56 protein-coding genes and 2 riboswitches are annotated in these 56,109 nt (G+C 70.3%); of the genes, 35 read left to right on the top strand and 21 right to left on the bottom strand.

Annotated elements, in window-relative coordinates:
* Positions 1 to 78: 78 nt before the first annotated feature.
* Positions 79 to 480: a DNA-binding transcriptional response regulator gene (locus ACWCP8_RS15860; RefSeq protein WP_030933587.1), complete on the bottom strand. Its 402-nt coding sequence runs from the start codon at positions 478 to 480 to the stop codon at positions 79 to 81.
* A gap of 187 nt (positions 481 to 667) precedes the next feature.
* On the opposite strand from ACWCP8_RS15860, the gene ctaE reads away from it, so the two are divergent.
* From ctaE to ACWCP8_RS15830, 6 genes are all read left to right on the top strand, one after another.
* The gene (gene ctaE / locus ACWCP8_RS15855; protein ID WP_277325778.1) at positions 668 to 1,288 is read left to right on the top strand and encodes an aa3-type cytochrome oxidase subunit III; all 621 of its coding nucleotides are present in this window, start codon (positions 668 to 670) and stop codon (positions 1,286 to 1,288) included.
* 62 nt (positions 1,289 to 1,350) lie between these two features.
* Positions 1,351 to 2,160 (top strand): cytochrome bc1 complex diheme cytochrome c subunit, encoded by an 810-nt coding sequence (gene qcrC, locus ACWCP8_RS15850; protein WP_352270480.1) that lies wholly within the window; start codon positions 1,351 to 1,353, stop codon positions 2,158 to 2,160.
* Complete coding sequence (gene qcrA, locus ACWCP8_RS15845; RefSeq protein WP_352270482.1) at positions 2,157 to 3,212, top strand: cytochrome bc1 complex Rieske iron-sulfur subunit; 1,056 nt, start codon at positions 2,157 to 2,159, stop codon at positions 3,210 to 3,212. Before qcrC ends, qcrA begins: the two co-directional genes overlap by 4 nt.
* Positions 3,209 to 4,834: a cytochrome bc1 complex cytochrome b subunit gene (gene qcrB, locus ACWCP8_RS15840; RefSeq protein WP_352270483.1), complete on the top strand. Its 1,626-nt coding sequence runs from the start codon at positions 3,209 to 3,211 to the stop codon at positions 4,832 to 4,834. Before qcrA ends, qcrB begins: the two co-directional genes overlap by 4 nt.
* A 124-nt stretch (positions 4,835 to 4,958) precedes the next feature.
* Entirely contained in the window at positions 4,959 to 6,023 is a 1,065-nt protein-coding gene (gene trpD / locus ACWCP8_RS15835; protein ID WP_352270485.1) for an anthranilate phosphoribosyltransferase, read from the top strand.
* 85 nt (positions 6,024 to 6,108) lie between these two features.
* Positions 6,109 to 6,226: riboswitch (SAM riboswitch) on the top strand.
* 176 nt (positions 6,227 to 6,402) lie between these two features.
* A complete protein-coding gene (locus tag ACWCP8_RS15830) occupies positions 6,403 to 7,815 on the top strand; it encodes an aminotransferase class V-fold PLP-dependent enzyme (protein ID WP_352270486.1) in 1,413 nt (470 codons plus the stop codon).
* Positions 7,816 to 7,903: 88 nt separating this feature from the next.
* On the opposite strand, the gene ACWCP8_RS15825 is transcribed toward ACWCP8_RS15830, so the two are convergent.
* Entirely contained in the window at positions 7,904 to 8,185 is a 282-nt protein-coding gene (locus ACWCP8_RS15825; RefSeq protein ID WP_005318592.1) for an Lrp/AsnC family transcriptional regulator, read from the bottom strand.
* Entirely contained in the window at positions 8,182 to 8,913 is a 732-nt protein-coding gene (locus ACWCP8_RS15820) for a rhomboid family intramembrane serine protease (RefSeq protein WP_352270546.1), read from the bottom strand. Before ACWCP8_RS15820 ends, ACWCP8_RS15825 begins: the two co-directional genes overlap by 4 nt.
* A gap of 181 nt (positions 8,914 to 9,094) precedes the next feature.
* Between ACWCP8_RS15820 and ACWCP8_RS15815 the strand changes: the two genes are divergently transcribed.
* The 5 genes from ACWCP8_RS15815 (at position 9,095) to ACWCP8_RS15795 (ending at position 14,579) form a co-directional block, all read left to right on the top strand.
* Positions 9,095 to 9,337 carry a hypothetical protein gene (locus ACWCP8_RS15815; protein ID WP_030933560.1) on the top strand — a complete coding sequence of 81 codons (243 nt, stop codon included), beginning with the start codon at positions 9,095 to 9,097 and terminating at the stop codon, positions 9,335 to 9,337.
* A gap of 36 nt (positions 9,338 to 9,373) precedes the next feature.
* On the top strand, positions 9,374 to 10,735 hold the full coding sequence (locus ACWCP8_RS15810) for an NYN domain-containing protein (RefSeq protein WP_352270488.1): 1,362 nt from the start codon (positions 9,374 to 9,376) through the stop codon (positions 10,733 to 10,735).
* Positions 10,736 to 11,018: 283 nt separating this feature from the next.
* Positions 11,019 to 12,044, top strand: a complete 1,026-nt coding sequence (locus tag ACWCP8_RS15805; protein ID WP_451116408.1) for an NlpC/P60 family protein — start codon at positions 11,019 to 11,021, stop codon at positions 12,042 to 12,044.
* 238 nt (positions 12,045 to 12,282) lie between these two features.
* Positions 12,283 to 13,308 (top strand): NlpC/P60 family protein, encoded by a 1,026-nt coding sequence (locus tag ACWCP8_RS15800; RefSeq protein WP_451116406.1) that lies wholly within the window; start codon positions 12,283 to 12,285, stop codon positions 13,306 to 13,308.
* 17 nt (positions 13,309 to 13,325) lie between these two features.
* Positions 13,326 to 14,579, top strand: coding sequence for a hypothetical protein (locus ACWCP8_RS15795; protein ID WP_451116404.1), 1,254 nt, complete (start codon positions 13,326 to 13,328; stop codon positions 14,577 to 14,579).
* Here ACWCP8_RS15795 and ACWCP8_RS15790 read toward each other — a convergent pair.
* On the bottom strand, positions 14,536 to 15,825 hold the full coding sequence (locus ACWCP8_RS15790) for a glycosyltransferase 87 family protein (protein ID WP_451116402.1): 1,290 nt from the start codon (positions 15,823 to 15,825) through the stop codon (positions 14,536 to 14,538). The genes ACWCP8_RS15795 and ACWCP8_RS15790 overlap by 44 nt on opposite strands.
* Positions 15,826 to 15,925: 100 nt before the next feature.
* On the opposite strand from ACWCP8_RS15790, the gene ACWCP8_RS15785 reads away from it, so the two are divergent.
* Positions 15,926 to 17,068: a glycosyltransferase family 4 protein gene (locus ACWCP8_RS15785; protein WP_382845610.1), complete on the top strand. Its 1,143-nt coding sequence runs from the start codon at positions 15,926 to 15,928 to the stop codon at positions 17,066 to 17,068.
* Between the two features lie 173 nt (positions 17,069 to 17,241).
* Here the strand turns inward: ACWCP8_RS15785 and ACWCP8_RS15780 are convergent, their stop codons facing one another.
* On the bottom strand, positions 17,242 to 19,038 hold the full coding sequence (locus tag ACWCP8_RS15780; protein ID WP_451116400.1) for an AMP-dependent synthetase/ligase: 1,797 nt from the start codon (positions 19,036 to 19,038) through the stop codon (positions 17,242 to 17,244).
* Between the two features lie 279 nt (positions 19,039 to 19,317).
* On the opposite strand from ACWCP8_RS15780, the gene ACWCP8_RS15775 reads away from it, so the two are divergent.
* From ACWCP8_RS15775 to ACWCP8_RS15750, 6 genes are all read left to right on the top strand, one after another.
* Complete coding sequence (locus ACWCP8_RS15775) at positions 19,318 to 20,124, top strand: metallophosphoesterase family protein (RefSeq protein WP_352270499.1); 807 nt, start codon at positions 19,318 to 19,320, stop codon at positions 20,122 to 20,124.
* A gap of 132 nt (positions 20,125 to 20,256) precedes the next feature.
* Positions 20,257 to 20,706, top strand: a complete 450-nt coding sequence (locus tag ACWCP8_RS15770) for an SRPBCC family protein (protein WP_327124520.1) — start codon at positions 20,257 to 20,259, stop codon at positions 20,704 to 20,706.
* 4 nt (positions 20,707 to 20,710) lie between these two features.
* The gene (locus ACWCP8_RS15765; RefSeq protein ID WP_451116397.1) at positions 20,711 to 21,973 is read left to right on the top strand and encodes an ArsA family ATPase; all 1,263 of its coding nucleotides are present in this window, start codon (positions 20,711 to 20,713) and stop codon (positions 21,971 to 21,973) included.
* 105 nt (positions 21,974 to 22,078) lie between these two features.
* Entirely contained in the window at positions 22,079 to 22,537 is a 459-nt protein-coding gene (locus ACWCP8_RS15760; RefSeq protein ID WP_352270502.1) for a DUF5304 domain-containing protein, read from the top strand.
* 75 nt (positions 22,538 to 22,612) lie between these two features.
* Positions 22,613 to 23,554 (top strand): ROK family glucokinase, encoded by a 942-nt coding sequence (locus ACWCP8_RS15755; RefSeq protein WP_267005581.1) that lies wholly within the window; start codon positions 22,613 to 22,615, stop codon positions 23,552 to 23,554.
* Between the two features lie 77 nt (positions 23,555 to 23,631).
* Positions 23,632 to 24,405, top strand: coding sequence for an endonuclease/exonuclease/phosphatase family protein (locus ACWCP8_RS15750; protein ID WP_352270504.1), 774 nt, complete (start codon positions 23,632 to 23,634; stop codon positions 24,403 to 24,405).
* A gap of 39 nt (positions 24,406 to 24,444) precedes the next feature.
* On the opposite strand, the gene ACWCP8_RS15745 is transcribed toward ACWCP8_RS15750, so the two are convergent.
* A complete protein-coding gene (locus ACWCP8_RS15745) occupies positions 24,445 to 25,110 on the bottom strand; it encodes a hypothetical protein (protein WP_451116394.1) in 666 nt (221 codons plus the stop codon).
* Positions 25,103 to 25,882, bottom strand: a complete 780-nt coding sequence (locus ACWCP8_RS15740) for an alpha/beta hydrolase (protein ID WP_352270507.1) — start codon at positions 25,880 to 25,882, stop codon at positions 25,103 to 25,105. Before ACWCP8_RS15740 ends, ACWCP8_RS15745 begins: the two co-directional genes overlap by 8 nt.
* A gap of 210 nt (positions 25,883 to 26,092) precedes the next feature.
* On the opposite strand from ACWCP8_RS15740, the gene ACWCP8_RS15735 reads away from it, so the two are divergent.
* From ACWCP8_RS15735 to ACWCP8_RS15715, 5 genes are all read left to right on the top strand, one after another.
* Complete coding sequence (locus ACWCP8_RS15735; protein WP_451116619.1) at positions 26,093 to 26,821, top strand: lysophospholipid acyltransferase family protein; 729 nt, start codon at positions 26,093 to 26,095, stop codon at positions 26,819 to 26,821.
* Positions 26,822 to 26,872: 51 nt separating this feature from the next.
* The gene (gene macS, locus ACWCP8_RS15730; RefSeq protein ID WP_352270510.1) at positions 26,873 to 28,123 is read left to right on the top strand and encodes a MacS family sensor histidine kinase; all 1,251 of its coding nucleotides are present in this window, start codon (positions 26,873 to 26,875) and stop codon (positions 28,121 to 28,123) included.
* Between the two features lie 80 nt (positions 28,124 to 28,203).
* Positions 28,204 to 28,848 (top strand): response regulator, encoded by a 645-nt coding sequence (locus ACWCP8_RS15725; RefSeq protein WP_267008126.1) that lies wholly within the window; start codon positions 28,204 to 28,206, stop codon positions 28,846 to 28,848.
* Between the two features lie 152 nt (positions 28,849 to 29,000).
* A complete protein-coding gene (locus ACWCP8_RS15720) occupies positions 29,001 to 30,029 on the top strand; it encodes a 6-phosphofructokinase (protein WP_352270511.1) in 1,029 nt (342 codons plus the stop codon).
* Between the two features lie 85 nt (positions 30,030 to 30,114).
* Positions 30,115 to 31,119 (top strand): 2-hydroxyacid dehydrogenase, encoded by a 1,005-nt coding sequence (locus tag ACWCP8_RS15715; RefSeq protein WP_352270513.1) that lies wholly within the window; start codon positions 30,115 to 30,117, stop codon positions 31,117 to 31,119.
* A 38-nt stretch (positions 31,120 to 31,157) separates the two neighbouring features.
* Here ACWCP8_RS15715 and ACWCP8_RS15710 read toward each other — a convergent pair whose 3' ends face one another.
* Entirely contained in the window at positions 31,158 to 33,044 is a 1,887-nt protein-coding gene (locus tag ACWCP8_RS15710; protein ID WP_451116390.1) for an anthranilate synthase family protein, read from the bottom strand.
* A gap of 90 nt (positions 33,045 to 33,134) precedes the next feature.
* Complete coding sequence (locus ACWCP8_RS15705; protein ID WP_107063558.1) at positions 33,135 to 33,191, bottom strand: trp operon leader peptide; 57 nt, start codon at positions 33,189 to 33,191, stop codon at positions 33,135 to 33,137.
* Between the two features lie 102 nt (positions 33,192 to 33,293).
* Here ACWCP8_RS15705 and ACWCP8_RS15700 point away from each other — a divergent pair, with 102 nt between their 5' ends.
* Positions 33,294 to 34,640 (top strand): class II 3-deoxy-7-phosphoheptulonate synthase, encoded by a 1,347-nt coding sequence (locus tag ACWCP8_RS15700; RefSeq protein ID WP_313936894.1) that lies wholly within the window; start codon positions 33,294 to 33,296, stop codon positions 34,638 to 34,640.
* 170 nt (positions 34,641 to 34,810) lie between these two features.
* Positions 34,811 to 35,125, top strand: a complete 315-nt coding sequence (locus ACWCP8_RS15695) for a (2Fe-2S)-binding protein (protein ID WP_352270516.1) — start codon at positions 34,811 to 34,813, stop codon at positions 35,123 to 35,125.
* 25 nt (positions 35,126 to 35,150) lie between these two features.
* On the opposite strand, the gene bfr is transcribed toward ACWCP8_RS15695, so the two are convergent.
* Positions 35,151 to 35,630, bottom strand: a complete 480-nt coding sequence (gene bfr, locus ACWCP8_RS15690; protein ID WP_352270518.1) for a bacterioferritin — start codon at positions 35,628 to 35,630, stop codon at positions 35,151 to 35,153.
* Positions 35,631 to 35,783: 153 nt separating this feature from the next.
* Between bfr and ACWCP8_RS15685 the strand changes: the two genes are divergently transcribed.
* Positions 35,784 to 36,416 (top strand): sulfite oxidase-like oxidoreductase, encoded by a 633-nt coding sequence (locus ACWCP8_RS15685; RefSeq protein WP_352270520.1) that lies wholly within the window; start codon positions 35,784 to 35,786, stop codon positions 36,414 to 36,416.
* 31 nt (positions 36,417 to 36,447) lie between these two features.
* Here ACWCP8_RS15685 and ACWCP8_RS15680 read toward each other — a convergent pair whose 3' ends face one another.
* The 6 genes from ACWCP8_RS15680 to thiO all read right to left on the bottom strand — a co-directional run bounded on the left by ACWCP8_RS15680 (position 36,448) and on the right by thiO (position 42,326).
* Positions 36,448 to 37,059 (bottom strand): DUF4396 domain-containing protein, encoded by a 612-nt coding sequence (locus tag ACWCP8_RS15680; protein WP_451116616.1) that lies wholly within the window; start codon positions 37,057 to 37,059, stop codon positions 36,448 to 36,450.
* Between the two features lie 84 nt (positions 37,060 to 37,143).
* On the bottom strand, positions 37,144 to 37,998 hold the full coding sequence (locus tag ACWCP8_RS15675) for a deoxyribonuclease IV (protein ID WP_451116387.1): 855 nt from the start codon (positions 37,996 to 37,998) through the stop codon (positions 37,144 to 37,146).
* A 6-nt stretch (positions 37,999 to 38,004) separates the two neighbouring features.
* The gene (gene pknB / locus ACWCP8_RS15670; RefSeq protein WP_451116385.1) at positions 38,005 to 39,948 is read right to left on the bottom strand and encodes a Stk1 family PASTA domain-containing Ser/Thr kinase; all 1,944 of its coding nucleotides are present in this window, start codon (positions 39,946 to 39,948) and stop codon (positions 38,005 to 38,007) included.
* 136 nt (positions 39,949 to 40,084) lie between these two features.
* On the bottom strand, positions 40,085 to 40,879 hold the full coding sequence (locus ACWCP8_RS15665) for a thiazole synthase (protein WP_352270523.1): 795 nt from the start codon (positions 40,877 to 40,879) through the stop codon (positions 40,085 to 40,087).
* Between the two features lie 2 nt (positions 40,880 to 40,881).
* Complete coding sequence (thiS, locus tag ACWCP8_RS15660) at positions 40,882 to 41,100, bottom strand: sulfur carrier protein ThiS (protein ID WP_352270525.1); 219 nt, start codon at positions 41,098 to 41,100, stop codon at positions 40,882 to 40,884.
* Positions 41,097 to 42,326 carry a glycine oxidase ThiO gene (gene thiO, locus ACWCP8_RS15655; RefSeq protein ID WP_352270526.1) on the bottom strand — a complete coding sequence of 410 codons (1,230 nt, stop codon included), beginning with the start codon at positions 42,324 to 42,326 and terminating at the stop codon, positions 41,097 to 41,099. The genes thiS and thiO overlap by 4 nt, the downstream gene beginning before the upstream one ends.
* A riboswitch (TPP riboswitch) is annotated at positions 42,324 to 42,436 on the bottom strand. Its footprint overlaps the gene before it by 3 nt.
* 51 nt (positions 42,437 to 42,487) lie before the next feature.
* Here thiO and ACWCP8_RS15650 point away from each other — a divergent pair.
* From ACWCP8_RS15650 to ACWCP8_RS15625, 6 genes are all read left to right on the top strand, one after another.
* A complete protein-coding gene (locus ACWCP8_RS15650) occupies positions 42,488 to 42,862 on the top strand; it encodes a hypothetical protein (RefSeq protein ID WP_451116382.1) in 375 nt (124 codons plus the stop codon).
* 65 nt (positions 42,863 to 42,927) lie between these two features.
* Positions 42,928 to 44,118: an NAD(P)/FAD-dependent oxidoreductase gene (locus tag ACWCP8_RS15645; RefSeq protein ID WP_382842571.1), complete on the top strand. Its 1,191-nt coding sequence runs from the start codon at positions 42,928 to 42,930 to the stop codon at positions 44,116 to 44,118.
* Between the two features lie 105 nt (positions 44,119 to 44,223).
* Complete coding sequence (locus tag ACWCP8_RS15640) at positions 44,224 to 44,589, top strand: Rv2175c family DNA-binding protein (protein WP_352270530.1); 366 nt, start codon at positions 44,224 to 44,226, stop codon at positions 44,587 to 44,589.
* Between the two features lie 143 nt (positions 44,590 to 44,732).
* The gene (gene thiE / locus ACWCP8_RS15635; RefSeq protein ID WP_451116380.1) at positions 44,733 to 45,386 is read left to right on the top strand and encodes a thiamine phosphate synthase; all 654 of its coding nucleotides are present in this window, start codon (positions 44,733 to 44,735) and stop codon (positions 45,384 to 45,386) included.
* Between the two features lie 135 nt (positions 45,387 to 45,521).
* Positions 45,522 to 46,439, top strand: coding sequence for a methylenetetrahydrofolate reductase [NAD(P)H] (gene metF, locus ACWCP8_RS15630; RefSeq protein ID WP_451116614.1), 918 nt, complete (start codon positions 45,522 to 45,524; stop codon positions 46,437 to 46,439).
* A gap of 52 nt (positions 46,440 to 46,491) precedes the next feature.
* Positions 46,492 to 47,460, top strand: a complete 969-nt coding sequence (locus ACWCP8_RS15625; protein ID WP_352270536.1) for a hypothetical protein — start codon at positions 46,492 to 46,494, stop codon at positions 47,458 to 47,460.
* A 129-nt stretch (positions 47,461 to 47,589) separates the two neighbouring features.
* Here ACWCP8_RS15625 and ACWCP8_RS15620 read toward each other — a convergent pair whose 3' ends face one another.
* From ACWCP8_RS15620 to ACWCP8_RS15600, 5 genes are all read right to left on the bottom strand, one after another.
* Complete coding sequence (locus tag ACWCP8_RS15620; RefSeq protein ID WP_451116378.1) at positions 47,590 to 49,110, bottom strand: phytoene desaturase family protein; 1,521 nt, start codon at positions 49,108 to 49,110, stop codon at positions 47,590 to 47,592.
* Positions 49,111 to 49,141: 31 nt separating this feature from the next.
* Entirely contained in the window at positions 49,142 to 49,759 is a 618-nt protein-coding gene (locus ACWCP8_RS15615; protein ID WP_352270539.1) for a DUF4126 domain-containing protein, read from the bottom strand.
* A 367-nt stretch (positions 49,760 to 50,126) separates the two neighbouring features.
* On the bottom strand, positions 50,127 to 50,738 hold the full coding sequence (locus ACWCP8_RS15610; protein ID WP_030972924.1) for a TetR/AcrR family transcriptional regulator: 612 nt from the start codon (positions 50,736 to 50,738) through the stop codon (positions 50,127 to 50,129).
* A 29-nt stretch (positions 50,739 to 50,767) separates the two neighbouring features.
* Positions 50,768 to 52,855, bottom strand: a complete 2,088-nt coding sequence (locus ACWCP8_RS15605; protein WP_451116376.1) for a YhgE/Pip family protein — start codon at positions 52,853 to 52,855, stop codon at positions 50,768 to 50,770.
* Entirely contained in the window at positions 52,827 to 53,699 is an 873-nt protein-coding gene (locus ACWCP8_RS15600; protein WP_451116374.1) for an ATP-binding cassette domain-containing protein, read from the bottom strand. The genes ACWCP8_RS15605 and ACWCP8_RS15600 overlap by 29 nt, the downstream gene beginning before the upstream one ends.
* A 165-nt stretch (positions 53,700 to 53,864) precedes the next feature.
* Between ACWCP8_RS15600 and ACWCP8_RS15595 the strand changes: the two genes are divergently transcribed.
* The 3 genes from ACWCP8_RS15595 to ACWCP8_RS15585 all read left to right on the top strand — a co-directional run bounded on the left by ACWCP8_RS15595 (position 53,865) and on the right by ACWCP8_RS15585 (position 55,985).
* The gene (locus ACWCP8_RS15595; protein ID WP_352270544.1) at positions 53,865 to 54,413 is read left to right on the top strand and encodes an SAV_6107 family HEPN domain-containing protein; all 549 of its coding nucleotides are present in this window, start codon (positions 53,865 to 53,867) and stop codon (positions 54,411 to 54,413) included.
* Between the two features lie 103 nt (positions 54,414 to 54,516).
* A complete protein-coding gene (locus tag ACWCP8_RS15590) occupies positions 54,517 to 55,275 on the top strand; it encodes a methyltransferase (RefSeq protein WP_030919297.1) in 759 nt (252 codons plus the stop codon).
* A 317-nt stretch (positions 55,276 to 55,592) separates the two neighbouring features.
* Positions 55,593 to 55,985, top strand: a complete 393-nt coding sequence (locus ACWCP8_RS15585; protein ID WP_267005611.1) for a DUF3040 domain-containing protein — start codon at positions 55,593 to 55,595, stop codon at positions 55,983 to 55,985.
* Positions 55,986 to 56,109: the final 124 nt, after the last annotated feature.

Raw genomic sequence — 56,109 nt, 5'->3', positions numbered from 1 at the left:
AGGGGAGTGCGCCGCCTTGCGAAGGGACAGGAAGGGGCCCGGTCCGCGGCGCAACCGCGGGCCGGGCCGCAGCAGGACTCAGGACTGTACGCAGAGCCTGCTGCGCAGCAGAGCGGCCAGGGCGTCCGCGAACTCGACCGGCTCGACCGGAAGGGTCACCGCGGCGTCCGCGCGGCTCCACGTGGCCAGCCAGGCGTCCTGCGGACGCCCGATCAGCAGCAGCACCGGCGGGCAGTGGAAGATCTCGTCCTTGATCTGCCGGCAGACGCCCATGCCGCCCGCCGGGGCCGTCTCGCCGTCCAGCACGCACACGTCGATGCCGCCGTTGTCCAGCGCGGTCAGGACGGCGGGCAGCGTGGCGCACTCCACGAACTCCACCGGTGGCACGTCCGCCGCAGGCCTGCGACCGGCGGCCAGCCTCACCTGCTCACGGGTGTTGGCGTCGTCGCTGTAGACCAGGACCGTGGCGGTCGGCTGCATTGTTCCTCCGTGACATCTGTGTCTTCGGGGCTCTCGGGGCATGAACCGATGCGCGGATCGTACTCCGATCGACAGCCTGTCAGCACCGGTAATGACACCGATTCGATGGGCCGTTCGGGCAGGACACACCCTGCTGACACACCGAACGGCACCCCCCGGAGTGAGGGCGGGATAAGCGACCGACATAATGTCGGTCGTGGCGACAGCAACGACAGTAGAAACCGGGCACGCGCACCCGTCGGTCAATCGACCGAACCTCACCAGCGTCGGAACCATCATCTGGTTGAGTTCCGAGCTGATGTTCTTCGCGGCCCTCTTCGCGATGTACTTCACCCTCCGATCGGTGATGGGACCCGACCACTGGAAGGAAATGGCTTCGGCCCTGAACTTCCCGTTCTCGGCGACGAACACCACGATCCTGGTGCTCTCCTCCCTCACCTGCCAGCTCGGCGTCTTCGCCGCGGAGCGGGGCGATGTGAAGAAGCTCCGTGCCTGGTTCATGATCACGTTCGTGATGGGTGCGATCTTCATCGGAGGCCAGGTCTTCGAGTACACCGAGCTGGTGAAGAAGGACGGCCTCTCGCTGTCCTCCGACCCGTACGGCTCGGTGTTCTACCTGACCACCGGCTTCCACGGTCTGCATGTGACAGGCGGTCTCATCGCCTTCCTGCTCGTACTGGGCAGGACATACGCGGCCAAGAGGTTCACCCATGAACAGGCGACCGCTGCCATCGTCGTGTCCTATTACTGGCACTTCGTCGATGTCGTGTGGATCGGCCTCTTCGCCACGATCTACATGATCAAGTAACCGGGCTCGAACCCGAACCACATCCAGCATCGACGCAGAAGATCCTGACACCGGGGTAATCCGTGAAAAAGCTCTCCGCACGACGACGCCATCCGTTGGCGGCGGTCGTCGTACTACTCCTCGCGCTTGCGGCTACTGGGGGGCTGTACGCCGCGTTTGCGCCCGCGAGTAAGGCGCAGGCCGACGACACCGCCCAGTCCCTCGCCATCGATGAGGGCAAGAAGCTGTACTCCGTCGGTTGCGCCAGCTGCCACGGAGCCGGCGGTCAGGGCTCGTCCGACGGGCCGAGCCTGGTCGGCGTGGGCTCCGCCGCCGTCGACTTCCAGGTCGGCACGGGCCGTATGCCGGCCCAGCAGCCGGGTGCCCAGGTACCGAAGAAGAAGGTCATCTACACCCAGGCCGAGATCGACCAGCTCGCGGCTTACGTCGCGTCGCTCGGCGCCGGCCCGATCGTGCCGACCGAGGACCAGGTCAGCCCTGACGGTGCGGACATCGCCAAGGGTGGCGACCTGTTCCGTACCAACTGCGCCCAGTGCCACAACTTCACCGGCGAGGGCGGTGCCCTGACGAAGGGCAAGTACGCGCCCGGCCTTGAGGGCGTGGACCCGAAGCACATCTACGAGGCCATGCAGACCGGCCCGCAGAGCATGCCGTCCTTCCCCGACTCGACGATGCCCGAGCAGCAGAAGCGGGACATCATCGCGTACGTCAAGACCGTGAACAGCGCCGAGTCCGAGACCCCTGGTGGCCTCAAGCTGGGCGGGCTCGGTCCGGTCAGCGAGGGTCTGTTCGCCTGGATCTTCGGTCTGGGCGCACTCGTCGCAGTTGCCGTTTGGGTCGCGGCCCACACCGCTAAGGCCAAGAAGTCATGAGTAGCCAAGAGAAGATTCCAGAAGAGAACCTGCCCGCTGAGCAGGAAGCCGCGCACGGCGCGGTAGAGGTCGCGGACGACCCGTTCGCCGACCCGGGGCTGCCGGCCCACCGGCCGCGCATCCAGGACATCGACGAACGGGCCGCGAAGCGCTCCGAGCGCACGGTCGCGTTCCTGTTCGTGCTGTCCATGCTGGCGACCGTCGGCTTCATCGCCTCGTACGTCATCTTCCCGGTGGACAAGATCGTGTTCATCTGGCCGTTCGGCCATGTGAGCGCGCTCAACTTCTCCCTCGGGCTGACCCTGGGCGTGGCTCTCTTCACGATCGGCGCGGGCGCCGTCCACTGGGCGCGCACCCTGATGTCCGACGTAGAGGTCGCCGACGACCGGCACGCCATCGAGGCGGAGCCCGAGGTCAAGGCGAAGGTTCTCGCCGACTTCGCGGCCGGTGCCGAGGAGTCCGCGTTCGGCCGGCGCAAGCTGATCCGCAACACCCTGTTCGGTGCGCTGGCCCTGGTGCCGCTCTCCGGCGTGATGCTGCTGCGCGACCTCGGCCCGCTGCCGGAGAAGAAGCTCCGTCAGACCCTGTGGTCCAAGGGCAAGCAGCTCATCAACATGAACACGATGGAGCCGCTGCGTCCCGAGGACGTCGCCGTCGGTTCGCTGACCTTCGCCATGCCCGAGGGCTTGACGGAGGACGCTCACGACTTCCAGACGCAGATCGCCAAGGCTGCGCTGATGATCATCCGTATCCAGCCGGAGAACATCAAGGACAAGCGCGAGCGCGAGTGGGCCCACGAGGGCATCGTGGCCTTCTCGAAGATCTGCACCCACGTCGGCTGCCCGATCAGCCTGTACGAGCAGCAGACGCACCACGTGCTCTGCCCGTGCCACCAGTCCACCTTCGACCTCTCCGACGGCGCCCGCGTCATCTTCGGTCCGGCCGGTCACTCCCTTCCGCAGCTGCGGATCGGTGTGAACAGCGAGGGCAACCTCGCGGCGCTCGGTGACTTCGAAGAGCCCGTCGGTCCTGCATTCTGGGAGCGCGGATGAGTACTGCGACCGACACGAAGCGCAAGGCGCCCGCCGGCGAGCGGGTGGCCGACTGGGCGGACGGCCGGCTCGGGATCTACTCCCTGGCCAAGGCCAACATGCGCAAGATCTTCCCGGACCACTGGTCCTTCATGCTCGGTGAAATCGCTCTCTACAGCTTCATCATCATCATCCTCACGGGTGTGTATCTGACGCTGTTCTTCCACCCGAGCATGAACGAGGTCGTGTATCACGGCTCCTACGAGCCGATGCAGGGCATCCGGATGTCCGAGGCCTACGCCTCGACGCTGGACATCAGCTTCGACATCCGCGGTGGTCTGCTGGTCCGCCAGATCCACCACTGGGCCGCGCTGATCTTCCTCGCCGCCATGTTCGTGCACATGATGCGCGTCTTCTTCACGGGTGCGTTCCGCAAGCCGCGCGAGATCAACTGGCTGTTCGGCTTCCTGCTGTTCGTGCTGGGTATGTTCACCGGCTTCACGGGCTACTCGCTCCCGGACGACCTGCTCTCGGGTACGGGTGTCCGCTTCACCCAGGGCGCGATCCTGTCCATGCCGATCGTCGGCACGTACATCTCGATGTTCCTGTTCGGCGGAGAGTTCCCCGGCGGCGACTTCGTCGCCCGGTTCTACTCGATCCACATCCTGCTGCTGCCGGGCATCATGCTCGGCCTCGTGGTCGGCCACCTGATCCTGGTGTTCTTCCACAAGCACACGCAGTTCGCGGGTCCCGGCCGTACCAACAAGAACGTCGTCGGTATGCCGCTGCTGCCGATCTACATGGCGAAGGCCGGAGGCTTCTTCTTCCTGGTCTTCGGTGTCATCGCGGTCATCGCGGCGATCGCCTCGATCAACCCGATCTGGGCCATCGGTCCGTACCGTCCGGACCAGGTGTCCACCGGCGCCCAGCCCGACTGGTACATGGGCTTCGCCGAGGGTCTGATCCGTGTGATGCCGGGCTGGGAGATCAACCTCTGGGGTCACACGCTCGTCCTGGGTGTGTTCATCCCGCTGATGGCCTTCGGTCTGGTGCTCGCCATCATCGCGGTCTACCCGTTCGTCGAGTCCTGGGTGACCGGGGACAAGCGCGAGCACCACATCCTGGACCGCCCGCGCAACGCCCCGACCCGGACGGCCTTCGGCGTCGCCTGGATCACGGAGTACATCATCGTCTTCATCGGCGGTGGTAACGACCTCTGGGCCACGCACTTCGATCTCTCGCTGAACTCCATCTCGTGGTTCGTCCGGATCTTCATCTTCGTGGGACCGGTCCTGGCGTTCCTCGTCACGAAGCGGATCTGTCTCGGCCTTCAGCGCCGCGACAGGGAGAAGGTGCTGCACGGACGCGAGTCCGGTCTCATCAAGCGTCTGCCGCACGGTGAGTTCGTCGAGGTCCACGAACCGCTCGGCCCCGCGCAGCTGCACACGCTCACCGCGCACGAGCAGTACAAGCCGGTCGAGATCGGCCCGACGGTCGACGAGAACGGTGTCGAGCGCAAGGTGCCCGCGATGCAGAAGCTTCGGGCCAAGCTCAGCAAGGGCTACTTCGGCGAGCACAACCAGATCGAAAAGCCCACTGCCGAGGAGTACAAGGAGATCACCAGCGGCCACGGCCACCACTGATCGCCTTAACTGATCGCCACAGCGGGAGCCCCGTCCATTCGATGGACGGGGCTCTTTGCTGTCCCGGGCGCTCGATAGGGTGGGGTCCATACCCTTATCGGCTGTGGACCCCCAGGAGCGGACCATGAACGTTGTGACCCCGGTCGGCGGCGACAGCGTGGCGGCTCGTTCCTGGCCCGGCGTACTGAACGCTCTGCTGCGCGGCCAGGACCTGGCCGCCGACGACACCGCGTGGGCGATGGACAACATCATGAGCGGCGAGGCGACCGACGTGCAGATCGCCGGTTTCGCCGTCGCCCTGCGCGCCAAGGGCGAGACCGTCGACGAGGTCACCGGACTCGTCCGCGCCATGTACGAGCACGCCACCACGATCGAGGTGCCGGGCCGCACGGTCGACATCGTCGGAACCGGCGGCGACCTCGCCAAGACGGTCAACATCTCCACGATGTCCGCGATCGTCGTCGCGGGCACCGGGGCCAAGGTCGTCAAGCACGGCAACCGCGCCTCCTCCTCGGCCAGTGGCGCCTCCGACGTCCTGGAGAAGCTCGGCGTCAATCTGGAGCTGGCCCCGGAGCGCGTCGTCGAGGTGGCGGAGGAGGCGGGTATCACCTTCTGCTTCGCGGTGAAGTTCCACCCCGCCCTGCGGTATGCGGCGCGGGCCCGCAAGGAGCTCGGCGCGCAGACCACGTTCAACATCCTCGGTCCGCTCACCAACCCGGCCCAGGTGCGCTCCCAGGCCATCGGTGTCGCCGATCTGAAGATGGCCCCCATCGTCGCGGGTGTGCTCGCGGCGCGCGGCAACTCGGCGCTGGTCTTCCGCGGCGACGACGGTCTGGACGAGCTGACGACCACGGCGACCTCCCGGATCTGGGTGGTCCGGGACGGGGAGGTGCGCGAGGAGGCCTTCGACCCGCGCGACGTCGGCCTCCAGCTGGTCCCCGTCGAGGCGCTGCGCGGCGCCGACGCCTCGTACAACGCCGATGTGGCCCGCCGGCTGCTGGCCGGTGAGACCGGTCCGGTACGTGAAGCGGTGCTGCTCAACTCGGCGGCGGCGCTGGTGGCGCTGGACCCGGGTGAGGGCACGCTGAACGAGCAGCTCGCCGCCGGGATCGCCAAGGCCGCCGAGTCCATCGACTCGGGCGCGGCCCGGGCGGCGCTGGAGCGCTGGGTGACGGTCAGCAACGCCTGACCGAACGGGAAATGCGGACCGGGGCGCAGTCCAGATCTTGGACTGCGCCTTGCGCGTCGACGCACGTATGGCAAGATGCTGGGCAGGTCATGAGTGACAGCGACTACGGCCCCGGCCCGCTGTCCGGCAACCCTCCGTCCGTGGCGGGGTGCCCCGGGTGAAGACCAGGCCGTAGGCAGCGAGGTCTGCGGCAAGCGCGGACCCCTCGACATCTCTGAATGTCAGATCCCTGGGGTCCTGGTCCTCAAGGAGCCTCTTGTGAGCAAGCGAATGCGATAGGGCCCGGTCCGGCCCCTCTTCGCACACCCATTTTCTTCCTCCTGCGCTGCCGCGTACCTGCTGGCGCAGTGAATTCGCCTGCCTTGTACGGGAGTTCGCCATGTCTGTTGTCATCGCTGCCGCCGAACGGTCCATTTGTTCCCCGCTGCCCGTTCTGGGCAAGGATGTGACTGTTCCGCTCGTCACCGGCGGAGAAGTCACCTATGCCGCCCTGGACTACGCGGCCAGTGCCCCGGCCCTGCAGCGGGTGTGGGACGACGTCGCCGCGTACGCCCCGTACTACGGCAGCGTCCATCGCGGCGCCGGCTACCTCTCGCAGCTCTCCACGGACCTCTTCGAGAACAGCCGCAAGGCGGTTGCGGAGTTCCTCGGCTGCCGCGCCGAGGACCAGGTGATCTTCACCCGGTCGACGACGGACTCGCTGAACCTGCTGGCCGCGGCGGTCCCCGCCGACTGTCAGGTCTTCGTGTACGAGACCGAGCACCATGCCTCGCTGCTGCCCTGGCGCGATGCCCGTGTCACCTACCTCAACGCTCCCCGCACCCCGGCCCAGGCCGTCGAGACGCTGGAGCGGGCGCTCGCCGACCGTGACCCCTACGGCCCCGCGCTGGTCTGCGTCACCGGCGCCTCGAACGTCACCGGTGAGCTGTGGCCGGTGAAGGAGCTGGCCGCCGCCGCCCACGCGCACGGCGCCAGGATCGTGCTGGACGCCGCACAGCTCGCGCCGCACCACCCGGTCGACATCGACGAGCTCGACGTCGACTGGGTCGCCTTCTCCGGACACAAGCTGTACGCACCGTTCGGCTCCGGTGTCCTCGCGGGCCGCGCCGACTGGCTGCAGGACGCCGAGCCGTACCTGGCCGGTGGCGGCGCCTCCCGGAAGGTCGCCCGGCGCACCGACGGCGGTGTGGACGTGGAGTGGCACTCCACCGCCGCCCGGCACGAGGCCGGTTCGCCCAACGTCATCGGTGTCTACTCCATCGCCTCCGCCTGCAAGGCGCTCACCGAGGCCGGCTTCGACCGCCTCGTCGCCCGTGAGCAGCAGCTCGTCACCCGGGTCCGCGAAGGCCTTGCCGAGGTCCCCCAGGTCAAGGTGCTGTCGCTGTTCGGCGACGACGCCCCGCGGGTCGGCGTCATCTCATTCGTGGTGGAGGGCTGGAACAGCTCGCACTTCGCCGCGGCGCTCTCCGCCGAATACGGCATCGGGGTGCGCGACGGACTGTTCTGCGCCCACCCGCTGGTGCGCACCCTGCTCGGCAGCGACCCGCAGGACCCGGGCGAGTGCGGCGCGCCGGAGGCCGAGCCGGGCGAGCTCCCCCAGTCTCGAACGGACTCGACCGGGGGGACCCCCTTGCTGAACGCGATCCGGGTCAGCTTCGGCGCCGGTACGCCGGACGAGCACATCGAGCGCTTCGTCCGCGCGGTCAAGGAGCTGGTGAGCGAGGGGGCCCAGTGGAAGTACCGCACCGAGGACGGCCGCTGCGTCCCGGACCGGGGCACGGCGCAGGTCTGACCGGTCAGGAACCGAGGCCGTAATACTTCGGCCGGGGACGGGCAATTGCCCGTCCCCGGCCGAAGTATTACGCCGTGATGAGGCGTATCTACGCGTCGAGACCGATGGCGAAGGCGGCTTCCAGGTCGTGCTGCGAGTACGTACGGAACGCGACATGAGTGTCGGTGCCCTCGACGCCCGGGATCTTGCTGATGCGGCCGGGGATGACGTCCGCCAGATCGTCGTGCTTGGCCACCCGGACCATGGCGATCAGGTCGTACGTACCGGTGACCGAGAAGACCTCGCTGACGCTGTCCAGCGCCGCGATGGACTCGGCGATCTCGGGAATCCGGTCCACGCTGGTTTTGATGAGCACGATCGCGGTGATCACGGCTGGCTTTCTCCCTCGGTGGCCGTGGCTGGAGTCTTCACTCTAGCCCCACGGCGGTAACGCCCCCAGGCGTAGAGGAAGCCGGTGGCGAAGCCGACCACATGGGCGAGATAGGCCACCCCCGGACCGCTGCCCGCACCCTGCGCCGCCATCCACTGCAGGGCGAACCAGAAGATCAGCACGATCCAGGCGGGAAAGCGCAGTGGCAGGAAGAGCAGGAACGGGAAGAGGCTGGTGACCCGGGCCCGGGGAAACAGGTACAGGAACGCACCGAGCACCGCGGAGATCGCCCCCGAGGCGCCGACGAGGGTCTGGTCGGAGTCGGCGTGCGCCGCCGCGTACGCCAGCAGGGCGAGATAGCCGCAGCCGAGATAGAAGAAGGCGAACTCGGCACGGCCCATCCGTTCCTCGGCCATCGCCCCGAAGACGTAGAGGAAGAGCATGTTGCCGAGCAGGTGCAGCCAGCTGCCGTGCACGAAGAGTGCGGTCAGCGGGGTGAGCAGGGCATGTGCGGAGCCGCCCCACAGTTCGGTGGGGATCACCCCCCAGCGCTCGAAATACCCGGCCTGGGCGGCGAGCAGGGTGTCGGCGGTGCCGTACGTGGGGTTGAACCCGGAGAGCGGGCTGATCAGGAAGATGGCACAGCACAGGGCGATGAGGGCATACGTCACCGGGGCACCGCCCGCGGTCGCGGCGCGCAGGAGCCTGCCGGTCAGTCCGCCCGTCACAGCCCGCCGTTCGATCACGAACAGAGCATGACGCAAGGTGATGGAACGGGGCAGATCGCCTCGCCGTGCCGATGGATATGCACAAGGCCGTAGGGTTACAGCAGGACATCCGCAGTTCGACGGCGCACCGCGAGATCCTTGGCAGGCAGCAGCACGACGCTCGACGAAAGAGGACGCAACGATGACGACGGTTCCCCAGCCGACCGACGGGACTCGCTGGCGCTGCACGCTCTGCGGGAATCTCACGCGCTTCGATGTCACGCGCTCGTCCAAGGTTGTCGAATACGTGCATCTCGACCTCGCAGGAGAGGCGACCGTCGAAGAGCGCGAGGTGGTCAGTGAGACCATCGAGTCGGTCCGGTGTCGTTGGTGCAACGCGGTGGACCAGATCGAACTAGTCGACAGGCCGGGTGCCGACTCCTGACGGGGCCGTGCGGACAGACATTTGGGGTGACGGATCGTGGAGCAGCCCGATAGCGGCGCCGAGCCGGCCGATGGAGCCGGCGACGCCGTCGAGGCGCTCGACCGCCCGCTGCCCGAAGGCGTACGGCGGCGGGTCGTCGCGCTGGTCTCGGACGCGTTCGGTGGCCTCACGGTCACCGAACTCCCGGCCCAGCTGAGGCAGTACGCCCGCTTCACCCCGACCCGGCGCGCCAAGTTCGCCGGGAACGCGATGGCGGCCGCCCTGGAGAGCGACACGCTGTTCCGCCAGCGCATCGGCGAACGGCTCCGGGAGTCCCAGCCCGAGCTGGCCGCGGCCGTGGAGGCCGGGTCGCCGCCCGCCGCCGCCGACCCCGTCGATGTGGCCGCCGCAGCCTATGTGCTGCGCCCGGTCGGCTGGGTGAAGCTGGTGGCCGCAGCCGGCGAGGAGGTCCAGCGGGCCGACGCCGAACGGGCCGACGAGGAGGGCCGGCGCGAACTGGAACGGCTGCGCGAGGAACTCGCCCAGGCCCGGACCCAGACCAAGAGCGAGACCGAACGGCTCCGCGGTGAGCTGGAGGCGGCCCGCAAGGAAGCCGACGCGCTGCAGCGCAAACTGCGCTCCGCCCTGAACGAGGTCAAGCGCGGTGAGGCCGCGGTCCGCCGCGGCAAGGCCGAGACCGAGACCGTACGGACCGAGGCGGCCGCCCGGATCTCCGCGGCCGAGAGCGAGACCCGGCGGCTGCGGGCCCGGCTCGGAGAGGCGGAGGCGTCCGTCGAGGCGAGCCGCAGGGCTGCCAGGGAAGGCCGCTCGGTCGAGGACATGCGGCTGCGGCTGCTGCTCGACACGGTACTCGACGCGGCCCGCGGGCTGCGCCGCGAACTGGCCCTGCCGCCCTCCTCGATCCGTCCCGCGGACAGCGTCGATGCGGTCGAACCCGGTGCGATGTCGCCCAAGGACATTGCCACCAGGGCGCTTTCGGACACCGATCCGGCCCTGCTCGACCAGCTGCTCGCACTACCGCAGGCGCATCTGATCGTGGACGGCTACAACGTCACCAAGACCGGCTATCCGCAACTGCCGCTGGAGAAGCAGCGGCTGCGGCTGCTGGGCGGTCTCGCGGTGCTCGCGGCGCAGTCCGGCGCCGAGATGACCTGTGTCTTCGACGGGGCCGAACTGGCCGCTCCGGTACTGCTCGCACCGCCGCGCGGGGTGCGGGTGCTCTTCAGTAAGCCGGGCGTCACCGCCGACGAGCTCATCCGTCAACTGGCCCGCGCCGAACCGCCGGGCAGGCCCGTCGTCGTGGTCTCCACCGACCGCGAGGTGGCGGACGGCGTGGCGAAGGCGGGGGCCAGGCCCGTTGCGTCCGTCTTGCTCCTGAAGCGACTTTCGCGCGTCTAGTGCGAGTTGTGGTGACTTGCCGGAATTTTTGGAACGGACCGTCAAGCCACCACTACACGCGGTGTGATGTGAGTAAAGAAGTGACTATTGGGGCGAGATTTTTCTTGTGAGGATTTGAACTGATCACAAGATGGTCACTAAGGTCGGGCCTCGAACCTTCGCACGGTTGATCACCCATCCGGGGTGGCAGCGAAGGAACCGCCGAGTCCGTGACGTGCACGGAGCCGGGGATCCGATCCCCCACAGCCCGGTAGGCGGCTCGAGGAAGAAGGAGCTCGCCTTCGTGGCGTCCCACCGTCGTCCCAAGCAGCCGAGCCGCACCCGCGTGACCGTGCTCACCGCGACCGCCGCCGCGGCCGTTGCCCTGACCTCCCAGGCCGCCCACGCCGACCCCAAGCCGACCAAGAGCGAGGTCAAGGCGAAGGTCGACAAGCTCTACCACGAGGCGGAGACGGCCACCGAGAAGTACAGCGGGGCCAAGGAGGAGCAGCAGCAGCTCGAAAAGCAGGTCGGCGCGCTGCAGGACAAGGTGGCCCGCGGTCAGCAGGAGCTCAACACGCTCCGCAGTGGCCTCGGTTCGCTCGCCGCCGCGCAGTACCGCTCCGGCGGCATCGACCCGTCCGTGCAGCTCTTCCTCGCCTCGGACCCGGACACCTTCCTCGACGAGGCCTCGGCCCTCGACCAGTTGACGGCCAAGCAGACCGAGTCGCTGGCGAAGATCCAGGAGAAGCAGCGGGCCCTCGCGCAGGAGCGCAAGGAGGCCCAGGACAAGCTGGGCGACCTCGCGGACGTCCGCAAGACGCTCGGCGAGAACAAGAAGAAGTTCCAGGGCAAGCTCGCCGAGGCGCAGCGCCTGCTCAACACCCTGACCGCCGCCGAGCGCGCGAAGATGGCCCAGGACGACCAGCGCGCCAGCCGTGCCGCCGGCGACCGGGTCGATCTGGGCAACGAGGTTCCCGCCTCCGCCCGCGGCGCCGCCGCCCTCAGGGCCGCCGCCACCCAGCTCGGCAAGCCATACGTCTCCGGCGGTACCGGCCCCAACTCCTTCGACTGCTCGGGCCTGACCCAGTGGTCCTACGCCCAGGCCGGCGTCTCCATCACCCGCACCACGTACACCCAGATCAACGAGGGCACGCAGATAGGTCGCAGCGCACTCAAGCCGGGCGACCTCGTCTTCTTCAACAACACGTCGCACGTGGCTCTGTACGCGGGCAACAACACCGTTCTGCACGCCCCGAAGCCGGGCGCGGTGGTCCGCTACGAGTCGATGAACACCATCGGCAGCTTCCAGGTCGGCGTGCGCATCTGACGACGCCCGAACGGGCGAATTCCCACGCCCCGACCGACTGCCCGCCCCGCCGGAGACCACAGGTCACCGGCGGGGCGGCGGCTTTCGTACCCCTCACCCGATCGGCGAGGCCGTTGGGCGCTCCGTAGTCGCGCGGCTACTGTCTGCCTGCTGTGCAGCTCCCGTCCGTCGGTCCGCCCGCCCCGGGCGGCAGGGGGCTGTGCACCTCTGCGTACAGCGGAAGGGAGTGCGGCGTCCTGTGGTGTCCCATCGCCGTTCCACACAGCCCGGCGTCAACCGGAGCGTCCGGATCACAGTCCTGTCGGCGGCGACCGCTGCCGCCGCACTCGGGGCGGCCACCGCGAACGCCGAACCGCGGGACACGCCCCGGGCCGCGAAGGCCGAGATCGACCGGTTGTACGGCGAGGCCGAGCGGGCCACCGAGCAGTTCAACAAGGCCGGGGAGGACGCCGAGCGGCTGCGCGGTGAGGTGCTCAGGGCCCAGGAGCGGGCGGCCCGCGACCAGGAACAGATCAACCGGCTCCGCACCGCGGTCGGTTCGGCCGCCGCCGCGCAGTACCGCGCAGGCTCCATCGACCCCTCGCTCGCCCTGCTGCTCTCTTCGGACCCGGACAGCTACCTCGACCGGGCGGCCACCCTCGACCGGCTGAACGTCCGGCGGGCGAGCACTCTGCAGAAGCTCCAGAGAGCCCGGCGCGGGCTCGCGCAGGCCCGTGCGGAGGCCGCCCGCTCGCTGGCCGGTCTGGAGCGCAGCCGGGCCGCAGCCGCCCGCCACAAACGGACCGTCGAGCAGAAGCTCCAACAGGCCCGGCAGCTGCTGACCTTGCTGCCGGGCGCGGACCGGGCGGCCTTCGAAAGGGCCTCGCGCACCGGCCGCGACGACGTGTTCCCGGGCATGACCGATCTGCCCCCGGGTTCCTCCCGGGCGGCGGCCGCCGTGATGGCGGCACGGCACGCCGTCGGACGCCCGTACATCTGGGGTGCCAACGGGCCCGCGGGGTTCGACTGCTCCGGGCTGATGCAGTGGGCGTACGCCCAGGCCGGTGTCGGCCTGCCGCGCACCTCCCAGGCCCAGCGGTACGCCGGACGTATGGTGCCGCTCTCCATGGCCCGCCCGGGCGACCTGGTCGCCTACCGGGCGGACGCCAGTCACATCGGGATGTACGTCGGCAACGGCCGGGTGGTCCACGCCCCGTACCCGGGCGCCCCGGTCCGCTACGACCCGGTCGGCATGATGCCCGTCTCGTCGGTCACCCGCATCTGACCCGTACCCTCGATCGGGTGGCTGATCAGGGGCGTACGGCAGGCCGAGGACGTGACGGACGGTGGCGCGCGGCAGGCGCGGCACTCGCCGCTCTGCTGCTCGCGGCCGCCTGCACGGCGCCCGCCGCCACCTCCCCCGACACCACGGTCCGCGACGTCCGCGCCACCCTGGACCGCCGGGCCGCCGCCGTCCTGGACCACGACTCGGACGCCTATGCGGCCACGGTCGTCCCCGGGGCCACCGGGCTGCGGACGGCCCAGCGCCGCGAACTGGCCAACCTCGCCGACGTGCCGCTGAGCTCGTGGACGTACGAAGTGACCGACGTGCACGAGCACGGCGCCACCAGGGCCACCGCCGAGGTCGAACTGCGGTACCGGATCGCGGGCTACGACAGCGCCCCGGTCACCGCCGACCGGGTCCTCGACCTGGAGCGGCACGGGGCGGACGGGCGCTGGTACATCGCCGCCGACCGGGCCGGGAAGGACGGCGGCCGGCAGCTCTGGCAGCAGGGTGACGTGCGGGTCGTACACGGCGCGCACAGCCTCGTCCTCGGCGTCGGCCACACGCAGGAGGAGCTGCGCCGGATCGCGGACACCGAGGACCGGGCGGTGCCCGTCGTCTCCGCCGCCTGGCCGGAGCGCTGGGCCGCCCGCGTGGTGGTGATCGTGCCGAAGACGGTCGACGACATGGCCGGGCTGCTCGGGGCCCCGGTGGCGAACTACCGGGGCATCGCGGCCGTCACCACCGCGGAGACCGGCGGCCCGGGCCGGACGCCGGCGGACCGGGTGATCGTCAACCCGCAGGCGTACGCGATACTCGGCACGTTCGGGCAGCGGGTCGTCCTCACCCACGAGACCGCCCATGTCGCCACCCGCGCCCGTACCTCCGCCGCGACCCCGACCTGGCTCTCCGAGGGCTTTGCCGACTGGGCCGCCTACCGCGTCGAGGACCGGACCCCCGCACAGGCCGCGCCGGAACTGGCGGAAGCCGTCCGGCGCGGCGAGCTGCCCGCCGCACTCCCCACGGACGAGGATTTCCGCTTCGGTGGCGACTCCGGGCGCCTCGCGAGGGCGTACGAGGGCGGCTGGCTGGCCTGCGCGCTCATGGCCGACCACTGGGGCGAGAAGAAGCTGTTCGCCTTCTACCGGGCCGTCGGGGGGCACTCAGGGCGGGACGGAGCGGTGGAGCAGGCCCTGCACGAGGTGCTCGGCACGACCGAGCAGGACTTCACGGCGCGCTGGCGGGAGTATCTGCTGTCCCGTCTCGGCTGACGTCCCCGGCCGGTGCGGACCCGCGGCAGGGGACCGGCCGGACCGGCACCGGCCTCCCCGGCTCGGTCACCGTCCGCTGCCACAGCCGCCTCGCCGCGACCAGGGTCGCCGCGACCAGCAGGCCATTGCGTACGAACATCAGCGTCACGCCCGTTGCGTCACTGGTCACCACGTGGATGAACCCGAGCGGGAACTCCAGCTGCGTGACGCCCGTCGCTGCCAGTACCAGTCCGGCCGGCAATCCCATCCGGCCGGACCGGAAGACCAGGCAGACCGCCGCAAGACCGACCAGCCACAGCATGTACTGGGGGCTGATCACCCGGCTGGTGGTCGTGAACAGCAGGACCGCGGTGAACGCCGCGTCGGCCGTGGTGCTCGCCCCGAACGTGCGGGCCCGCAGCCGCCACACCAGCAGCCAGCCGCAGGCGATCAGGCTCAGACCGAGCGCCAGCGTGCTCACCAGCGGTACATGCGGACCGAGGAACTCCAACGATCCGTAGTTCAGCTCCACCCGCCCCTGCCAGCCGAACTGCCGCGCCACATGGAAGACCAGCGCGCCCAGCGACTCGACCTCGGTGCCCCGGTCGCGCTGGAAGCCGAGAAAGGCCAGCGCGCCCGGCATCGCCGCCGCACACACCATCAGCAGACCGGCCGCCGTCACCGCGGCCGCCGTCCACGAGCGGCGGGTGCGCTCCCCGCGCGCCGTGCCGACGAGCAGCAGCACCGGCCACACCTTCAGCAGCGCACCGAAGGCGGCCAACGCCCCCAGCACCCGCGGATGCCGCGCCCCCGCCAGCAGCGCCGCCACCGCGACCGCCGTCACCATCACGTCGTAACGGGCGTACGCGGTCGTGCCGAGCAGCGGCACCCCCGCCACCCAGACCCAGCCGCCCGCCGTCCGCCTGCCGGTCCGCCGGCCCGCGTACAGCAGCAGGCCCAGCACCAGCGCGTCGCACAGGCACACAAGGACGAAGAAGGCCGAGGCGTAGTCCAGGAACGGCAGCAGGGCGGGGGAGAGGATGGCGAGCGCCGCGACGGGCGGGTACTGCCAGGTGACATCGGACTGCGGGTACGTGCCGCTCTGCAGCACCTCGGACCAGCCGTGGTAGATCACCGAGACGTCACTTGTCACGTCCGGACCCGGCAGCGTGATCACCTTCAGGACGCAGAGGAGCAACACGGCCCTGGTGAGGGCCCACACCGCCACGGGTGCGAGAAGTCTGCCGGTGCCGCCTGCTGCCGTCATGGCCGCACTCATTCCCTTCGCCGGTGGCTCGATGAGTCATGATGCACGGCGTCTCTGCGCGGGAGCCATCAGGCCCAGCTGTTCGGTACTGTCAGCGGCGATGGACAAGACCCTGATCGTGACCAATGACTTCCCGCCCCGACCCGGCGGTATCCAGGCATTTCTGCACAATATGGCGCTGCGCCTGGACCCCGGACAACTCGTCGTCTACGCCTCCACCTGGAAGCGGAGCCCCGAGGGCATCGCGGCCACCGCCGCGTTCGACGCCGAGCAGCCGTTCACCGTCGTCCGCGACCGTACGACGATGCTGCTGCCGACCCCCCGGGTGACCCGGCGGGCGGTCCAGCTGTTGCGCGCACACGACTGCACGTCCGTCTGGTTCGGTGCCGCCGCCCCCCTGGGGCTGATGGCACCGGCGCTGCGGAAGGCCGGTGCCCGGCGCCTGGTCGCGACCGCCCACGGGCACGAGGCGGCCTGGGCCCAACTGCCTGCGTCCCGGCAGCTGTTGCGCCGGATCGGCGAAGGCACGGACACCATCACGTACCTCGGCGAGTACACCCGCTCCCGGATCGCGGACGCGCTCACCCCCGAAGCCGCGGGCCGCATGGTCCAACTGCCGCCCGGCGTCGACGAGAAGATCTTTCATCCGGACTCCGGCGGGGACCGGGTCCGGGCCCGGCTCGGGCTCACGGACCGGCCCGTCGTCGTCTGCGTGTCGCGGCTGGTGCCCCGGAAGGGGCAGGACACCCTGATCCTCGCGATGCCCGCGATCCTGGCACGGGAGCCGGACGCCGTACTGCTGATAGTCGGCGGCGGACCGTACGCCAAGGACCTGAAGAAGCTCGCCGAGGAGACGGGCGTAAGCGACTCCGTACGGTTCACCGGACCGGTGCCGTGGGAGGAGCTGCCCGCCCACTACGGCGCGGGCGACGTCTTCGCCATGCCGTGCCGCACCCGCCGCGGCGGCCTCGACGTCGAAGGCCTCGGCATCGTCTATCTGGAGGCGTCCGCGACCGGACTGCCCGTGGTGGCGGGCGACTCGGGCGGCGCCCCCGACGCCGTACTGGACGGCGAGACCGGCTGGGTGGTGCGGGGCGGCTCCGTGGAGGAGTCCGCCGACCGGATCGCCACCCTGCTCGGCGATCCGGAGCTGCGGCAGCGGATGGGGGAGCGAGGCCGGGCCTGGGTCCAGGAGAAGTGGCGCTGGGACCTGCTGGCGGAGCGGCTCAGAACGCTGCTGTGAGACAGAGTGCGCTGCCCGGCGCGTCCTGCGCCGGGCAGCGCACTCTTCTCAGCCGCAGTTGCCCCAGCGGTACCCGCAGGGGTCTCCCTAGGGAAGTGGATCGGTTCGAGTGATCCAGACCCTTGCACCGGTCCTGCAGGGGGGGCAAGGCCAGGTTTTGGCCAACGGCCCTGTCAGCGCTGGTAGATGGACTCGACCTCGTCCGCGAAGTCCTTCGCCACCACATTCCGCTTCAGCTTGAGCGACGGTGTGATGTGGCCCGCCTCCTCGGTGAACTGCGAGGCAAGGATGCGGAATTTACGCACGGACTCCGCCTTGGACACCGCCGCGTTGCCGTCGTCCACCGCCCGCTGCACCTCGGCCAGCAGCTCCGGGTCCTCGCGCAGCGACATCGCCGTCGAGCCGACCGGCTTGCCGTGCTCCTCGGCCCAGTGGCCGAGGAACTCCTCGTCCAGGGTGATCAGCGCACCGACGAACGGCCGCCCGTCGCCGACCACCATGCACTCGGCGACCAGGGCGTGGCTGCGGATCCGGTCCTCGATCACCGCGGGTGCGACGTTCTTGCCGCCCGCCGTGACGATGATCTCCTTCTTGCGGCCGGTGATCGCGAGATAGCCGTCCTCGTCGAGGGTGCCGATGTCGCCTGTGTGGAACCAGCCGTCGGCCAGCGCCTCGGCCGTCGCCGACTCGTTGTTCCAGTAGCCCGCGAACAGGTGCTCGCCGTGCAGCAGCACCTCGCCGTCGTCGGCGATCCGGACGACCGATCCGGGCAGCGGCTGGCCGACCGTACCGATCTTCTGCCGGTCCCACGGGTTGAACGCGGTGGCCGCGCACGTCTCGGTGAGGCCGTAGCCCTCCAGCACCGTGAAGCCGATGCCGCGGTAGAAGTGCCCGAGCCGCTCGCCCAGCGGCGCGCCGCCGGAGATCGCGTACTCGCCGCGGCCGCCGAGTACGGCCCGCAGCTTGCTGTAGACGAGCCGGTCGAACACCTTGTGCTTGAACTTCAGGCCGATGGACGGGCCCTCAGGGGTGCCCAGCGCGCGGCTGTACGCGATCGCCGTGTTCGCGGCCTTGTCGAAGATCTTGCCCTTGCCGTCGGCCTGGGCCTTGGCGCGCGCCGAGTTGTAGACCTTCTCGAAGACCCGCGGCACACCGAGGATCAGCGTCGGCCGGAACGAGGCCAGTTCATCGGTGAGGTTCTTGATGTCGGGGACGCAGCCGAGCTTGATGGGCGCCATCACGGACGCCACCTCGACCAGCCGTCCGAAGACATGGGCCGCGGGCAGGAAGAGCAGAACGGAGCACTCGCCGGTGCGGAAGAGGGGCCTGAGCCGCTCCACCACATTGCCGCACTCCGCGAAGAAGCTGCGGTGCGTGAGCACACAGCCCTTGGGGCGGCCGGTGGTGCCCGAGGTGTAGACGATGGTCGCCGGGTCGTCGGCCCTGGCGCTCGTGCTGCGCAGGTCGACGGTCTCCTCCGAGACCTGGGTGCCCGCCGCGGTCAGCTTGTCGACCGCGCCCTTGTCGATCTGCCAGACGTTGCGCAGGCCGGGCAGCCGGTCGCGCACGGAGGTGACGGACTCGGCGTGCGCGTCGCTCTCGACGAGGGCCGCCACCGCGCCCGAGTCGCCGAGGATCCACTGGACCTGCTCGGCGGAACTGGTCTCGTACACCGGGACGGTGACCGCCCCGGCGGTCCAGATCGCGAAGTCGAGCAGGACCCATTCGAAACGGGTACGGGACATGAGTGCGACCCGGTCGCCGGGCTCGATGCCCGCGGCGATCAGGCCTTTGGCGGCGGCTCTGACCTCGGCCAGGAACTGGGTGGCGGTCACATCGGTCCAGACGCCTGCCACTTTGCGGCTCATCACCGCGACGTCGGGATGCTGAGCGGCATTGCGGCGGATGAGATCCGTCAGGTTGCCGTCCGAAGGGACCTCGTACAGGGCCGGAAGGCTGAACTCGCGCAAGACTGCTGCTCCTCATCGGGCTCCGGTGCCACGGCTCTGTGTGACGCACCGGCTGCGGTCCAAGATTGGCGGGTGCTCAGTGGGGTGAGCACGACTGGACTGCCCGGACGTTACCCATCAGTACCAGCTTCCGGATAGGGGGTTCCGGCCAGATGTTTTATGCGTCACACATATTGGTGGTCCTTGCGCGCACAGTAGTGCACCCGAGTTACGACCAGGAAGTAACCGCAGGTCCGGCGGCTCTACCCATGCTGCGGGCGTCGTCCTAGGGTGATCGTCATGCGAGCCGGACCGAACAGCCGTGATGCCGCCACCGCACGCCGTACCCGCATCCATGTGGTCAGTGACGTGCATGGGAACACCGAAGCGCTGGCCCGTGCAGGGGACGGCGCGGACGCGCTCGTCTGTCTCGGTGACCTGGTGCTCTTCCTCGACTACGCCGACCACTCGCGCGGCATTTTCCCCGACCTCTTCGGCGTCGAGAACGCCGACCGGATCGTCGAACTGCGCACCGCCCGCCGCTTCGAGGAGGCCCGGGACTTCGGTCGCGGTCTCTGGGCGGGCCTGGATCGCAATGCCGCCATCGTCGGCGCGGTGCGCAAGCAGTACGCCGAGTTGTTCGATGCGCTCCCCACCCCCACATACGCCACCTACGGCAATGTCGACATCCCCGATCTCTGGCCCGAGTACGCCCGCCCCGGCACCACCGTCCTGGACGGTGAACGCGTCGAGATCGGAGGCCGGGTCTTCGGCTTCGTCGGCGGCGGACTGCAGACCCCGATGCGCACCCCGTACGAGATCAGCGACGAGGAGTACGCCGCCAAGGTCGAGGCGGTCGGCGAGGTGGACGTCCTGTGTACGCACATCCCGCCCGACGTCCCGGAACTGACGTACGACACCGTGGCGCGCCGCTTCGAGCGCGGCAGCCGGGCGCTGCTCGACGCGATCCGCCGGACCCGCCCCCGGTACGCAGTTTTCGGCCATGTCCATCAGCCGCTGGTCCGCCGGATGCGGATCGGCGCCACCGAATGCGTGAACGTCGGGCACTTCGCGTCGACCGGCCGGCCATGGGCTCTGGAGTGGTGACCAGGACCGGCGACCGGGTCCGGTGGGCCGTGCCGACCGGACCCTGGGACGATGCGCCCCGCGCACGCGATAGCCTTCTGGCGGCAGGCCTCTGCCGACCGACCGGTACCCCGCACTGGAGGAGCCACAGCGATGGCTGAACACACCAGCTCGAGCATCACGATCGAGGCGGCACCGGCCGACGTCATGGGCGTGATCGCCGACTTCGACCGCTACCCGGAATGGACCGGCGAGGTCAAGGAGGCCGAAATCCTCGCCAAGGACGACAACGGCCGCGCCGAGAAGGTCCGCCTCGTCCTCGACGCCGGTGCGATCAAGGACGACCACACCCTCGCGTACACCTGGACCGGCGACCACGAGGTCAGCTGGACCCTGGTCAAGTCCCAGATGCTGCGTGCCATCGACGGCTCCTACACGCTGGCCCCGATCGGTGACGGCAGCCGCACCGAGGTCACCTACCGGCTGACCGTCGACGTCAAGATCCCGATGCTCGGCATGATCAAGCGCAAGGCCGAGAAGGTCATCATCGACCGCGCACTGGCCGGCCTGAAGAAGCGCGTCGAGTCCGTCCCGCAGGGCTGACCCGGTGCGTACGGTCCTCGTCACCGGCCCCGGCGGCGCCGGCCGTACCACCGTCGCGGCGGCGACCGCGCTGGCCGCCGCCCGCCGCGGCCGCCGCACGCTGCTGCTCTCCGCCGACGCCATACCCGGCTTCCCCGACGTCACGGAACCCACCCGGGTCACCGAAGGACTCCGGTTCGCCCGCGTCGACTCCGGCGAGCACTTCCGCACCGAACTCCTCACTCTTCAGGACCAGGCGTCCCCGGTACTCGACCTGCTCGGCGGCAACCGGCTCGACGCCGAGGAGCTGACCGAACTCCCCGGCAGCGGCCAACTGGCCCTGCTGCACACCTTGCGCCGCGCTGCCGAGGGCGACTGGTCGCACGACGGCCACGAGCTTCTCGTCGTCGACCTGCCGCCGCTGCGCGAGGCCCTCGCCGTCCTCGCCCTGCCCGAGCAGCTGCGCCGCTATCTCCGTCGCCTGCTGCCACCGGAACGCCAGGCCGCCCGCGCCCTGCGCCCGATGCTCGCCCAGCTCGCCGGCGTCCCGATGCCCGCCCAGTGGCTGTACGAGACCGCCGCCCGCCGCGACGCCGAGCTGGCCGCCGTCCAGACGCTGATCGAGGACCGGGGCACCACGGTCCGCCTCGTCGCCGAACCCGGACCCGCCGCCGAGGACGCCCTGCGCACCGCACGCACCGGATTCGCCCTGCACGGGCTGCGCGTCGACACCCTCACCGTCAACCGGGTGCTGCCCCGTCACTCGTCCGACCCGTGGTTCGCCGCGCTCGCCGCACAGCAGGAGAAGTGCGTCGACCACTGGTACGAGGAGTGGGCGCCGGCCGCCTCCCTGTGCGAAGTGCCGCACCTCGGCCGGGACCCGCAGGGGCCCGACGACCTCACCCTTCTCGCCACCGGGGCGAACCGCACCACCGTCGAGGCGGCGGGCACCGGGGGAGGCCGCTTCGAGGGCGACGGGCTCGCCGTCGAACCGGCCGACCGGCCGGGCGGGCGCGCCGACAACCCCTGGTGGATCGAGGGCCCGAGCGTCGCGGACGGCCCCGATGGGGTCCTGGTCTGGTGCCTGCCGCTGCCCGGAGCCGTCAAGGAGAACCTCCAGCTGGTGCGGCGCGGCGACGAATTGCTCCTGAGCGTCGGCCCGTTCCGGCGGATCGTGGAGCTGGAGTCCGGGCTGCGCCGCTGCACCGTCTCCGGCGCGGCGCTCACCGAGGGTGTGCTGCGGGTCCGGTTCACCCCGGACCCGGGCCTGTGGCCGCGGACCTCCTGAACGGCGTACCACCGTTCGGGTAACGTCGGTAGTACGTGTCCCGTATGCGCCACCGTACGTGTCCCGTACGCGTCACCGTCCGCAACCATGTCGCAGGAGTCCGCCATGAGCGAAGCCACCGATCGTCCCGTCGACGACGACGCGTGGGCGAAGGCCTGCGCCGAGGATCTCGAAGCGGAGAAGGCCCGCCGCCGCGCCCAGCACGGCCCGCCGCCCGGCTCCGCCGCCGAAGAACTGCGCAAACTGGTCGATGCCGTGGCCGACAAGGTCGCCGCCCTCCAGTCCCCGCTGTTCGGCGTGGCCGCCCAGGGCGCCGTACAGCAGGTGATCAAGCAGGCGAAGTCCGTCGTCGAGCCCGTCATCGAACGCAACCCCGATGTCTTCGACCACATCGCCGCGGCCGGCAACGAACTTCTCGCCGCCTACCGCTCCGCCGTCGAGAGCCAGGAACGTCGCTGGACCCAGGGCGCCACCGACCCCGGCAGCCCCTCGAAGAAGGCCGACGACCCCACCGACCCGCGCGACGGCGGCACCGGCGCGGGCGATCACATCGACCTGGACTGACCGGCACCGATAGGGCGGGGACCGGCGCTCGGGTACGGTTGCCCATAGCGGGGCTCGACCGAAACTGAGGGATTCATGGGACTCACCATCGGCGTCGATATCGGCGGCACGAAGATCGCGGCTGGAGTGGTCGACGAAGAGGGCCGGATCCTCTCGATGTTCAAGGTGCCGACCCCGCCGACGGCTGAAGGCATCGTGGACGCGATCGCGGCGGCGGTATCCGGCGCGAGCGAGGGACACGAGGTCGAAGCAGTCGGCATCGGCGCTGCCGGATACGTCGACGACAAGCGCGCCACGGTGCTGTTCGCGCCGAACATCAACTGGCGGCACGAGCCGCTGAAGGACAAGGTCGAGCAGCGCGTCGGCCTCCCGGTCGTCGTCGAGAACGACGCCAACGCCGCGGCCTGGGGCGAGTACCGCTTCGGCGCCGGCCAGGGCCACGACGACGTCATCTGCATCACGCTCGGCACCGGCCTGGGCGGCGGCATCATCATCGGCAACAAGCTGCGCCGCGGACGCTTCGGTGTGGCCGCCGAATTCGGCCACATCCGGGTCGTCCCGGACGGGCTGCTCTGCGGCTGCGGCAGCCAGGGATGCTGGGAGCAGTACGCCTCCGGGCGTGCGCTCGTCCGGTACGCGAAGCAGCGCGCCAACGCCACCCCGGAGAACGCCACGATCCTGCTCAGCCTCGGCGACGGCACGGTGGACGGCATCGAGGGCAAGCACATCAGCCAGGCCGCCCGGCAGGGCGACCCGGTGGCGATCGACTCGTTCCGCGAGCTGGCCCGCTGGGCCGGCGCCGGACTCGCCGACCTCGCCTCGCTCTTCGACCCGTCCGCGTTCATCGTCGGAGGTGGAGTCTCCGACGAGGGCGAGCTCGTGCTCGGCCCGATCCGCAAGTCGTTCCGGCGCTGGCTGATCGGGGGCGAGTGGCGCCCGCACGCCCAGGTGCTCGCGGCCCAACTGGGCGGCAAGGCCGGACTGGTGGGCGCGGCGGACCTGGCCCGGCAGGGCTGAGCCGCCCGTCACGGACATCACCGGACGCCCGTCGCGCCCCTGTGGGAGCGGCGGGCGTCCGTCGTATCGTGAGCGGTATGGTCCTGACGCCGCTGCCCGACTCCCGTACCGAGCCGGATGGTTCGGCCGTCATCAGAGTGCTCGGCTACAACATCCGGTCGATGCGTGACGACCGCGAGGCACTGGCCCGCGTCATCCGCGCCTGCGCACCCGATCTGGTCTTCATCCAGGAAGCCCCGCGCTTCTTCCGCTGGCGCAAGCGCGCCGCGTGGCTGGCGGCCCACACCGACCTGGTGCTTCTCTCCGGCGGCGCCACCGCGGCTGGGCCCCTGCTGCTCTGTTCGCTGCGCGCCACCGTGGAACGAACGGAGGATCTGCTGCTGCCGCGCACCCCTGGACTGCACCGCAGAGGGTTCGCCACGGCGGTGGTACGGATCGCGGGCACCCGGATCGGTCTGCTGAGCTGCCATCTGAGCCTGCGGCACGACGAACGCCTGGCCCAGGCGGATCTGCTGCTCGACCGGCTGGACGACATGCAGGTCGAGCACGCCATCGCGGCCGGCGACCTCAACGACGGCCCGGAAGGGAAGGCCTTCCAGCTACTGGCCGGGCGGCTCCAGGACTGCCGGTCGGTCCGGCCGTGGGGCGCCGAGCTGACCTTCCCGGCGCACGATCCACGCCTGCGCATCGACGCGATCTTCGCGACCGCCGGGATCGAGGTCCTCGGCTGCGGAGTCCCGTCGGGGCTGCCCGGCATCACCGAGCCCGACCTGCGGGCGGCCACGGACCATCTGCCGGTACTGGCAGCGCTCCGGGTGCCCGCCCTTGCCTCCCTCGCCGAACCGACCTGATCCCGGGGAGCGGCTCGCAGCACTGCCCCGGGAGCCGTGTCAGACGACCGCTCCGCGCCCCGGATCGTCGTCGTCCTCGTCGGCGTCCTGCATCCGCGCGACCAGGGTGACGAAGCCACCCAGGAAGCCACCGACACAGAGCGTGGTCAGCCACCACGTCATGTCCCACTGCAGCAGCACCGCGATCAGCAGCAGTACCGGCCCGCCGACGACCGCGAGCCAGGCGAACTTCGCCGGGACATCGGCCTCCGGCAGCGGCGGCGGCTCCGGCGGGACGAAATGCCCCTCGTCGTGGTCGTCCGCGCCGTCCCCGTCGGCCGGCTCCGTCACCTCGTAGTCACGCGGACCGTTGACACCGGGCGCGAAGACGACCGAGCTGCCGAGCGGCTTCTCCGGCGGCTTCGGGGGCTCCTGCTTCCCGGCACCCTTGTCGGGGTCCAGGACATTGCGCTGACCGTCCTCCAGCTGCGCGAGGTCATCGATCGACTTGAACGGCTTGGCACCCGGCGGGTCCGGCGGCTCCTCGCCGTACCCGGCGACGATCGCCTCCCAGACGGCCTCCTCGTCGATCGGGTCGCCCTCGGCCCTGGGCCTGGCGAGGGCGTCCTGCGCACCCGCGCCCCCGTCGGGCACGGCCGCTCCCTCGGTGGGGCGCGGTTCGCGCTCCTCCTCGCTGCCCGCGCGCTCCGCGTCGTGCTCAGCCACCGGATGTGCTCCCCTTCTTCCCGACGCTCGGAGCGAGGCGGTCGATGAACGAAAAGCTCTCGTCGAAGATCCGCTCCGCATCGTGGTCCAACGTCGCCACGTGGTAGCTCTGTTCCAGCAGGATCTCCTCGACATCCGTCGACGACACCCGGCTGAGGATCCGCGCCGAGTCGGCCGGCGGCACCACATGGTCCTGCGGGCTGTGCAGCAGCAGGACCGGCTGGGTGACCTGCGGCAGATCGGTGTCGACCAGCCGGAAGAAATTCCGCAGCGAATGCGCCGCGTGCAGCGGCACCCGGTCGTAGCCGATCTCCACGGAGCCCTCGCGCGCGATGTCGTTGGCCACGCCCTTCGTCGACGGCAGCAGATGACGGACGACCGGCAGTGCGTACGCCGCCAGGCCGTGCACCTTGTTGCCCGGATTGACGAGCACCAGACCGCTGATCGCGTCCCCGTGCTTCGCCGCCAGCCGCAGCGCCAGCGCGCCGCCCATCGACAGCCCGAAGACGAAGACCTGACTGCACCGCTCCGACAGGGCCCGCAGCTCCCGGTCCACCTCCGCGTACCAGTCCTGCCAGCCCGTGACCTGCATGTCCTGCCAGCGCGTGCCGTGCCCGGGCAGCAGCGGCAGCGAGACCGTGAGTCCGCGCTCCGCCAGATGGTCGGCCCAGGGACGCAGCGACTGCGGTGAACCGGTGAATCCGTGGCAGAGGAGGACGCCTACCTCTCCGCCCTCGTGGCGGAACGGCTCGGCTCCAGGAAGGACCGGCACCGGGGTCTCCTGTTCGTGAGGCTCGAAGGGGAGCGAAAGGGGGAGTGCAAGAAGGATTACTTCACCGTACGCGACCGGACTGACACCGACCAGGGTCGTCACCGGTCACAGGCGTGCTTCGGCTCCGAGCCGGGCAGGAACGGCAGCTGCAGCACGGGTTAAGGTCAGTGCGACAGCACACAGGAGGCACCCGAGTTGATCTACGGCGCAATGAAGTTCTCCATCGGCGGGTCATTGAAGCTCGCCTTCAGGCCGTGGGTGGAGGGCCTGGAGAACATCCCTGCTCAGGGGCCGGCGATCCTTGCGAGCAACCATCTCTCGTTCTCCGACTCCTTCTTCCTGCCGGCCGTCCTGGACCGCAAGATCACCTTCATCGCCAAGTCCGAGTACTTCACTGCACCCGGCGTGAAGGGCAGGCTCACCGCCGCCTTCTTCAAGGGCGTCGGCCAGCTGCCGGTGGACCGCTCCGGCGGCCGCGGTGCCGGTGAGGCGGCCGTCAAGGCGGGCATCGAGGTCATCGAGAGCGGCGGACTCTTCGGTATCTACCCGGAGGGCACCCGGTCGCCCGACGGCAGGCTCTACCGCGGCAAGCCCGGCGGCCTGGCCCGCGTGGCCCTTGCCACCGGAGCGCCCGTCATCCCCGTTGCGATGATCGACACGGAGAAGATCCAGCCACCCGGTCAGCTGATCCCCAAGCTGATGCGCCCCGGCATCAGGATCGGTAAGCCGCTCGACTTCAGCCGCTACCACGGCATGGAGGGCGACCGCTTCATTCTGCGCTCGGTCACCGACGAGGTGATGTACGAGATCATGAAACTCTCCGGCCAGGAGTACGTCGACATCTACGCGACCGCGGCAAAGCGGCAGATCGCGGACGAGGCGAAGCGCCGCGCCGAGGAAGAGAAGAACGCGGGCAGAAAGCCCGGAACGCAAGGGTGACGGATCGGCCCGGCGCGTCACCGCGCCGGCGTCCGTCGGGGGGTGGGGGGCATGGCCAAACGCGAACGGGTCGTACGCATGTCGGTCGAGCAGCCGCTGTGGCGTGCGCTGACCGCGTACCGGATTCTGACGATGCTCTATGCGAGTCTGCTCGCCGTCTTCGGCCGGGACGAGTACGAGCGGCCGTGGGTGGCCTTCGCCTACCTGGTCGTCATGGCCGCCTGGACCCTCGCCACGCTCCCCAAGGTCGCCGGCGCGGTGAGCTGCACCAAACGCTTCCTCGGCGCCGACCTCGTGATTGCTCTGGTCGGCATTCTGCTGACCCCGCTCGCCGACTTCGACGCCCAGCACATGGACGGCTCGACTCTGCCGTCCATCTGGACCGCGGGTTCCGTCCTGGCGTTCGCGATCAAGGGCGGCTGGCGCTGGGCGGCCTTTGCCTCCACCTTCGTCGCCGCAGCCAACATCGTCGAGCGCGGCGAACCCAGCCGGGACACCTTCCACAACGTCCTGCTGGTCTGGGTCGCCTCCATCGCCATCGGTTACGTCGTCGAGGTGGCCAGGGCCAGTGAGCGCACCCTGGCCCGCGCCCTGGAGATCGAGGCGGCCACCCGGGAACGGGAGCGGCTGGCCCGCGACATCCACGACAGCGTGCTCCAGGTCCTCGCGATGGTGCAGCGCCGTGGCACGGCGCTGGGCGGCGAGGCGGCCGAGCTGGGCCGGATGGCCGGGGAACAGGAGGTCGCCCTGCGCACGCTGGTCTCCAGCGGACTGGTGCCCACCACCCGGGTCTCCGAGGACGCCGCCGAGGGCGCGGTGGTCCGTACCGTCGAGGTCGACGACGAGGAGGACGGTCCGGCCGGCGGGGCCGCATGCGATCTGCGCTCCCTGCTCGCCCCGCACGCCGGCTCCCGGGTCAGCTTCGCGGAGCCCGGCGCCCCGGTACTGCTCGCTCCGGCGGCGGCGAAGGAACTCGCGGCTGCTGTCAGTGCCGCCCTGGACAATGTGCGGGTGCACGCGGGGCAGGACGCCCAGGCCTGGATCCTCGTCGAGGACTGGCCGGACGAGGTGATCGTGACGGTCCGGGACGACGGCCCGGGCATTGCGGAGGGACGGCTGGCGCAGGCGGAGGGGGAGGGGCGCATGGGGGTCGCCCTGTCGATCCGGGGGCGGCTGCGTGACCTGGGCGGCACGGCAGAGCTGATCTCGGTGCCCGGCCAGGGCGCCGAGGTCGAGTTGAAGGTTCCAAAGGCTTCGAGGAATCCGAACGATTCACGGGGGAAGGCAGGTTCCGGCCGATGAGCGCAGACAACGTGACGAACGCGACCGGCGCGCCGAGCGCGGCAGGTGGGCAGGGCGACACGCAGCGGGCGGTCAGGGTGATGGTGGTCGACGACCACCCGATGTGGCGTGACGCCGTCGCCCGCGATCTCGCCGAGTCGGGCTTCGACGTGGTGGCGACCGCCGGTGACGGCCCGCAGGCCGTGCGCCGGGCGAGGGCGGTCACCCCCGACGTCCTGGTACTCGACCTCAACCTGCCGGGGATGCCCGGCGTCCAGGTCTGCAAGGAGCTCGTCGGCTCCCACCCCGGCCTGCGGGTCCTGGTGCTCTCCGCGAGCGGCGAGCACGCCGACGTACTGGAGGCGGTGAAGTCCGGCGCCACCGGCTATCTGCTCAAGTCGGCCAGTACGCAGGAGCTGACCGAGGCCGTGCGGAGCACCGCGGTCGGCGACCCGGTCTTCACCCCGGGCCTCGCCGGACTGGTGCTCGGCGAGTACCGCAGGCTGGCCTCCGAGCCGGTGCCCGTCGCGTCCGACGAGCCGAAGGCCCCGCAGCTGACCGACCGGGAGACCGAGGTGCTGCGGCTGGTCGCCAAGGGGCTCTCGTACAAGCAGATCGCCGAGCGGCTCGTCATCTCCCACCGCACCGTCCAGAACCACGTCCAGAACACCCTGGGCAAGCTCCAGCTGCACAACCGGGTGGAGCTCGTGCGGTACGCGATCGAACGCGGCCTCGACGACGCCTGAGACCAGGAACGCCGAGATCGACTGCGCCTCGGCGACGCTCGTGATCAACTCCGGCTTATTGCGCGGGAATTGACCTTCCGACCCATCCCTGAGTGACCTGGATCACCATTAGCGTGGTCGTAGCGAGCTCACTTCGGCGAAGGGATGCTTCCATGCGGGTCGGAGTACTGACCGGGGGCGGCGACTGCCCCGGGCTCAACGCGGTCATCCGCGCGATCGTCCGCAAAGGCGTGCAGGAGTACGGCTACGACTTCATCGGCTTCCGGGACGGCTGGCGCGGCCCGCTGGAGGGGGAGACCGTCCCGCTCTCCATCCCGGCGGTGCGCGGCATCCTGCCGCGCGGCGGCACCATCCTCGGTTCCTCGCGCACCAACCCCCTCAATGCGGAGCACGGCGTCCGCCGGATCAGGGACAACCTCGCCAAGTACGAGGTCGACGCGCTCGTCACCATCGGCGGCGAGGACACGCTCGGCGTGGCCGCGACCCTGTCCGACGAGTACGGCATCCCGTGCGTCGGCGTTCCCAAGACCATCGACAACGACCTCTCGGCCACCGACTACACCTTCGGCTTCGACACGGCGGTCGGCATCGCGACCGAGGCCATCGATCGTCTGCACACCACCGCCGAGTCCCATATGCGGGTCCTCGTCGTCGAGGTGATGGGCCGCCACGCGGGCTGGATCGCCCTCCACTCCGGGCTGGCAGGCGGCGCGAACGTCATTCTCATCCCCGAGCAGCGCTTCGACATCGAACAGGTCTGCGCTTGGGTCACCTCCCGCTTCCGAGCGAGTTACGCCCCGATCGTCGTCGTCGCCGAGGGCGCCATGCCCGCCGAGGGGGAGCTGATCCTCAAGGACGGATCCCACGACTCCTTCGGCCATGTCCGGCTGTCCGGCGTCGGCGAATGGCTGGCCAAGGAGATCGAGCGGCGCACCGGGAAGGAGGCCAGGACCACGGTGCTCGGCCATGTGCAGCGCGGCGGCACCCCCAGCGCCTTCGACCGCTGGCTGGCCACCCGCTTCGGGCTGCACGCCATCGAAGCCGTGCGGGACGGCGACTTCGGCGTGATGGTCGCCCTGCGTGGCACGGACATCGTGCGGGTGCCGATCGCGGAGGCGACCGCCCGGCTCAAGACGGTCGACCCGGCGCTCTACGCGGAGGTCGGCGTCTTCTTCGGCTGAGCACGTTTCTTCGGTTGAGCACGTCAGAGGTACGGGCCGTATATTCGCTGCCATCCGGCCCGTACCCTGCCTATCGGGAGAAATCGTGGAAATCCTGGCATTCGGTGTGCAGTCCGATGAGAAGCCGCTGCTCGAGAAGGCCTTCGCCGGACAGCACGAGGTCCGTTGCCTGGACGTCTTCCTCAACAAGGACACCGCGCCCATCGCGGCGGGCTACGAGATCATCTCCACCAGCGTCAATGCCGATCTGGGCAGCAGCGTGCTGCAGACCCTCGCCGCGGGCGGCACGCAGATGATCGCCCAGCGTTCCACCGGCTTCAACAACATCGACCTGGACGTCGCCGAACGCCTCGCGCTGCAGGTCGCCCGGGTCGCCTTCTACTCGCCGTACGCGGTCGCCGAATTCGCCTGGACGCTCGCCATGGCGGTCAACCGGCGGATCCTCCGCGCCGCGAGCCGCACCCGCGACTTCGACTTCCGCCTCGACGGTCTCCTCGGCCGGGACATGCACGGCCGTACGGCCGGCGTGGTCGGTACGGGCAAGATCGGCGAGGCCTTCACCCGTATCGCTCATGGCTTCGGAATGAAGCTGCTCGGCTGGGACGTGGTCGAGAACCCGGCCTGCGTCGAGCTCGGCATGGCGTACGTCGAGAAGGAACAGCTCTTCGCCGAGTGCGATCTGATCAGCCTCCATGTCCCGCTGGTTCCCGCGACCCGCCACATCATCGGCAGGGACGCCCTGTCCCTGATGAAGGACGATGCGATCCTGATCAACTCCAGCCGCGGCGGACTTGTCGACAGCACCGCTCTGGTCGCCGAACTGCGGGCGGGTCGCTTCACCGGCGTCGGACTCGATGTGTACGAGGCGGAGGCCGGGCTCTTCTTCCTCGACAAGTCCCTGGAGGGCATCGACGACGACACCCTGGCCCGGCTCGTCACCTTTCCGAACGTCATCGTCACCTCGCACCAGGCGTACTACACCGAGGACGCCGTGGCACAGATCATCGAAGCCACCGTGCAGAACGTCGCCGACTACCTGGCGCGCCGCCGCAGCGACAACGTCCTCGTTCCCGCGCTCCGCGAGGACTGAGCCCCGGATCTCCTCCGGAGCTCCGCCCGCGTCCGCCGTCAGCTGTGCACGGGCAGCCCCGCCAGCAGCTCGGCGACGATCGACGCCCCGCGCAGCGTCAGCACCGACTCCGGGTGGAACTGCACCGACGCGAACCCGTCCCCGCGCAGCGCGTGCAGCTCCCCGGTGGACGCGTCCCGGCTCACCTCGATGGAGTGCGCAGCCAGCTCGGTGACCGTCTCGTCGTCGCAGCGAGCGGTGAAGCTGTTGTAGAAACCGACCGTTTCCGGGCGCCCGAACAGTTCGATCCGGGTCTGCGCGCCCTGGTACGGCACGGTCTTGCGGACGATCTCCAGACCCAGCTCCGCCGCGATCAGCTCATGGCCCAGGCAGACCCCGAGCAGCCCGTGCCGGTGGTCCCGGACCAGCTCCGCGGCGAACTCGCGCAGCAGCCGCATCTTCGGATCGCCGGTGTCGGCCGGATTCCCGGGCCCGGGGCCCAGCACGACCGGGCCCAGGTGCGCCCGGACGGCCTCGCGCAGCCCCGGCTCGTCGTAGCGCCGCACCGACACCTCCAGGCCCGAGGCGCGCAGCAGATGCGCCAGCATGGCGGTGAAGGTGTCCTCGCCGTCGATCACCAGCGCATGGCCGGACAGCTCCTGCGTACGCTCCTGCATCCGCAGCCAGAACGGTGCGAGCCCGTCCCGCCGGGCGTCCAGCGCGACCCGCACCCGCGGATCGCCGGCCAGCTGCGGACGTGTCCTCTCGCCCCGTGGCCGCCCGGGCCGCACCCCCAGCGCGGCCAGCACCCCGGCCGCCTTCGCATGGGTCTCGGCGACCTCGCTCGCGGGATCGGAGTGGCGTACGAGCGTCGCCCCGACCGGCACCCGCAGCCGCCCGTCGGCCGCGATGTCGGCGGTACGGATGAGGATCGGCGAGTCGAGAGTCTGTGCCCCGCCCGGCTCCTGACGCAGCAGGGCCAGCGCGCCCGCGTAGTATCCGCGCCCGCCGGGCTCGTACCGCTCGATGACCCGGCAGGCGTTCTGCACGGGCGAGCCGGTGACCGTGGCCGCGAACATGGTCTCCTTCAGCACCTCCCGTACGTCCAGCGAGGAGCGTCCGCGCAGCTCGTACTCGGTGTGCGCGAGATGGGCCATCTCCTTGAGCCGTGGCCCGATCACCACCCCGCCCATGTCACCGACGGTGCACATCATCTTCAGTTCCTCGTCGACCACCATGGAGAGCTCCTCGGTCTCCTTGCGGTCACCGAGAAAGGCCAGCAGGCTCTCGGCGGTCGGCCCCTCGGCGGGGTAGCGGTACGTCCCGCTGATCGGGTTCATCACGACCGTCCCGCCGGACATCCGCACATGCACTTCGGGACTGGCGCCGACCAGCGTCCTGTCGCCGGTGTGTACGACGAACGTCCAGTACGCACCCCGCTCACCGGCCAGCAGCCGCCGGAAGAGCGCCAGCGCGTCGGCCCGCCCGAATCCGGGGATCCCGCCCTGGAAGGTACGCCGGATGACGAAGTTCGCGCCCTCGCCCTGTCCGATCTCGTCCTCGATGACCCGCCGGACGATCCCGGCGTACTCCTCGTCGGGCACGTCGAAGGCCCCGTCCTCGACCCGCACGTCATGGGTGGGCAGGACGTCGAGCACCGTGGCGAGCGGCAGCTCGTACGTCTCGTCCGCGGCCAGCACGGACAGCGGTGTCCCGTCGTCGCGCACGTCGAAACCGCGCTCGGCGATCTGTCGGAACGGCACCAGGGCGAGCGACGGCTGCGGACCGACGGGCAGATCGGCGAGCCGGTCCACCTCCCGCACCCGGCCGATCAGGACCTCGACGGTGTCGTGATCACGGCCGGGGGTGCGCCTGCGCAGCAGCGCGAACGGCGGGCAGTCGTCCGTCAGGAGCCGCTGGACGACGAGCTCGGTGGGGTCGGACATGAGGTGTTCCTTCCGAATGGAGGAACGGCTCCCGAAACGCAGAGAAGGCCGCCCCTCGGGCGGCCTTCGCGTGGTCTGTCGCGCGATGAATCAGTGGGCCGCCGGATGAGCGGTCCACCACCAGTTCTGATGCGTCTGCGCGAACATGTTCCGCACCCTACCGGACGTCCACCGGTCCAGACGCGCGTCTCATCTGTTGAGCCTACGGATGAACGCCCCACGAGACCCCGTAATGTTGTGGATGTGACCGTGAACGCCAATACCTCCGTCGCCGGTGGCAACACCTGGCGAGACCTTCCCGCGGCGCAGCAGCCCGAGTACCCCGATGCCGAGGCTCTGCGCGATGTACTCGCGGACCTCGCGTCGTATCCGCCGCTCGTCTTCGCGGGCGAGTGCGACCAGCTGCGCGCCCGCATGGGAGCCGTCGCCAAGGGCGAGGCGTTCCTGCTGCAGGGCGGCGACTGTGCCGAGGCCTTCGACGCCGTGTCCGCCGACCACATCCGGGCCAAGCTGAAGACGCTGCTCCAGATGAGCGCCGTCCTGACCTACGCGGCCTCCGTGCCCGTCGTCAAGGTGGGCCGGATCGCCGGCCAGTACTCCAAGCCGCGCTCCAAGTCGACCGAGACCCGCGACGGCGTCACCCTGCCGACCTACCGCGGCGACTCCGTCAACGGCTTCGCCTTCACCGAGGAAGCCCGGATCCCGGACCCTGAGCGGCTGAAGCAGATGTACCACGCATCCGCTTCCACGCTGAACCTGGTCCGCGCCTTCACCACGGGTGGTTACGCCGACCTGCGCCAGGTGCACGCCTGGAACCAGGACTTCGTGAAGTCGTCCCCGTCCGGTCAGCGCTACGAGGCGCTGGCCCGCGAGATCGACAACGCGCTGAACTTCATGAAGGCGTGCGGCACGGACCCGGCCGAGTTCAAGGCGGTCGAGTTCTACTCGTCGCACGAGGGACTGCTGCTGGACTACGAGTCGGCGCTGACCCGCACCGACTCGCGCACCGGCCGGCTGTACGACACCTCCGGCCACATGGTCTGGATCGGTGAGCGCACCCGGCAGATGGACGGCGCGCACATCGAGTTCGCCTCGAAGATCCGTAACCCCATCGGCATCAAGCTCGGCCCGACGACCACCGTCGACGAGGCGCTCGGCTACGTCGAACGCCTCGACCCGGAACGCGAGCCCGGCCGGCTGACCTTCATCGTCCGCATGGGCGCCGACAAGGTCCGCGACAAGCTCCCCGCGCTGGTCGAGAAGGTCACCGCCTCCGGTGCGGTCGTCGCCTGGGTCACCGACCCGATGCACGGCAACACCTTCGAGGCGGCCTCCGGCCACAAGACCCGTCGCTTCGACGACGTCCTGGACGAGGTCAAGGGCTTCTTCGAGGTGCACAAGGGCCTCGGTACGCACCCGGGCGGCATCCACGTCGAGCTCACCGGTGACGACGTCACTGAGTGCGTCGGCGGCGGCCACGAGATCTTCGTGGACGACCTGCACCAGCGTTACGAGACGGCCTGCGACCCGCGCCTCAACCGCAGCCAGTCGCTGGACCTGGCCTTCCTGGTCGCCGAGATGTACCGGGACCAGTAGGGCAGTCACCGCAGGTACCGCACGTACGACTGTGGGGCACGGATCGATGTGATCCGTGCCCCACAGTCGTACCGGGGCTTTACGGGAGCGGAGCGCCGGGTAAGGTTAGGTTAGCCTCACCGATCAATCGGGACGGCGCCAACGATCGATCCCGTCGGGAGGTGAACCGCATGTACGTCTGCTCGTGCTTCGGTATTACGGAGCAGCAGGTCAAGGAACATGCGGACGCCGGGGCGTGCACCCCCCGCCAGATAGCCTCCGCCTGCAAGGCGGGCACGGACTGCGGCGGCTGTGTCCGCAGGATCCAGGCGATGCTGGGCCGTGGTGCGTGCGCTCGTGGCGAGCTGCTCGAGCAGAAGCTGACCCCCGGTGGCGTCCCCGAGCAGCCGCTCGCGCCCGGCGCGCCCTCCGATGCCGACCCGGGCAGGACCCCGGGCATCGCCCCCGGCAGAGCCCCGGGCATCCGGCTCCCCGACGCGGCCTGAACTCAGGGCTCGAGGGCTCAGGACCTCAGCTGTCCGGCTGCTCGATCTGCTGCGCGAGGTAGTGCGGCTCGCCGAGCTTCTCGATCAGCTCCAGCTGGGTGTCGAGGTAGTCGATGTGGTGCTCCTCGTCCTCAAGGATCGACTCAAAGACATTTGCGGACGTGATGTCGCTCTTGCCGCGCATCAACTCGACACCGCGCTTGAGCCGGTCGATCGCCTCCACCTCGATCTGGCGGTCGGCCTGGAACATCTCCGTGACGGTCTGGCCGACTCGCACATGGAAGAGCCGCTGGTAGTTGGGGAGTCCGTCGAGAAGGAGAATGCGGTCCGTCAGAATCTCGGCGTGCTTCATCTCGTCGAACGACTCGGAGCGCGTGTACTTCGCCAGCTTCGTCCAGCCGAAGTTCTCCTGCATCTTTGCATGCAGGAAGTACTGGTTGATGGCAGTCAATTCGGCGGTCAGCTGTTCGTTCAGGAACTCGAGGACCTCGGGGTCGCCCTGCATCGCAGAGGCTCCTTCCAACCGTGAACCGGGCAAGTTGGCCGCATCCTTGCACCGCACCCATCGGTCGTCCAGTAAGTACATGCTTAGTAGGAGTTGCCCGAATAGCCTCTGCCCTGGTCATGACCACCCCTGCCTGTCTGTCACCATGGAGTCATGGGTCAGCCGGAAAGCCGGGAATACCGCGAATCAGAGCAGTCCGAGCTTCCGCCGGGACAGCGACTGCAGCGCGGCTGGCCGGTTACCCACTACGGGCCCGTTCCCAAGTTCAAGCCCGACCGCTGGGAGTTCCGGGTCTTCGGAGCCACGGCGGACGGCGAGAAGCACTGCTGGAACCATGAGGAGTTCTCGGCCCTGCCATTCTCCTCGGTCGTCGCCGATCTGCACTGCGTCACCAAATTCAGCATGATCGGTGCCGAATGGGGCGGGGTCCTCGCCCGTACGATCCTCGAACTCGCGCCACCCTCGCCCCAGGCCACCCATGTGATGGTCTGGGCCGAGTACGGATTCAGCTCGAACCTGCGGCTTGACGACTTCGCCTCGGACCGAACACTTTTCGCCACTCACCAGGGCGGTGAACTGCTCACCGCCGAGCACGGCTTCCCGCTGCGCCTGGTGGTACCGCATCTGTACGCCTGGAAAGGGCCCAAGTGGGTCCGGGGCATCGAGTACATGACCGCCGATCGCCGGGGCTTCTGGGAGGAGCGCGGCTATCACAACATCGGCGACCCGTGGAAGGAACAGCGCTACTCCTACCAGGAGGAGCCCGGGGACGGCCCCGAGCTCTGACTCGTCGGGCCCGGTCGCTGCGGGCCCATCCTCAGCGGTGGTACCGGTGTACCACCGCGTGCCCCTTGCCACGGCCGATCATCCACTTGTTGACCGGTGTGGTGACGGCGAAGGCGACGGCCAGCGACAGCGCGAGGGCTCCCCAGAACAGCGCGTCGGCGAGCTGCGCGTCCATGGCGCCCGGCCACAGCGCGATCACACCGTTGTCGATCAGCTCCATCACCGCGATGGAGAGGGTGTCGGCGGCGAGGGCGACCCGGAACGCCGTACGGAAGTCGACGCCGGCCCTGAGGATGGAGCGCAGCGTCAGCGCGTAGCCGAATGCGAAGGCCAGGATGATCGCGAGGATCATCGTCTCCGCGTTGCCCCAGCCGAGCGCCGTGCCGATCACCATGCCGAGGATCTCGCCGATGGCGCATCCGGTGAGGCAGTGCAGCGTGGCGCGGGCCGCCATGGACCAGCCTGCCGTGCCGGGGGCGTGCGCCGTGTGTCCGGCGTGTGCTGAATGGTCTGCGTGACCCGTGTGGTCTGCGTGCCGGCTGTCGTGACCCTGGTGCTCGTGGTGCTCGTGGTGCTCGTGGTGCTCGTGGTGCTCGTGCCGGACTTGCTCCTCGTGCTGTTCGTCGCGCGTGTCGTGGTGCATGACGATCCCCCAATGCCGGTAGCGGTTCCCTTCGATCACAGGAACCGTATACCCCATGGGGGTATTCCCCATGCCTTCGCGAGTTCAGCTCCGGTCGCGCAGCTCCTTGAGTCGCGCCACGTCCCCCGCGTGGCCTTCCTTGCCACCCGGCGTCTCGATGACCAGTGGCACCCCGGCCGTCGCCGGATGCGAGAACAGCTCCTGGAACGGCTCCTCGCCGATGTGCCCGGCGCCGATGTTCTCGTGCCGGTCCTTGTGGGCTCCCACCACGTCCTTGGAGTCATTGGCGTGGATCAGTTTCAGCCGGCCCTCACCTACCGTCTCCACCAGCAGATCCAGGGTCTGCTTCATGCCCGCCGGGCCCGCCAGGTCGTGGCCCGCCGCGTAGATGTGGCAGGTGTCGAGGCAGATGCCGAGCTTGGGGTGGGCGTCCAGCGCCTCGAAGTACGGGCCGAAGTCCCAGGTCCGTGAGCAGAGTGAGAACCCCTGTCCGGCGGTCGACTCCAGCAGCAGAAACGGGTCGTCGTGGGTCAGCTCGTCGAGCAGCGGCCGCATGTGCGTACGCACCTGGGCCAGGGCCTCCGCGCGCGGCCGGCCGCCGGTCGCGGAGCCCGTGTGCACCACGACGCCCAGGGCGCCGATCTCGCGGGCCCGGCGCAGGGAGTGGCGCAGCGACTCCACGGACCGCTCGACAGTGGCCTCGGTGTGCGAGCCGAAGTTGATCAGATACGGGGCGTGGACGTACGCCGGTATCGACTCGGCCGTGCACTCGGCGCGGAACTGTTCGTCCTGCGCCGGGTTCCCGGCCGGTGTCGCCCAGCCGCGCGGATTGGCGACGAAGACCTGGACGGCCTCCGCCCCCATCTCGCGGGCGTAGGGCAGGCCGACCTTGGCGAGGCCGCCGGCCACGGGGACATGGCCGCCGACTGGGTTGCGCATACGGATCTAGAGTCCCTTGGTCGTGATGGTGATGGTGCTGCCCTCGGGGGCCCGGTCGCCGCCGTCGACGGACTGGCTCGCGATCGTGTCGCTGAAGGAGAGGAACGGGCGGTCGACCTTGACCTCGAAGCCCGCGGCCTTCAGGCGGCGCGTGGCCTCGTCGATGTCCTTGCCGGTGACGTCCGGGACATCGATCATCCGCGGGCCCTTGGAGACGGTGAGCGTGATGGTGTCGCCCTCGGCTGCCCGGGTGCCCCCGCCCGGTGACTGGCGCGCGATGTATCCCGCGGCCTCGGGCGAATTGACCCGGCCCGGCAGCACCTCGGCCTTCAGGCCTTCCTCGTCCAGCGCGTCGGTGGCCTCCTGGACCGACAGCCCGGTCAGGTCGGGGACATCGACCGGGCTGCCCTTGCTGACGACCAGGGCGACCGCGGAGTCGGAGTGGCGTTCCGCACCCCCTCCGGGCTCCGTACGGATCACCTGGCCCTGCCCGATGTCCTCGCTGAACTCCTTGGTGACCATGCCGGGCACCAGGCCCACCTTCTTCAGCGCGCGCCTGGCTTCGGCGAGCCCGGTGCCCTGGACGTCGGGGACCTTCACGATCTCGGGGCCGCGCGAGACGACGATCTTCACCGATCCGTTGCCCCGGATGCGGGCGCCCGACTTCGGGTCGCTGCTGATGACCTTGCCGCGGTCGACGTTGTCGCTGTAGGCCCGATCGACGCCCTTCAGCTCGAGACCGGAGTCGGAGAGCCGCTGGCGGGCGGCCTCCTCGGTCTGGCCGAGCAGCGAGGGGACCTGGGTGAACTGTCCCGAGTTGATGTACCAGACACCGGCGCCGACCCCCAGCACCAGCAGCACGGCGACGAGCGCAGCGAGCATCCCGCGGCGAGGACCGCCGCGCCGCGGCCCGCTCCTCGCCGGCTCGGGCGGCAGCGGCGGGGGCATCTCCAGCCGGCTGGTGTGATGGGCGGTGCCCTGGTCGGCCGGGAGCACCCGGGGGATCACGCTCGTCCGGTCCTCGGCGTCGTCGTGTGCCTCGGCGAGGGCCTGCGGCGGTACGGCGTCCAGCTGGCCGTCGGTGAGCGCGGCCCGCGCGGTGCGGGACTCGGCGAGCAGGGCCACGGCGTCGAACGGACGGGCCTCGGGGTTGCGGGCGGTGGCGCTCGCGACAAGTTCGTCCAGCTCGGCCGCGAGCCCCGGGACGACGGCCGACGGCGTCGGTACGTCCTCGTTGAGGTGCTGGTAGATGACCTGGGCGGGGGAGCCGCCGGTGTGCGGCTTGGCGCCCGTCAGCATCTCGTAGAGCACGACACCGCAGGCGTACACATCGGTGCGGGTGTCCGCCGTGCCGTGCTCGATCTGCTCGGGGGCGAGATAGGAGACGGTGCCGAGGACTGTTCCGGTGGTGTTGGTGTCGGAACCCACGGCCCGTACGAGACCGAAGTCCGCGACCTTCACCCGGCCGTCGTCCCCTATGAGGACGTTCTCCGGCTTCATGTCGCGGTGTACGAAGCCTGCCCGGTGTGCGGCGCCGAGCGCGGCCAGGACCGGCTCCAGGATGTCCAGCGCGGCTCTCGGCTGCAGGGCGCCGCGCTCACGCAGGACGTCGCGCAACGTGCAGCCCGCCACGTACTCCATCGCCAGGTAGACGTACGCCCCCTGGGCGCCCTGGTCGAAGACAGCGACCACATTGGGGTGCGCGAGCCGGGCCACGGACTTGGCCTCGCGGATGAAACGCTCGACGAACGAGGCGTCGGTCGCGAGGGCCGGGTGCATCACCTTGAGGGCGAGCACCCGGTCGAGCCGGGTGTCCATGGCCCGGTAGACCGTGGCCATCCCGCCCACGGCGATGCGGGCATCGACGCGGTAGCGGCCGTCGAGCAGCTGCCCGACGATGGGGTCTCCCCGGCCGAAGGCCGGGGAAGGGTCCTGGAGGGTCGTATCCACGCAAGCGAGTCTACGAGCCGCCGAGGACATGGCCGACGGGCCGGGGCGATCCCGGGGCCGTACTGCAGCCGAGCCGAGCCGTGACAGGGACATGCGCGTCATGCGTGCGCCGTGCGCTCCGCGTGCGTACGGGTGCTCAGAACGCGGGCCGCTCCGGGTCCAGCGCAGCCCGCCCCTCCATCGGTGACGACGCCTCGGCGAAGTGGCGCCGGGGGATCCGGCCGGCGCGGTACGCCAGCCGCCCGCCGTCCACCGCGTGCCGCATCGCCGCCGCCATCAGCTCGGGCTCCTGCGCCCGGGTCACCGCCGACGCCAGCATCACCGCCGCGCACCCCAGCTCCATCGCGAGTGCCGCGTCCGATGCGGTCCCGGCGCCGGCGTCGAGAATCACCGGTACCCGGGCGTGCTCGACGATCAGCTGGAAGTTGTGCGGGTTGCGGATGCCGAGACCGGAGCCGATCGGGGAGCCGAGAGGCATGATCGCCGCACATCCCACATCCTCCAGCTTCCGGGCCAGCACCGGGTCGTCATTCGTGTACGGAAGGACGGTGAAACCGTCGTCCACCAGTGTCTCCGCGGCGTCCAGCAGTTCGATCGGGTCGGGCAGCAGGGTCCGCTCGTCGGCCACCACCTCCAGCTTGATCCAGTCGGTGCCCAGCGCTTCGCGGGCCAGCCGCGCGGTCAGCACGGCCTCGCCCGCGGTGAAGCAGCCCGCCGTGTTCGGCAGGACGCGGATCGAGAGCCGTTCCAGAACGGAGAGCACCGAACCCTGCACGGTCGGATCGAGGCGGCGCATCGCGACGGTGGTCAGCTCGGTGCCGGACGCGGTCAGCGAGCGTTCCAGCACGTCGAGGCTGGGTGCCCCGCCCGTCCCCATGATCAGCCGGGAGCCGAACGTGGTGTCGCCGAGGGCGAAGAGATCGTCGGACATGGTCAGCCTCCCTGGACCGCGGTGAGAACTTCGATCCGGTCGCCGTCGGCGAGCGCCGCGGTGGACCACCGGCTGCGCGGGACGACGGTCTCGTTGACAGCGGCCGCGACGCCCGAGGGCGCCGCGGTGAGGGTGGCGACGAGGGCTTCGAGGGTGGTGCCGGCGTCGATCGAGCGGGGATCACCGTTCACGGACACGGAGAGCGCGGCGGAGTCGGTCATGCGGGCTGCTCCTGACGTGCGGTGGTCGGGGGCGCGGCGGGCGGCGGTACGACGGTGGGCGAGAACCGCCCGGGGGTGAACGGGCGGGCCACGGCGGGCAGCTCGCCGGTGGTCAGCAGCTCGGCCATGGCGTCACCGGTCACGGGGGTGAGCAGCACCCCGTTGCGATGGTGGCCGGTGGCGAGATGCAGGCCGGGCAGGGCGGTGGGGCCGAGCAGCGGGGCGTTGTCGGGGGAGGCGGGGCGCAGGCCGGCCCGGGTCTCGGTGAGCGGCAGTTCGGTGATGCCGGGCACCAGCTCATGGGCGTCGCGCAGCAGTTCGTAGACCCCGCCCGCCGTGACCGTGGTGTCCCAGCCCATCTCCTCGCTGGTGGCGCCGACGACCAGCTCGCCGTTCTCGCGGGGGACGAGATAGACATGGCTGCCGCGGACCACGGCCCGCACGGTCCGGGTGAGGAACGGCGCGTACGCGGCGGGCACGGTCAGCCGCAGCACCTGCCCCTTCACCGGCCGGACGGGCGGCACGACCTCGTCCGGCAGCCCGGCGAGCCGCCCGCTGAGGCTGCCCGCGGCGAGCACGACCTGGTCGGCTGCGAGCTCCGTGCCGGCTGCCAGTACGGCTCCGGCGGCCCGGTCCCGTACCACCACCAGGCGTTCCGCCCGGTCGCGGTGGAGGACCACTCCGGCCCGTTCGCAGGCCGTCAGCAGGGCGGCGGCCAGCCGACGGGGGTCGACCTGGTGGTCGCCGTCGACCCGCAGACCGCCGCGCACACCCGGCGCCAGCATCGGTTCCAGGCGGCGGCACTCGCGGCCGGTGAGCCACTCCGACTGCAGCCCCGAACGGTGCTGGAGCGCGTGCAGTTCCCGCAAATGGGCGCGGTCGTCGGAGTCCAGGGCGACCGCGAGGGTGCCGCAGGCCCGGAAGCCGATGTCCTGGCCGCTCGCCGCCTCCAGCTCGGCCGCGAAGCCCGGGTAGCGCGCGGCGGAGGCGACATTGAGGCCGAGCAGCATCTGCTCGCCGTAGTGGAGTTCGGTGACGGCGGCGAGCATTCCGGCCGCGACCCGGGCGGCACCGCCGCCCGGGTCGGGGTCGACGACCGCGGTGCGCAGGCCGCGCTGCGCCGCCCGCCAGGCGGTCACCAGACCGATGATTCCGCCCCCGATGACGAGGACGTCGGATCCGGGTACGTCGGATCCGTTTGCCGAGATGTTCCCGGACGATCGCATGGGCGTCCAGCCCCTCCCTTCGCCGGCATGACCCGGATCAGGTTCGTACGGTCGGAGGCCGCGCAGCCTCCCTCTCAGCCCGGTGCGTCCGGGCTCCCGCGAGTGTCTTACGTTGGCCACCCTAAACCCCGTCACCCGGACCCAGTAAGGGAGCAGCCACTGTGGCCCGTTCACTCGACGGACTTGTCCTCTCGCCGGTCGCCGACCAGGCGCCGGGTCAGGTCGGCACCCGGACCCGCTTCACGTACCACGAGGAGAAGGGCACGATCTGGGCCGATTACGCGGGCGGGGACGTGGTCTGGGGCCATCTCGTCGGCACCCGCACCGGCGATCGACTCGACTTCCGGTACGTCCAGTTGAAGCAGGACGGAACGACCTCCTCCGGACACTGCGTCTCCACCGTCGTCGGCCTTGCGGACGGTCGGGTGCGGCTGGAGGAGCGCTGGGAATGGGAGTCGCAGGAGGGCAGCGGGACGAGTGTGGTCGAGGAACTCCAAGACCTGACGGTTCGTCAGATGCTTAAGGTGGACAGGTGAGCGAGCAGCAGACAGAGCAGCCGGCCCGGCGGACAGAGCGCCGCGTCGTCATCGTCGGTGCGGGCATGGCCGGCGTACAGACCGCGGTGGCCCTGCGGGAACAGGGCTTCACCGGCCCGGTCACCCTGATCGGTGCCGAACCCCACCAGCCGTACGACCGGCCCCCGCTGTCCAAGGCGGTGCTGCTCGGCACGGCCGAAGGCTCCGCCTTCGACATCGACTTCGAAGAGCTGGACATCGAGCTGCAACTGGGCCGTGACGTGACCGGCGTACGGGCCGACGTGCACGAACTGGACACCCTGGCAGGCCCCGTCCCGTACGACGTCCTGGTCATCGCCTCCGGCGCCGAACCGGTGGTGCTGCCCGGCTCCGAGGGGGTGCCCGGCGTCCATCTGCTGCGCACCCTCGACGACGCCGCACGGCTGCGCCCGGTCCTCGACCAGCAGCACACCGTCGTGGTCGTCGGCGCGGGCTGGATCGGCGCCGAATTCGCCACTGCAGCCCGCGCAGCGGGCTGTGAGGTCACCGTCGTCGAGGCCGCCGACCGTCCGCTCGCGGGCGTCCTGCCCGCCGAGGTCGCCGCCCCGATGGCCCGCTGGTACGCGCAGAGCGGCGCCGAACTCCTCACCGGCGCGCCGGTGGCCCGGATCGAGCCCGGCAGCGTGGTCCTCGCGGACGGCCGCACGGTTGCCGCCGGAGCGGTGGTCGTCGGGATCGGCGCCCGGCCCGCCACCGGCTGGCTGGCCGGCTCCGGCATCGCCCTCGGTCCGGACGGATCGGTGACCGCCGATGCCGCGCTGCGCACCTCGTTGCCCGATGTGTACGCGGTCGGGGACTGCGCGTCCTTCCCCTCCGCGCGGTACGGCACACGGCTCCTCGTCCACCACTGGGACAACGCCCTCCAAGGGCCGCGGACCGCCGCCGCCAACATCATCGGTGCCGGTGCGGACGGGGCGTCGCAGCTCCTGGCATACGACCCCGTGCCGTACTTCTGGTCCGAGCAGTTCGACCGGTTCGTGCAGTACGCGGGCCATCACGGGGGTGCGGACACCCTGCTCTGGCGCGGCGACCCGGCCGATCCCGCCTGGTCCGTGTGCTGGCTGCGGGACGGCGCGCTGGTCGCCGTTCTCGCCGTCGGCCGGCCGCGCGATCTGGCCCAGGGGCGCAAACTCATCGAGGCGGGGGCACGGCTGGATCCGGTGCGGGCGGCCGATCCCGCCGTACCGCTGAAATCGGCCAGGGCGGATGCTCCGTAGCGGCGCGCCCGGAGGGGGGTCCGGAGCCCTTGCGGGCACTGGGGTGACCCCCGTCCGGTCGGGTCCGGGTACCGACTGTCGGTCCGGGATGGCACGCTTGTCTTCGTGACCGAGATTGACGCAAAGATTGATGCTCTCGTCCCCGCCTGGCTCCACCTTCCCGACATCGCCGAAATGTTCGATGTCGAGGTGACGCGCGTGCGGCAGCTGGTCAAGGAGGGCCAGCTCATCGCCGTACGACGTGGTGAGAACCGGACGCTCCAGGTGCCTGCTGCCTTCATCGACAGCAACAAGGTGGTCAAGGGCCTCTCCGGCACCCTGACGCTCCTGAGGGACGACGGCTACACCGACGAAGAGATGCTGGAGTGGCTCTTCACTCCCGACCCGACCCTGCCGGGTACCCCCGCGCAGGCGCTGAGCGAGAATCGCGGCACGGAGGTGAAGCGCCGCGCCCAGGCGCTCGCCGTCTGACCGGGACAACCGCACGCGGGGTACGGGCACGGTCCGTTCCGAACGGCCCGGCCCGTACCTCCGCATCACGCCGTACCGCTGTACCAGCCCGACCGTGTCGTACCGCTGTATTCCGTACAGCTGTATCAAGGGGGAACCGCGCCATGCCCACGCCTCGCGAGCTGCTGTCCGACGCCCGGCTCTATCTGTGCACGGATGCCCGCAGGCGCCAGGGCGACCTGCCCGCCTTCCTCGACGCCGTGCTCTCCTCCGGGGTGGACATCGTCCAGCTGCGTGACAAGGGCATGGAGGCGGCCGAGGAGCTCGAGCACCTGGCGGTCCTCGCCGACGCCTGCCGGCGCCACGGCAAGGTCCTCGCCGTGAACGACCGGGCCGATGTCGCCCACGCCATCGGGTCCGACGTGCTCCACCTCGGCCAGGGAGACCTGCCGGTCCCCGCCGCCCGCGCCATCATCGGCGAGGACGTGGTGATCGGCCGCTCCACGCACGCGGAGTCCGAGGTCGACGCCGCCGTCGCCGAGCCCGGCGTGGACTACTTCTGCACCGGACCCTGCTGGCCCACCCCGACCAAGCCCGGCCGGCACGCCCCCGGCCTCGACCTCGTTCGGTACGCCGCCTCGCTCGCCCAGCCGCGCCCCTGGTTCGCCATCGGCGGGATCGACGCGGGCAACCTCGACGAGGTGCTGGACGCGGGAGCGCGCAGGGTCGTCGTCGTACGGGCGATCACCGAGGCCGACGATCCGGCGGCGGCCACCGCGGAGCTGGCGAAGCGGATCAGGGCGCGCACCGACGGCTGACAGGCGCGTCAGGGAAATCACAGATCATCCGGAGAATGCCGGAGGACTGTCCGAGGGGTGGACAAACCACCAGTCAATTCGGGCAATTGCCGCTGGTCCGGTTGGGGGGCCGCCGCACCCTGGTTAACCTGCAGTATGGCCCTTGGCACTCCCTCTACCAGGACGGATCACGCACGCACCGTGCGTGAACTGCTCGCGACCGGCAAGACTTCGTATTCGTTCGAGTTCTGGGCGCCCAAGACCGAGAAGGGCGAGCGGAATCTCTGGAATGCGCTTCGCCGGGTCGAGGCGGTGGGCCCGAGCTTCGTCTCCGTGACGTACGGGGCGGGTGGTTCCACCCGGGCCGGGACGGTCAGAGCCACCCAGCAGATCGCTGCCGATTCCACTCTCACGCCGGTCGCGCACCTCACGGCCGTCAACCACTCCGTCGCCGAACTGCGCAACATGATCGGGCAGTACGCCGACGCCGGGATCAGGAACATCCTCGCTGTGCGCGGCGACCCGCCGGGCGACCCGATGGGCGAGTGGGTCGAGCACCCGGAGGGCGTGCGGTACGCGGCCGACCTCGTCCGGCTCATCAAGGAATCCGGCGATTTCTGCGTCGGGGTCGCGGCATTTCCCGAGATGCATCCGCGCTCGACCGACTGGGACACCGACATCCAGCATTTTGTGGACAAGTGCCGCGCGGGTGCCGACTATGCGATCACGCAGATGTTCTTCAATCCGGACGACTATTTGCGGATGCGTGACCGCGTGGTTGCTGCAGGTTGCGACACGCCCGTCATCCCCGAGGTCATGCCGCTCACCAGCGTCAAGCAGTTGGAGCGGTTTGCGCAGCTCAGCAACGCGACGCTGCCCTCGTCCCTGAAAGACCGCATCCTCGCCGTCAAGGACGACGCTGCCGCTGTACGCTCCATTGGCATCGAGTTCGCGACGGAGTTCTGCGCGAGGCTGCGCTCCGAGGGTGTGCCCGGACTGCACTTCATTACGCTCAACAACTCGACGGCAACGCTCGAAATCTACGAGAATCTCGGACTGCACAAGCAGTCGTGACCGGCCGTACCCGCCATGATCCCGGGCGGCGGCCGTAGAAATGGGGGCGGGCATGGGCTGGACGGTCCTCTACATCGCGTTCGGCATCGTGGCGCTGTGGCTGCTCGGCGAAGTGCTCCTGCAGTACAAGGCGCGGCTGCGCTGGCGCCTGCTCGCCTTCACCGGCTTCGCCGGCGTGGTCGTCGGCGTGCTGATGCCGTCCGTGCCTGTCATCGCCGTCGGCGCGATCGCGTTCGCCATCGGCCAGACGTACGTCACGCTCTCCTTCCGGCGCGGCTTCTCGACCGGCTGGGCCATAGGGGGCAGCCCGGGCGAGAGCCGTCGCCGTCGAAGCGGCGGTGACCGGGACACCCGCCGGGAGCCCACGCTCGAAGTGTCGGACCTGGAAGTGGAGTACGACCGGGCGGGCGAGGGCGAGACGGAGAGCGCCGCACCCGCACCCGCGGCCGCCGTCTACGAGCCGGAACCGCTGCCGGACGACACCGGGCAGTACGGCATCTACACCGATCCCGTGCCGCAGCAGGAGCCCCAGCAGGCTCAGGGGCAGCCCCAGTACGGCGCGTACGACCCGTACACCGACTACTCCACGTACAGCGGCGTGCCCGGCCAGGACAGCTACGCCGGGCAGGGCACGTACGCCGACCAGAACGCGTACGCCGGGCAGGACAGTTACGCCGGGCAGGACACTTACGCCGGTCAGGACAGCTACGCCGGGCAGTACGACTACGGCACAGGCCAGCAGCAGTACGCCGCGTACTCCGACCCGTACATCGGCACCGGCACGACCGGCGGCCCCTCGCAGTACACGGCGCCCGACACCTACGCGAGTTACGGCGGCCAGCAGCAGTACGCGGCAGACCCCTACGCCCAGCAGTACACCTCCGAGACCCCGCCGGGCGGCGTCTGGGTGCCGCAGCAGCGCGAGGGTGAGCAGTACCCGCCGGAGCAGCAGCCCGCACAGCCCGCCCCGTACCCGAACGCCTACGACAGCGGCTACAACGAACAGCAGTACCGCTACTGACAAACGCTCGGGACCCGGTCCTGCCCTCTCATGCCCTCGAGGTCATGGGGGAGACCGGCGAAGAGGCGAGGCGGCTTCGGACGTGCCCGGCCCCCGTACCCGCACTCGTGCCCTCCCGATGCCGGCCCCTCACTGGGAGCCGCGGAAGCCGTCCCCCTCCACGATGAGCCCGGCGACGAGCGTCCCCGACATCCCGGCGTGCGCGAGCCCGCCGCCCGGGTGGGACCAGCCGCCCGCGAGGTAGAGACCCGGCAGCCGCGTGCGGTTCCCCGGATGCAGATACGCGCCCCCGGCCCCGGCCAGCGCCGGTGCGGGCACCGAGCCGCCCTCGGCACCGGTGTCGGCCGCTGTTTGGGCGGGCGTCCGCACTTCGGCGTGGAGCAGCCGCTCACGTATGCCGGGGACGGCAGCGCCGGCCGCCTCGATCAAGGTGTCCGCATACCGCTCGCGCAGCGCCACGTCCGTCCAGTCCACCGCGCCGTGCGGGGCGACCGTCGCCGTCACCGTCACGGCCTCGTGCGCGTCGTCGGGGCGGGTCGACGGATCGTCCGGGCGGATCACCGTCACCGTGGGCCGCTCGGCGAGCCGGCCACCGAACACCGCCTCTCGTTCCGCCGCGCCGTCCGCGCCGTGCACCACGGTCCGGTGCACCGTCCCCGCGGGCCGGGCGCCGCTCAGCGACAGCAGGACCTGGAACCGGCCCGGCACCGTCGCCCGGTCCGCCGGTCGCGGCTGAGCCGTCACATCGCCGTCCTGCCAGAGCGCCTGACCCGGCACCAGCCCCGGGCGCGGCCAGGCCCCGAGAACCACGTGATCGGCCTCGGCGACCGTCCCCGTCGCCAGCTCGACCCCCGCCGCCCGGCCGTCCTTCTCCACCACCCGGGCCACCTCGGCGCCGAACACGAACTCCACCTTCCGCGCCAGGCACCGCTCGTACACCGCCTGCGCCAGCGCCCGCATCCCGCCGACCACGTACCAGCTGCCGAACGTCTCCTCCATGTACGGGAGCAGGGCCGCGCTCGCCGGCGTGCGCAGCGGATCGAGACCGTACGACAGCGCGTATCCGTCGAGCAGCGCGGTCAGCCGGGGGTCCGTCAGCTCCCAGGCACCGACCTCCGCCACCGTGCCCGCCTGCCGGGCGGCCCGCAGTATCCGGCGCTGCCGGAGCGCCGGATACGGATCGCGGCCCAGCACCTGCCAGTCGGCGCGCAACGGCTCCTCCAGCAGCGGCCGCCGGGACCGGTCCCACGCATCCCGGGCCCGGTCGAGGAACTCGCCCCAGCTGCTGCCCGCACCGGCCCCCAGCGCGCCGTCCAGGGCGGCGACCACCCCGGCCCGCGAGGCGTTCGGCAGCGACACCGCCGTGCCGTCGGCGAAGAGATGCCGGCTCGCCGGATCGACCTGCGCCATCGTGACGCACCGCTCCAGCGGCTCCTTGCCGGTCTTGACGAACAGATCGCGGTAGACGGCGGGCAGATGCAGCAGCGAGGGGCCCGTGTCGAACGCGAAGCCGTCACGGGCATACCGGCCGACCGAGCCGCCGAACGTGCCGGACCGCTCGTACACCGTCACCCGGTGCCCTGCCACGGCCAGCCGGGCGGCCGCCGCCATTGCGCCCATCCCGGCGCCGATCACCGCAATACGTGCCATGTCAGTGACCTTAACGGCCACCGCTGACAAGTCAGCCGGGAGGCCAGTGCGAACCCGTCCCGGCCAGGCGTTTCTCCTCGCGCCGCTGGGCCCTGCGGCGCAGGAACCGGCGGATCCGGGAGGCCAGGAAGGCCAGTATCACGATGCCGAGCACCAGCAGTGTCGCGGCGATGATCGCGGCCGCCAGCGGATGGAATATCGCGAACGTGATGATTCCGGCGACGCCCAGGTCCTCGGCGGTGCTCACCGCGATATTGCTGAACGGCTCGGGCGAGGTGTTCACCGCCATCCTGGTGCCCGCCTTCACCAAATGACTCATCAGCGCGGTGGAACCGCCGACGGCCCCGGCGGCCAGCTCCGGCAGCGAACCGCTCTCACCGGCCAGCAGCGCCGCCACGACGGCCCCGGCGAGCGGCCTGATGACGGTGTGCACCGAGTCCCAGAGCGAGTCCACGTACGGGATCTTGTCCGCCACCGCCTCGCACAGGAACAGCACGCCGGCCACCACGAGCACATCGGTGCGCTGCAGCGATGCGGGCACCTCGTCGCTGATGCCGGTCGCGCCGAAGATGCCGAGCAACAGGACCACCGCGTAGGCGTTGATCCCGCTCGCCCAGCCACTCGTGAACACCAGGGGGAGCACGGACACGGACGTGATCGTAACCAGGTGGTGCGGCGCTGCGGGTGGGGTCGGGTGCGCAGCTCTGAGTATCCGTACCTAGTTGACGAGATGAGTAGGTACGCGGATGGGCTGCCACCTGCGCAGACGGAAGAGTGGAGACCACGGAAGGGGCACAGCGCCGGTACCGCCGACACGGGGCGGCGGAACAGGCACGGCACTCCTTCCGGAACGGGGGTGCACCACGGAGGGCCCGGGGACCACGGGGGAACACGGGGGTCACGGGGGAAGGCCCTCCGGCAGCACGGGAAGCGCCGGTCGGACGAGGCTCGGGGGGATCGAGCCTCGTGGGACCGGCGCTTCTGTGCGTGCGCACGCTCTCGGGGAGGAGTGCGTATCAGCGTCCGCTGACCCGTCCGTGCAGCAGCAGGGACAGCGCCGAGTGCACATCGTCGATGGACCGCTCGGGCTGGAACGCCTGCCAGTCCAGCGCCGCCACCAGCACCATGCCGACCAGTGCGGCAGCCGTCAGCGGGATGTCGATCTCCTGGCTGAGCTCGCCGTTCCCGACGCCCTCCCGGAGCACGTCCTCGACCACGGCGACGGCCTCCTGACGTACCACCAGGAGGGTCGCCTGCCAGGCGCGGTTGGTGCGCCACAGCTCCGCGACGTACAGCTGGGTGAAGGCCGGATAGCGGTCGATGAAGACCAGACCGGCCCTGATCATTGCGTCCAGGGCCTCGACCCGGGTGCCGCCGCGCTCCTCGGTCTGCTCGGCCGCGGACCGCAGTGACGCGGTCAGCAGTCCGACGCCGTGCCGCAGCAGTTCCTCGAAGAGCTCGGTCTTGCTCTTGAAGTTGTAGTAGACCGTGCCCTTGGCAACCCCGGCGCGCTCGGCGATCTCGTCGACCGTGGTCGCCGAGAAACCCTTCTCCGCGATGAGCGTGACGGCCGCCTCGTAGAGCTTCTGCCGGGTGGCCTGGCGACGCGTGGTGCTACTGCTTTCCATGCGGTCGATTCTCACAGGTCCCGGCGCGCTCACAGGCTCAGCTCCGGATGCAGCCGGTCCAGCGTCCACACCTGCTTGCGGCGTGCGGCGACCGCGGTCAGGGCCAGCGCCCCCGCCGTGAACGCCAGGAGCACCGCACAGCCCTGCCAGACCGGGCCGAGCCCGCCGCCCGTGATCAGCCTGCGCAGCCCCTCGACGATGTAGCTCATCGGCAGATACGGGTGGATCGCACCGAAGAAGCCGGGGCTGGTCTGGACGGGATACGTACCTCCGGCCGAGGTCAGCTGGAGCATCAGCACGGCGAGTACGAGGATCCGTCCCGCCGCACCGAACCGTGCGTTCAGCCACTGCACGATCGCGCCGAAACAGCAGGTCACAAGGGCGAGGAAGCCGATCGTCCCGGCGGCGTGGGCCATCTGCAGTCCCAGCCCCCAGTGCAGCACGGACATCAGGGCGGCGACCTGCAGCAGGCCGATCGCGGCCACCGGCAGCCAGCCCGCGAAGGCGATCCGCCAGGCGGAGGCCCCGGCGGCGAGCGCCCTCCGGTTGAGCGGCTGGATCAGCATGTACGCCACCATCGCGCCCACCCAGAGGGAGAGCGGGATGAAGTACGGGGCGAACCCGGTGCCGTAGTTGGGGGCCTTGTGCAGCGACTGGGAGGCGAGCTTCACCGGGTCGGCCATCACATCGGTGCGCCGGTCGCGGTCCTGCTTGTCGTAGTCGGGGATCTTGCCGACCCCGTCGTTCAGCCCCTGGGCGAGCGACGCCGAACCGTCGCCGAGCCGGATCAGCCCGCCGTCCAGGCTGGTCGCACCCTTCTTCAACTCGCCGACGCCGGTGTTCAGATCGACGGATCCGGTCCTCGCGGTGGCCAGGCCGGTGTGCAGCTCGTCCGCGCCCTTGGCGACCTTGTGGGCACCGGTGTTGAGCGCGTTGACCTTCGCGACGGCGGACTTCAGGTTCTCGTCGAGGTGCGGGGAGCGTTCGGCGAGGGCGTTGGCCTGCTTCTGAAGGGCCGCCAGCTGTCCGCGCAGCTTTTTCAGATCCCCGTTCTGGTCCTTGACCAGTACGTTCACATCGTCGGCGACCTTCGCGACATCGGCCGCGGCGGTCGTGGCCCGCTTCAGCGGGGGACAGACGGTGGGGTCGGGGAGCAGCTGCTCGGTGCAGCGGGTGCGGTAGACGTCGGCCAGATCGTCGGAGGCCTCGTGGGCGGCGGTCGCCGCGGTCGGCGCCGCCTTCACCAGCAGGTCGAGGTTGTCCCGTACGGTCTGCGAGGAATCGGCGACCAGACGGGCGGTGTCGCCGATCGTCCTGCCGTTGTCCTTCAGGAACGGGCGGAGGTCGGCCGCCACCCCGTTGACCTTGTCGGCGAGCAACTGGGTGCCGTCGGCGACCTGCCGGGACCCGGTTTCGAGGTCGTCGGCGCCCTTGTTCAGCTTGGCGATTCCGCTCTCCAGCCGGCCGCTGCCGGACTTGGCGTCCTTGAGCCCGTCCGCGAGATCCTTCGAGCCCTTCTTCGCCTTGCCGATCCCGCCCTTGAGGTCGTCGGCGCCCTGCGCGGCCTTCGCCGTTGCGTCATGGAGGTCGGAGAAGGAGATGAAGATCCGGTCGAGAAAGCCGCGCGAGGCATTGACGGAGGCGGCTGTGCGGACCTCGGAGAACACCGTCCGGGAGATCTGTCCGACGATGTAGTTGTTGGCGTCGTTCGTCCGCACCTGCAGCGCACCGGTCTCGGGGGAGTCACCCGAACTGGACGCGATCCGCTTGCTGAAGTCCGTCGGCATGGTCAGGGAGAGGTAGTACGTGCCGTCCTCGACGCCCCGGTCGGCCTGGGCGGAGCTCACCTCGTGCCACTCGAAGATCTTGGAGTCGAGCAGCTCACCGGTGATCTCGTCCCCGGCCTCGATGCGCTTTCCGGCGGCGGTGGCGCCCTTGTCGTTGTTGACCAGGGCGACAGGGATCTTGTCGAGGCGGCTGTACGGGTCCCAGAAGGACCACAGGTACAGGGCGCCGTAGAGCAGGGGCAGGAGCAGGAGCGCGACGAGTGCGGCGCGGGGCAGCCTGCCCCTGCCGAAACGCTTCAGCTCAAGCGCGGCCAGTTTCGGCGAACGCATCGGCCGTCCCCTCATCAGTGGTCTTCTCGGTCGTCGTCGCCTCGGGGGCCTCTGCGGGCTCGGAGGCGTCCGAGGCATCTGCCTCTGTGACGTCTGCGGTGTCTGAGACGCTCTCGGTGGCCGTGGTGGCCGTGGTGGCCGCGGTGTCCGTGTTGTCCGTGCGGATGGTGATGGCGCCGCCGGGCGCCTGGCTGCAGACGGCGAGTACGGTCGTTCCGCTGTCGGCGACGGAACGCAGCAGCTCCCAGGCCTCGGCGCGCTCGGCATCGGAAAGCTTGAGATCGGTGTCGTCCACGGCGAGCAGCCGCGGCCGGCCGATCAGCGCGAGGGCGACGGACAGCCGCAGTGCCTCCAGTCGCTCCAGATCGCGTACGGAGGTCCGTTCGGCCTTGGGCAGGGTTGCCGGGTCGAGTCCGGCGGCGTCCAGTGCCGTGTCGATCCGGTTGCGGGCTACGGCGGTGCGCTCGGCGCGGGGGCGGAAAAGGGCGCGCAGCGAACCGTCGAAGCGGCGCTGCAGCAGGGCGCGTTCGCGCAGGTGCTCGGCGACCGTGAAGGCCGGGTCGAGTTCGCTGACCCCCGGCACCGGGCCGAGCGCGCTGATCCTGCGTACGGCGGCCATTTGGCGCGGCAGGCGCAGACCGCCCACCTCGGCACGGCCCTCGGAGGGGCGCATCCGGCCTGTCAGGGCGAGCAGCAAGCAGGTGCGGCCGGAGCCGGAAGGGCCCTCGATCGCGACCAGGGCGCCGGGTGGGGCGTCGAGCCGTACGCCCCGGAAGGCCCAGCCACGCGGCCCCTTGAGCCCGAAGTCCTCGGCGGTGACAGCTGCCCCGTGCGGGCTGTCCACAGACCCTCCCCTTTTGAACTGACTGGTCAGTACAAAAAGATAGCTCGAACTTGCGAACGAGGCAAAAGGCCAGGTCGGGGGCCGATCGAGGTCGATTGTCAGTGGTGGGCCCCACGATGGATACATACGGCCACGGAGCCGTCACACGACGACAGGAGGTTCGTCATGGCCAACTCGTCCGCAGCTGCCGCCTCTCGGCGCCGCGCAGGCGGCCCTGCCCCCTCACCGACCGGCCCCGCCCCGTCATCGAGCGGTCCGGCGAACGACGTCCACCCGGTGCTGCGCCGCACCACCGCGCCGCCCGCCGCTCTCGATCTGCTGGCCCAGGCCCGCGGTGGTCTCGAAGAGGCCGCCGTGCTCGCCGTGCCGAACGAGCGCTATGCCACCGCTCATCTCGCCGCGCTGCGCACCGCCGCCGCCGTGCTCGCCGCCCGCGGCCGGCCCGAAACGACCAGGCGACGCAGGGAGAGGATCCGCAGCGCCTGGGAAGTCCTCCCCGAGATCGCCCCGGAGCTCACCGAGTGGAGTGCCCTGTTCGCTTCGGGGGCCCGCCGCAGGGCCCGGGCGGAAGCGGGCATACCGGGGGCGGCCAGCAGCCGCGACGCCGACGATCTGCTGCGCGACGCGGCCATGTTCCTGCGCCTGGTGGAGCGACTCCTGGTGCTCCAGCCGACGCTCCCTCGGTCCCGGCAGGAGCGGCCCGACGCGGGATGACGGCTGCGGTGGCTCGAGGCAATAGGGTGGACAGCACCTGCAACAACCTGCACCGTTCACGCTCCGCCGTCAGTGGCGGCACCGTGCCGAGGAGTCAACTGCCGTGTCGGATCAGCTGCGCCCCCGCGCCTCCCTCCGTACCGCCGTGGTCTGGGAGGTCCTGAAGGATGCTCTCGACCGTCAGGTCAAGGCGACCGGCAGGGACGCCCTGGACGTCCTGGACACCGGCGGCGGCACCGGAAACTTCGCGGTGCCGGTTGCCCGCCTCGGCCACCGGGTCACCGTCGTCGACCCCAGCCCCAACGCGCTCTTCGCACTGGAGCGCCGCGCCGCCGAGGCCGGGGTCGCCGACCGCGTCCGAGGCGTCCAGGGCGACATCCTCGGCCTGTTCGAGGTGGTCGAGCGCGGCGGTTACGACGCGGTGCTGTGCCACGGCGTCCTGGAGTACGTCGACGACCCCGCCGAGGGCGTACGCAACGCTGTCGACGCACTCCGCCCGTCAGGTGAGCTCAGCCTGCTCGCCGCCGGACTCGGCGGCGCCGTTCTGGCCCGGGCGCTCGCGGGTCACTTCACCGAGGCCAGGCAGGCGCTCAGCGACCCGGCGGGCCGCTGGGGCGCAGGCGACCCCGTGCCCCGGCGGTACACCGCGGAGCAGCTCACCGAGCTGGTCTCCGCAGCCGACGTCGAGGTCGGCGCGGTCCACGGCGTACGGGTCTTCGCCGACCTCGTACCGGGTGTTCTGGTGGACACCGAGCCCGGCGCGATGGAGGCACTGCTCAAGCTGGAGACCGCGGTTGCGGAACTGCCGGCGTTCCGCTCGGTCGCAACCCAGCTGCACGTTCTGGGCACGAAGCGCGCCTGAGTCGCGGCCGGGGTCCGGGTGCCGGCAGCGCAGGGCCGGGCCGAAGCGCGACGGCAGCGCGGCTGATCAGCGACGCAGCTGCAGATGGAGTACGCCACAGGCCCCCCGATCGGGGCGCAGTCACCGTATGATCGGGGGACACCATCCGGCATGACGGATCGGATGTTGGGGAATCTACGCCTCAGCAGCTGAGCCGTTGTGGCGGCCCGGACTGGCTGATTGGCGAACAGGGCGGGTTTCACGGGGGCGAATCCCTGCCTATCCTGGAAGGGCCGCATACCGGCCGCCCCCCCGCGGCCGACGACGAGGAGGACTCCGTGCCGCTCTCGGAGCACGAGCAGCGAATGCTCGAGCAGATGGAGCGAGCGCTGTACGCCGAAGATCCCAAGTTCGCGACAGCGCTCGAGGGAAGCGGGCTGCGTACGTACACCCGGCGACGGGTCTACCAGGCGGTCGCTGGCTTCCTGGTGGGTATCGCGCTCCTCATGGCCGGAATGGTCGCCCAGCAGATCTGGATCAGCGTGGTGGGATTCCTCGTCATGCTGGGCTGCGCGGTCCTTGCGGTCACCGGTTGGCGCAAGGCGCCCAAGCCTGGCGAGCAGCAGGCGCCCGGAGGCAAGGGCGAGCGCCGACACCCCAGGCAACGCCGAACCGTGATGAACCGGATCGAGCAGCGGTGGCAGCGCCGCCGTGACGAGCAGGGTCAGTAAGCGCTTCTGAACGTGTGCTGGTGAGGGGCGGGGGCGGAGGGGGGGGGGCCCCCCGCCACCAATGATTAAAACCCCGCGCGGCGCCGGGCGGGGGCGCGCCGAGATTATAACAAACCCCCCCCAC

The organism is Streptomyces sp. NPDC002206, assembly GCF_053593595.1.
This window is presented reverse-complemented; position numbering and strand designations above follow the sequence as displayed.

Coding starts and splice junctions, on each gene's coding strand:
- metF (WP_451116614.1), top strand. CDS start 45,522: ATGGCCCTTGGCACTCCCTCTACCAGGACGGATCACGCACGCACCGTG.
- thiE (WP_451116380.1), top strand. CDS start 44,733: ATGCCCACGCCTCGCGAGCTGCTGTCCGACGCCCGGCTCTATCTGTGC.
- ACWCP8_RS15685 (WP_352270520.1), top strand. CDS start 35,784: ATGGGTCAGCCGGAAAGCCGGGAATACCGCGAATCAGAGCAGTCCGAG.
- ACWCP8_RS15620 (WP_451116378.1), bottom strand. CDS start 49,110: ATGGCACGTATTGCGGTGATCGGCGCCGGGATGGGCGCAATGGCGGCG.
- ACWCP8_RS15790 (WP_451116402.1), bottom strand. CDS start 15,825: ATGACGGCAGCAGGCGGCACCGGCAGACTTCTCGCACCCGTGGCGGTG.
- ACWCP8_RS15785 (WP_382845610.1), top strand. CDS start 15,926: ATGGACAAGACCCTGATCGTGACCAATGACTTCCCGCCCCGACCCGGC.
- ACWCP8_RS15680 (WP_451116616.1), bottom strand. CDS start 37,059: ATGCACCACGACACGCGCGACGAACAGCACGAGGAGCAAGTCCGGCAC.
- thiS (WP_352270525.1), bottom strand. CDS start 41,100: ATGACCGACTCCGCCGCGCTCTCCGTGTCCGTGAACGGTGATCCCCGC.
- ACWCP8_RS15720 (WP_352270511.1), top strand. CDS start 29,001: ATGCGGGTCGGAGTACTGACCGGGGGCGGCGACTGCCCCGGGCTCAAC.
- ACWCP8_RS15760 (WP_352270502.1), top strand. CDS start 22,079: ATGAGCGAAGCCACCGATCGTCCCGTCGACGACGACGCGTGGGCGAAG.
- ctaE (WP_277325778.1), top strand. CDS start 668: ATGTCGGTCGTGGCGACAGCAACGACAGTAGAAACCGGGCACGCGCAC.
- ACWCP8_RS15625 (WP_352270536.1), top strand. CDS start 46,492: ATGGGCTGGACGGTCCTCTACATCGCGTTCGGCATCGTGGCGCTGTGG.
- ACWCP8_RS15710 (WP_451116390.1), bottom strand. CDS start 33,044: ATGTCCGACCCCACCGAGCTCGTCGTCCAGCGGCTCCTGACGGACGAC.
- ACWCP8_RS15775 (WP_352270499.1), top strand. CDS start 19,318: ATGCGAGCCGGACCGAACAGCCGTGATGCCGCCACCGCACGCCGTACC.
- ACWCP8_RS15665 (WP_352270523.1), bottom strand. CDS start 40,879: ATGTCCGACGATCTCTTCGCCCTCGGCGACACCACGTTCGGCTCCCGG.
- trpD (WP_352270485.1), top strand. CDS start 4,959: ATGAACGTTGTGACCCCGGTCGGCGGCGACAGCGTGGCGGCTCGTTCC.
- ACWCP8_RS15830 (WP_352270486.1), top strand. CDS start 6,403: ATGTCTGTTGTCATCGCTGCCGCCGAACGGTCCATTTGTTCCCCGCTG.
- qcrA (WP_352270482.1), top strand. CDS start 2,157: ATGAGTAGCCAAGAGAAGATTCCAGAAGAGAACCTGCCCGCTGAGCAG.
- ACWCP8_RS15675 (WP_451116387.1), bottom strand. CDS start 37,998: ATGCGCAACCCAGTCGGCGGCCATGTCCCCGTGGCCGGCGGCCTCGCC.
- ACWCP8_RS15770 (WP_327124520.1), top strand. CDS start 20,257: ATGGCTGAACACACCAGCTCGAGCATCACGATCGAGGCGGCACCGGCC.
- ACWCP8_RS15610 (WP_030972924.1), bottom strand. CDS start 50,738: ATGGAAAGCAGTAGCACCACGCGTCGCCAGGCCACCCGGCAGAAGCTC.
- ACWCP8_RS15695 (WP_352270516.1), top strand. CDS start 34,811: ATGTACGTCTGCTCGTGCTTCGGTATTACGGAGCAGCAGGTCAAGGAA.
- ACWCP8_RS15815 (WP_030933560.1), top strand. CDS start 9,095: ATGACGACGGTTCCCCAGCCGACCGACGGGACTCGCTGGCGCTGCACG.
- macS (WP_352270510.1), top strand. CDS start 26,873: ATGGCCAAACGCGAACGGGTCGTACGCATGTCGGTCGAGCAGCCGCTG.
- ACWCP8_RS15755 (WP_267005581.1), top strand. CDS start 22,613: ATGGGACTCACCATCGGCGTCGATATCGGCGGCACGAAGATCGCGGCT.
- thiO (WP_352270526.1), bottom strand. CDS start 42,326: ATGCGATCGTCCGGGAACATCTCGGCAAACGGATCCGACGTACCCGGA.
- bfr (WP_352270518.1), bottom strand. CDS start 35,630: ATGCAGGGCGACCCCGAGGTCCTCGAGTTCCTGAACGAACAGCTGACC.
- ACWCP8_RS15605 (WP_451116376.1), bottom strand. CDS start 52,855: ATGCGTTCGCCGAAACTGGCCGCGCTTGAGCTGAAGCGTTTCGGCAGG.
- qcrB (WP_352270483.1), top strand. CDS start 3,209: ATGAGTACTGCGACCGACACGAAGCGCAAGGCGCCCGCCGGCGAGCGG.
- ACWCP8_RS15735 (WP_451116619.1), top strand. CDS start 26,093: ATGAAGTTCTCCATCGGCGGGTCATTGAAGCTCGCCTTCAGGCCGTGG.
- ACWCP8_RS15595 (WP_352270544.1), top strand. CDS start 53,865: ATGGCCAACTCGTCCGCAGCTGCCGCCTCTCGGCGCCGCGCAGGCGGC.
- ACWCP8_RS15860 (WP_030933587.1), bottom strand. CDS start 480: ATGCAGCCGACCGCCACGGTCCTGGTCTACAGCGACGACGCCAACACC.
- ACWCP8_RS15750 (WP_352270504.1), top strand. CDS start 23,632: ATGGTCCTGACGCCGCTGCCCGACTCCCGTACCGAGCCGGATGGTTCG.
- ACWCP8_RS15725 (WP_267008126.1), top strand. CDS start 28,204: ATGGTGGTCGACGACCACCCGATGTGGCGTGACGCCGTCGCCCGCGAT.
- ACWCP8_RS15645 (WP_382842571.1), top strand. CDS start 42,928: ATGGCCGGCGTACAGACCGCGGTGGCCCTGCGGGAACAGGGCTTCACC.